We start from the raw sequence: 55248 nt of genomic DNA, 5'->3' as shown, positions 1-55248 counted from the left end.
ACGGGGCCATGGGCGTGTCCTTGATGTGCGACACCGCGGCATGGCTCAGATCCAGATGAGCCCCTCCCAGCACCCTGATCCCGGCCCCGAGCGCACCCTCGTCGCACGTACCCGACCCCGGCCCGCTCACGGACAGCCGGGACATCGTCACCCGCGCCGCGTTGTCGAGGGAGACGATCGAATTGAGCCCGTCGGAACCGGCGACCAGGCTCTCCGGCGCGAGGATGGTGGACCTCCCGGCCCCCGCGCCCGTGATGGTGAGGTCCTTGCGGACCGTCACCTGCTCGCGGTAGACGCCGGGGCGCAGCGCGATGCGATCCCCGGGGTGGGCGGCGTCGACCGCGGACTGGACGGTCGGATAGGCCGCCGAGGGCACCACCAGCTCGCCGGGGCGCGGCGCGGCGGACGAGGATGCGGGCGCGAGGAGGGAGACGAGCAGCGTGCCGAGGGCCACGGCGCACCGTGCACGAAGGGGGTTCATCAGCCCACGGGACCACGGCCCGCCCCCGATCCCCGCCGACCACCCCGCACCACTGGCCCGTCCGGACCATCGGAACCACACGCCGAGCCCTTTGCCGAGCCCGCAGGCGCCGAACGCGCGCGCCCGGCTCCCGCTGGTACCCCGCGCCGGCGGGGTCGGGTGTGTGGCGGGGCGCCCCCGCAGGGCGTCGAACGCCGGCGCTCGGCGGCCCGTCCCTGGCACCCCCGTGCCGTCGGGGTCGGGTGCGGCGGGGCGTCGAACCACCCTGCGGCCCGGCCCCGGTCGGGATGCCGCTGCGCGGAGCCGGTCCCCTACCCGCCCTTCCACCGTTCCCCGGGCTCCGCCCGGACCCGCGCCTCAAACGCCGGCGGGGCTGGATCTGCCCCCGGTCCGCAAACGCCGGCGAGGCTGAAAGATCCCGGACGGGCCGGAGGGTACCGGCGGGTCGGAGTTGCCCGTAAGGCAGCTCCAGCCGCACCCGACGGACGGCAGCAGCCGAAATCCAGCCCCGCCGGCGATTGAGGCGCGGGCGCGGAGCGCCGTAGGGGTGACGGGCGGGCCGGAGTCGCCCGGTCTGGGCGAGGGGCTACGCCCCGGAGCCACCCCGCGCCGCTTCGATGAAGGCGCGGATCAGGTCCGGGGACTTCACCCCCCGCGAGGACTCGACGCCGCTGGACACGTCCACGCCCCACGCCCCGGTGACCTCCACGGCCTCCCGTACGTTGCCCGGGTTCAGGCCGCCCGCCAGCAGCCACCGCCCCTCGGGGGCGGTGAAGTCCGCCGCGCCCCAGTTCCACGGCTCGCCCGAGCCGGGGTCGGGGGCGTCGAGCAGCAGCAGGTCCTCCCCGTACTCACCGCACCGCGCCACCCGCGAAGCCGTGGCCCGCAGCAGGGTGCGGTCGTCCGCGCGCAGCGCCGCGAAGTCCTCCGGACCCTCCTCTCCGTGCAGCTGCACACCCCGCACGCCGCTCGCCTCCGCGAACCGCCGCACCTCGTCCACCGACTGCCCCCGGAACACCCCCACGGTCAGCACCCCCTCGGGCACCCGCGCCGCCAGCTCCCGTGCAACACCCGCGTCGACGGTCCGCGGACTGCCGGCCGCGAACACGAACCCCACCGCATCGGCCCCGGCCGCCACGGCCACGTCGACGTCGTGGGCGGTCTTCAGGCCGCAGATCTTGACGAAGAGATCGCTCATGCCCCCAGTCAACCAAAGGCCCCGACCGGTGGTGATCCGTCTCGGTATCCGGGCACGACGAACACTGCGCCCCTGGCCTGGAACGGGGCTCACGCCCCGGAAGGACACATCGCGGACATCGCGCCGTTCCTCTTCCAGTTCCCTGAAGCAGGACGTGCATACGGCCCGGATCTCTACGTGGTCGACGAGTCCGGCTTCGAGGGCGAGGGGAGGCATCTGGACGCAGCGGCACTCTCCCTCGTGGCCGAGTTCACCTCTGTGTCCACCAAGGACGCCGACTGGAACGAGAAGCTGGACGTGTAACCGATCCACCTGGTCGTCGACATGCAGGACTCGGAGATCACCTGCTTCTGGGACCCCTCCCCGCACGGGTACCGCTCCCGCACGACGGTGTCCTTCGGCGAGTCCCTCCCCGTCCCGACCCCCTTGGAATTCAAGATCGACACCACCGGCTTCCGAGCCGCCCGATGACCCCGTGAACCGCGACGGGGCAGAGATCACGACCGGCGGCCCGGACGCCGCGCTCGACGCGCGGCTGACGGCCCACGGCTGACGGCCGGCCCCAACCACCGGAAACGCCCGAGGGCGGCACCCCCTCCGTCAGGAAGGGGTGCCGCCCTCGGTACGTGAAGAACAGCCGATCTACGGGGCCGGAGGCCGGCCCGGTGGATCAGAAGTCCATGTCGCCGCCCGGCATGCCGCCACCGGCAGCGGCGCCGGCCTTCTCGGGCTTGTCGGCGATGACGGCCTCGGTGGTGAGGAACAGGGCCGCGATGGACGCCGCGTTCTGCAGCGCGGAGCGGGTGACCTTCGCCGGGTCGATGATGCCCTCGGCGATCATGTCGACGTACTCGCCGGTCGCGGCGTTCAGACCGTGGCCGACGGCCAGGTTGCGCACCTTCTCGACGACGACGCCGCCCTCGAGACCACCGTTGACGGCGATCTGCTTCAGCGGGGCCTCCAGCGCGAGCTTCACGGCGTTGGCGCCGGTCGCCTCGTCACCGTTGAGCTCCAGCTTCTCGAAGACCGAGGAAGCCTGCAGCAGGGCCACGCCACCACCGGCGACGATGCCCTCCTCGACGGCCGCCTTCGCGTTGCGAACGGCGTCCTCGATGCGGTGCTTGCGCTCCTTGAGCTCGACCTCGGTCGCGGCACCGGCCTTGATGACGGCCACGCCGCCGGCCAGCTTCGCGAGGCGCTCCTGGAGCTTCTCGCGGTCGTAGTCCGAGTCGGAGTTCTCGATCTCGGCGCGGATCTGGTTCACGCGACCGGCGACCTGGTCGCTGTCACCGGCACCGTCGACGATGGTGGTCTCGTCCTTGGTGATGACGACCTTGCGGGCGCGGCCGAGCAGGTCGAGACCGGCGTTCTCCAGCTTGAGGCCGACCTCCTCGGAGATGACCGTGCCGCCCGTGAGGATGGCGATGTCGCCGAGCATGGCCTTGCGACGGTCACCGAAGCCCGGGGCCTTGACGGCGACGGACTTGAAGGTGCCGCGGATCTTGTTGACGACCAGGGTCGACAGGGCCTCGCCCTCGACGTCCTCGGCGATGATCAGCAGCGGCTTGCCGGACTGCATGACCTTCTCCAGGAGCGGCAGCAGGTCCTTGACCGAGCCGATCTTGGAGTTGACGATCAGGATGTACGGGTCGTCGAGAGCCGACTCCATACGCTCCATGTCGGTGGCGAAGTACGCCGAGATGTAGCCCTTGTCGAAGCGCATGCCCTCGGTGAGCTCCAGCTCCAGACCGAAGGTCTGGGACTCCTCGACGGTGATGACGCCTTCCTTGCCGACCTTGTCCATGGCCTCGGCGATGAGCTCGCCGATCTGGGTGTCGGCGGCGGAGATGGAGGCCGTGGAAGCGATCTGCTCCTTGGTCTCGACATCCTTCGCCTGGGCGAGCAGGGCGGCGGAGACGGCCTCGACGGCCTTCTCGATACCGCGCTTGAGGGCCATCGGGTTGGCACCGGCGGCCACGTTGCGCAGACCCTCGCGGACGAGCGCCTGGGCGAGGACGGTGGCGGTGGTCGTACCGTCGCCGGCGACGTCGTCCGTCTTCTTGGCGACTTCCTTGACCAGCTCGGCGCCGATCTTCTCGTACGGGTCCTCGAGCTCGATCTCCTTGGCGATGGAGACACCATCGTTGGTGATCGTGGGGGCGCCCCACTTCTTCTCAAGGACGACGTTGCGACCCTTGGGGCCAAGGGTGACCTTGACGGCGTCGGCGAGCTGGTTCATCCCACGCTCGAGGCCGCGACGGGCCTCCTCGTCGAACGCAATGATCTTGGCCATCTGAAGTGGTCCTCCCGGACAGCGGTGGATTGCTCCTGGACCGCGCCCGCGCCCGCGACGGACGGCCTGCGTGTCCGGCGGTTCCTTCCCGCCGGACCCTGCGGGCCTCACCGACCCGGTCCTCGTTCAGTAGCACTCTCAACCGGAGAGTGCTAACGCCAATGATTAGCACTCGACCCCTGTGAGTGCAAGCGGCTTCGAAGAAGCCCCATTGAGGGGTGGCGGTCGGGTGACGGGTGGGAGCAAGCGGCTTGGGGCAAGACCGGGCCGACGGCCCAAGGGGCGTCCGACAAACGCACGAGGGGCCCGCATCCCTCCTCGGATGCAGGCCCCTCGTCGTGCGTGCGCGTACGCGGGTGCGCGCGTACGTACGTGTCGCGTCGGTGGTCGATCGCTCCGGGACTCAGCCGAGTGCGAGCTTGACCATGTCCGCCTGCGGACCCTTCTGGCCCTGCGAGATCTCGAACTCGACCCGCTGACCCTCTTCAAGGGTGCGGTATCCGTCCATCTGGATGGCGCTGTAGTGGACGAACACATCCGCACCACCGTCGACCGCGATGAAGCCGTAGCCCTTCTCCGCGTTGAACCACTTGACGGTGCCCTGAGCCATGCCTAACTCCCCTATTACTGGCCCTTGCGCGGGAACGCACTTCGCGTTACCGGGTCAGAACTTGCGTCGGAACGCGTCGACCGAGGCTGAATGTATCTGCGCGGATGCTGTCTGCAACAGGTCAATCCGACGAGAAATCTGGACACCCAGATACATTGAAATGAAGTGAAAATTTGGCATATTCCAGGGCAACTCGGGCCCGACATGTCTCGCCAAAGCCCCATACCGCACCCGCACATTGACCAGATGTCGACCCTCACGCGACCCGTTCATATGCGCCGGGCAAGAACCGCGGAGGGGACTTCCCCAACTCTACCGTGCCCAATCAAGCAGAATTGCCCCCTCCGCTTTCAGCGGAGGGGGCAATTCTATTTATGGAGATCCTGTCGACGACCCGCCGGCGACGGGTCAGCAGCCGCCCGCGACGGCCGGGATGATCGAGACGCCCGCACCGTCCGGCGTCGCCGCCTCCAGCCCGCCCTCGAAGCGCACGTCGTCGTCGTTCACGTAGACGTTCACGAAGCGACGGAGCTTGCCCTGGTCGTCCAGGACGCGCGCGGCGATGCCCGGGTGGTTCTTCTCCAGCGACTCGATGACCTCGGCCAGGGTCGCGCCCTCGGCCGTCACCTCGGCGGCGCCGGCGGTGTAGGTGCGCAGGATGGTGGGGATGCGGACGTTGACGCTCATGGCGACACTGCCTTTCCGGTAGTGCGTAGGGAGTGGTCAGGCCAGGCCGGCGGCGCGGAACGCGTCCAGGCTCGGGCGGATGGTGGCGGTCTGGCCGCTGTCGGCGGCCACCGCCTCCAGGGTCTTGAGGCCGTCACCGGTGTTCAGGATCACGGTGGTCAGCGTCGGGTCGAGCAGGCCGTTCTCGATGAGCTTCTTCGTGACGCCGACGGTCACGCCGCCCGCGGTCTCGGCGAAGATGCCCTCGGACTGCGCGAGGATCTTGATGGCCTCGACGACCTGCTCGTCGTTGACGTCCTCGACCGCGCCGCCGGTGCGGCGGGCGATGTCCAGGACGTACGGGCCGTCGGCCGGGTTGCCGATCGCCAGGGACTTGGCGATGGTGTTCGGCTTCTGCGGGCGGACCACGTCGTGACCGGCCTTGAAGGCGGCGGACACCGGGGAGCAGCCCTCGGCCTGGGCACCGAAGATCTTGTACGGCTTGTCCTCGACGAGGCCGAGCTTGATCAGCTCCTGCAGACCCTTGTCGATCTTCGTCAGCTGGGAGCCGGACGCGATCGGGATGACGATCTGGTCGGGCAGCTGCCAGCCGAGCTGCTCGCAGATCTCGTACGCCAGGGTCTTGGAGCCCTCGCCGTAGTACGGGCGCAGGTTGACGTTGACGAAGCCCCAGCCCTCGCCCAGCGGGTCGCCGATGAGCTCGGAACAGAAGCGGTTGACGTCGTCGTAGTTGCCCTCGATGCCGACCAGGTCGCCACCGTAGACACCGGCCATGACGACCTTGCCCTGCTCCAGGTCGTGCGGGATGAACACGCAGGAGCGGAAGCCGGCGCGGGCGGCCGCGGCGCCGACGGCGCCGGCCAGGTTGCCGGTGGAGGAGCAGGAGAGCGTGGTGAAGCCGAACGCGCGGGCCGCCTCGACGGCGATGGCCACGACGCGGTCCTTGAAGGAGTGCGTCGGGTTGCCGGAGTCGTCCTTGACGTAGAGCTTGCCGGTGACGCCGAGCTCCTTGGCCAGGTTGGCCGCGTCGACGAGCTTGGTGAAGCCGGGGTTCAGGCTGGGCTTGGAGGCCACGTCCGCGGGGACGGGCAGCAGCGGGGCGTAGCGCCAGATGTTGTTCGGGCCGGCCTCGATCGCGGCGCGCAGGGCCTCGGGGTCACCGGTGGGCAGGTCGTAGGCGACTTCCAGCGGTCCGAAGCACTCGACGCACGCGAAGATGGGACCGAGCTCGAAGCGGGTGCCGCACTCGCGACAGGAGAGACCGTTGGCGGGTCCGAGGTCAACAGAGGTGGCGACAGTCTGTGCAGCCATGATGGCGAGGCCCTTTCTCCTCATCTTCCCCATGGCGCACTTCGCCATGAGACGGAATTGGCACCTTCCCTAGCCGGGGACCCCGCGGGATGCGTATCGCATCGCGAGAACCGACTGGAGGGTTGCCGGGGCTTCAACGGGCCGTGTCCCTCTGCCCCTCTGGATGAGCGGTATGGCACCGGCACACGCGCTCTATGGCGCGCCGGTGCGTTTGTTCGCGGGGACCCCCGGCATGCGGCGGTCCTTCGCGTTGTTCAAGACTGTAACCGAAGGTCCGGGCGGGTGAGACTGCTGTCCGAACCGCGAGATGGATCACATATCGCACCATAACGCCGAAACGCAGGGAGTGCTGAGGGTGCTGGAAGAGGTGGAGCGCTGGCTGGCAGACCGCTCCTGGTCAGCCGCCGACCGACCGCTCGACCAGCTGCTCGACCGGAAACGGGCGGCGGGCACCACGGTCAGCGTGGTGCTGCCCGCGCTCGACGAGGAGCCGACGGTCGGGACGATCGTGGAGACCATCCGGCGCGAGCTGATCGAGGGGCTGCCGGTCCCGCTGGTCGACGAACTGGTGGTAATCGACTCGGGCTCCAGCGACCGGACGGCCGAGGTCGCCGCGAAGGCCGGCGCCCGGGTGGTGCACCGCGACGACATACTGCCGCGGATCCCGGCGCTGCCCGGCAAGGGCGAGGTGCTGTGGCGCTCGCTGCTGGCGACCACCGGGGACATCGTCTGCTTCGTCGACGCCGACCTGCGGGACTTCTCGGCGTCCTTCGTCTCCGGGATCGTCGGACCGCTCCTCACCGAACCGGACGTGCAGTTCGTCAAGGCGATGTACGACCGCCCGCTCGGGGACGCCCCCGGCCAGGGCGGCCGGGTCACGGAGCTGGTGGCCCGCCCCCTCCTCAACCTGCACTGGCCGCAGCTGGCCGGTTTCGTGCAGCCGCTGGGCGGCGAGTACGCCGTACGCCGCTCCCTGCTGGAACGCCTCCCCTTCCCCGTCGGGTACGGCGTCGAGCTGGGCCTGCTGGTGGACGCGCTGCACACGGTCGGCCTGGACGCGCTCGCCCAGGTCGACGTGGGCGTACGCGTGCACCGCCACCAGGACGGGCAGGCACTGGGCCGGATGGCCGCGGCGATCTACCGCACGGCCCTGGTCCGGCTCTCGCGCGGGCACCTCGTGCGGCCGGAGCTGACGCAGTTCGAGCGGGGACCGGAGGGATTCGTACCGCGGGCCCATCCGGTGGACACCGAGGAACGGCCCCCGATGGTGGGCGTCAAGGAGTACGCGCTGCGCCGCGTGGCTTGAGGCGGCGTGAGGTTTCGCATGGTTTGAGGGGGACCCGGCCGGGCTAGGTGTGCCGCATGGCTTCTCAGGTACTCGTCGCGGCGAACCGTGGCCCGCTGTCCTACGCCCTCGCCGCCGACGGCACGCTCAGCGCCCGGCGCGGCGGGGGCGGTCTCGTCTCCGGCCTCTCGGCGGCCCTCGCGGAACAGCCGCAGGCCCTGTGGATCTGCGCGGCCCTGTCGGACGCGGACAGGGAGGCCGTCCGCCAGGGGGTCTCGGAACCCGGCGTCCGCATGCTGGCGATCGACCCCACCGTCTACGACGACGCCTACAACGGCATCGCGAACTCGGTGCTGTGGTTCACCCACCACCACCTGTACGACGTCCCGCGCGAGCCGGTCTTCGACGCCGATTTCCGCCGCCGCTGGGCTTCCTACGTCTCCTACAACCGCACCTTCGCGGCCGCGCTGGCCGAGGAGGCGGCCGAGGGGGCGTGCGTCCTGGTCCAGGACTACCACCTGGCCCTCGTCCCCGGGCAGTTGCGCGAACTGCGGCCGGACCTGCGCATCGCGCACTTCACGCACACGCCGTGGGCCTCGCCGGAGTACCTGGACATGCTGCCGCAGGACATCCGCTCCGAGCTGATGTGGGGGATGCTCGGCGCGGACCGGCTCGGCTTCCACACCTGGTCCTGGGCGTCGGCCTTCATCAGCGGCGCGGAGACGGACGACGAGATCGGCCTCGCGTGGGGCGCCCTGCCGGGCGGCGACCGCCGCCACGGCGTCCGGCACCAGCGGCCGGGCTCGGCACTGCGCTTCACGGACGTGGACGTCTACCCCCTGGGCGTGGACGGCGACGACCTGCGGGCGCTCGCGCACCGGCCGGTGGTGGACGACAAACTGGCGGGTCTGCGGGCCGAGGTCGGCGACCGGATGACGATCGTCCGGGTCGACCGCACGGAACTGTCGAAGAACATCCTGCGCGGTCTGCTGGCCTACCGGGAGCTGCTCACCGTCCACCCCGAATGGCGGGGCCGGGTGGTCCACCTGGCCTCGGCCTATCCCTCCCGCCAGGACCTGGAGGTGTACCGGTCGTACACGGCGTCGGTGGCGGAACTGGCCGCCTCCGTCAACGCGGAATTCGGCACGCCGGACTGGCAGCCGGTGCTGGTGTCGGTCGAGGACGACTTCGCGCGCTCGCTGGCGGCGTACCGGATGGCGGACGTGGCGCTGGTGAACCCGGTGCGGGACGGCATGAACCTGGTGGCGAAGGAGATCCCGGTGGTGTCGGAGGCGGGGTGCGCGCTGGTGCTGTCTACGGGGGCGGGGGCGTACGAGGAGCTCCGCCGGGACGCGCTGACGGTGAACCCGTACGACGTCTCGGAGACGGCCGCGGCGCTCCACAGTGCCCTGTCCATGTCGGCCGCGGAGCGTGCGGACCGCACGAAACGCCTGGCCGCCGCCGCGACGGCCCTGCCGCCTGCCGCCTGGTTCACGGCCCAGCTCCAGTCCCTCCAGCCCTGACCCCACGCCTCGAACGCCGGCGGGGCTGGTTTTCCCCGGCGGGACCGGGAATCTCCCTACGGGAAACCCACCCGCACCCGACGGACGTCAGCCGCCACATCCAGCCCCGCCGGCGTTTGAGGCGCGGGGGTTCGGGGGCGGCGCCCCCGACGGCGGCGCCGCACCCGAGGGGGCCGGGGCGGAGCCCCGGGGAACGGAGGAAGGGCGGGGCGGGGAGCAGCTCCGCGCAGCGGGGCCCGGCTACGCGCAGCGGGGCCCGGCTACGCGCGGACGGACCCGGCCAGGTCGGCCAGGAAGGTCGCCACGGCCGCGGGGCCGGGGAGGACGAGGTCGGCCCGGGCGGCCAGTTCGGGGACCTCCGCCGAGCCGCTGGCGACCAGCAGCCCCGGCAACCCCTCCGCCCGCCGCTTCTCGACCGCCGAGTACGCCGCCAGGTCCCCCAGGTCGTCCCCCGCGTACAGCACCGCCTCCGCGGACCGCTCCGCCAGGAACTCCGTCAGGGCGACGCCCTTGTCCATGCCCGGCGGCCGAAGCTCCAGCACCGCCCGCCCCGGCTCGACCATCAGCCCGTGCCGCGCCGCCAGCTCCGCCAGCGGCTCGCGCAGGGCCGCGAAGGCCGCCGCCGGATCGGCGGCCCGCCGCGTGTGGACCGCCAGCGCCCGGCCCTTCTCCTCGATCCACGTGCCGCGCCAGGCCCCGATGGAGTCCAGGAAGCCCGGCAGCTCGGCGCGTACCGCCGCCACCCCGGGGTGCTCGGCGGGGGCGTGGACTATCCCGGTGACGGCGTCCCACCGCTCGGCCCCGTAGTGGCCCAGCACGACCAGGTGCTCCAGGCCGGGAACGCCCGCGAAGCCCCCGTACCGTACGGCGACGCCCGCCGGCCGGCCGGTGATGACGGCGATCGAGTCGACCTCGGGGGCGAGTGCGGAGAGGGCCGGGACGGCCAGGGGGTGGGCGCGGGCCTGGTCCGGGTCCGGGACGATCTCGGCGAGGGTGCCGTCGAAGTCGAGGGCGACCACGGAACGGCGGGGTGCGCGGAGCAGGGCTTCGAGTCCCTCGCGTCCGGCTGCGGTGACGGGCATCGGCAGGTGGTGGTGCGGAGTGCTCCCCATACGGATGACCCTAATGGCCCAGCCCGGCCCCGGCTACGGGGCGGGGCCGAGGCACTGCGCCCCCGCTACCGCCGGGCCCGCTGCGCCTCGCGGATGCGCCGCAGCCGGTTCACCGTGCCCGGGGCGTGGGCGAGGGCCCGCGGGTCGTCCATGAGGGCGTTGAGCAGCTGGTAGTACCGGACGGGCGTCATGCCGAGCCCTTCCCGTATGGCCCGTTCCTTGACCCCGGGCCCGGGCCAGGTCCGGCCTTCGTACGCGAGCACCGCGGCCTCGGTGGCCGTCAACTGCCCCTCGTCCGTCATACCGCCAGATTAACGCCGCCCACCGACACCCTGCCCCGGCACCGGCTCCGGCCCGGGGGCGGCCGTATCCAGCCCCTCCGGCGTTCGAGGAGCGGGGACGGGGCGGAGCCCCGGGCTGGGAGCCGCACACGGGCCGACCCGCCCGACCCGCCCGGCCCGCGCAGCGTTACCGCGCGTCGGCCGCCCTCGCCGCCGTCGCGATCTCCTCCAGCACCTTCGCCGGCTGCCCGCCCGGCTGCACCGCGGTGCCGATCTTCTCCTTGATGTCCTCGCTGACGCCCGCCCAGGACTTCTTGCCGACGGGATACAGCTTCGCGTTCGGCAGTGCGGCCAGGAAGGTCTTCAGCTGCGGCGCGGCGCCTCCCGTTCCGTCCCCCAGGGCCCGGTAGCCGCTCGTGGTGGCCGGCAGCAGGTCGTACTTGTTGGTGAAGGTCGTCACGTTCTGCGGCTCGTACACGTAGTCCAGGAACTTGCCGGACTCCCTGCGGTGCCCGTTCTTGAACGCCATGATCCAGTCGGCGACGCCCATCGCCTGGGGGTCGGCCCCGTTCACCGTCGGCAGCGGCACCATCCCGAACTTGACGCCCTTGGCGGCGGCCTGCTTCAGCAGCGTGGGGTGGCCGTTGAGCATGCCGACCTCGCCGCGCGTGAAGGCGTCGAAGGCGGCCTGACGGTCGAGCTTGCCCGGTTCGACGGGTCCCGTGAGGCCCTGGCCGACCATCTTGTCCCGGAGGAACTCCAGGGTCTTGATGTTGTCCGGCGAGTCGATGGCGTACGCCTCCTCGTTGTCGGTGTAGCCGCCACCGCCCGCGAGGGTCCACATCATCGTCTCGGCCTGCGCCTCCTCGCGGCCCAGCGGCACCGCGAAGGGGGTGGGGACGCCCGCGGCCTTGAGCTTCTTGGCCGCCGCTTCCAGGTCGGCCCAGTTCTTCGGCTGCCAGGGTCCCGTCTTCGCGACGCCCGCGTCCGCCAGCAGCTTCTCGTTGTAGAAGAGCAGCCGGGTGCTGGAGACGAAGGGCATCCCGTACTGGACGCGCTTGACCTTGCCCGCGTCGGCGAGGGGTGCGAGGAAGTCCGCCTCGGTGCGTACGGAGAGCAGTTCGTCGGCCGTGTAGAGCTTCCCGGCGGCCGCGTAGTCGGCGTAGGCGCCGATCTGGGCGATGTCGGGTGCCTTGCCGGCCTTGACCATGGCGGCGACCTTGGCGTCGACCTCCGACCAGGAGTAGACGCTGACCTCGACGTGCACCCCCGGGTTCGCCTTCTCGAAGCCGGTGGCGAGGCTCTTCCAGTAGGTCGCCGAGGAGTTCTGCGGATTGTCCCCGTAGTCGGCCGCCACGACCCGCAGGGTCACCTCGTTGTCCCCGGTGAGTCCCTCGACGGCTCCGCAGCCCGTCAGCGTCACGGCGGTCAGGCACAGTGCGGCGCCGGACGCGGCCAGGTTCGGAAAACGGCCCTTCACGGTTCTCGATCCACCCCTTTTTCGTTCGTACGATCCACGTAAGGTCTACACCACTTTGGCGGCTCCCCCACACCCACCCCCCACCCTCGGTCCCGGATTTGTATGGCCACTCAACAATCCCTCCCACTGGACTAGACCTTTCCCCGCCGAGCACGCGAGACTGTCCCTGTGAAACCCGTGAAACACGTCATCGCCCTCGATGTGGGCGGCACCGGGATGAAGGCCGCCCTGGTCGCCGCCGACGGCACGCTGCTGCACGAGGCCCGCCGCGCCACCGGCCGCGAGCGGGGCCCCGAAGCCGTCGTCGAGACGATCCAGGACTTCGCCGCCGAGCTCCTCGCCACCGGCCGGGAGCGCTTCGGCGAGCCCGCCTCGGCCGCCGGGGTCGCCGTGCCCGGCATCGTCGACGCCGAGAACGGCATCGCCGTCTACGCGGCGAACCTCGGCTGGCGCGACGTACCGATGCGCGAACTGCTCGGCCGCCGCCTCGGCGGGATCCCCGTCGCCCTCGGCCACGACGTCCGCACGGGCGGACTCGCGGAAGGCCGCATCGGCGCCGGCCGCGGCGCCGACCGCTTCCTCTTCGTACCGCTCGGCACCGGCATCGCCGGGGCCATCGGCATCGCGGGCCGCATCGAGGCCGGCGCCCACGGCTACGCGGGCGAGATCGGCCACATCGTGGTCCGCCCCGGCGGACCCTCGTGCGGCTGCGGCCAGTACGGCTGCCTGGAGACCCTCGCCTCCGCCTCCGCCGTCAGCCGCGCCTGGGCGGCCGCCTCCGGCGACCCCGACGCCGACGCCGCGGACTGCGCCAAGGCCGTCGAGTCCGGCGACGCGCGCGCCCGCGAGGTGTGGCTCGGCGCCGTCGGCGCCCTCGCCGACGGACTCGTCACCGCGATCACCCTGCTCGACCCGCGCACGCTGATCATCGGTGGCGGGCTCGCGGAGGCCGGGGAAACCCTGTTCACACCACTACGGACGGCCGTCGAGGAGCGCGTGACGTTCCAACGGCTGCCCCACATCGTCCCGGCGGCCCTCGGGGACACCGCCGGATGCCTGGGCGCAGGGCTGCTCGCCTGGGACCTACTCGCCACGGAGGTACCGGCCTGATGTCCGGAAGCGCACGCAGCACAGTCCTTTCCGGCGCCAGGGTGGTGCTGCCCACCGGCATCGTGGCGGGCGGCCGCGTCATCGTCGAGGGCGCCCGGATCGCCGGGAGCGCGCACGAGGACACGCAGGTCGTCGACCTCTCCGGGCACTGGATCGTCCCCGGCTTCGTGGACATGCACAACCACGGCGGCGGCGGCGCCTCCTTCACCTCCGGCACCGCGGAGGAGGTCCTCCAGGGCGTACGGACCCACCGCGAGCACGGCACGACCACCCTGGTCGCCTCCACCGTCACCGGGGAGCTCGACGAACTGGCCCGGCGCGCGGGGCTGCTCGCCGAGCTCACCCAGCAGGGCGAGATCGCGGGCGTGCACTTCGAAGGCCCGTTCATCAACGCCTGCCGCAAGGGCGCGCACAAGGCCGACCTGCTGCGCGACCCCGACCCGGCCGAGGTCCGCAAGCTCGTCGACGCCGCGCACGGCACGGCCCGCATGTTCACCCTCGCCACCGAACTGCCGGGCGGCCTGGACTCCGTACGACTGCTGGCCGAGCACGGGGTCATCGCAGCGATCGGCCACACGGACTCCACGTACGACCAGACCCGCCAGGCCATCGACGCCGGCGCGACCGTCGCCACGCACCTGTACAACGCGATGCCCGGTATGGAACACCGCGCCCCGGGGCCCATCGCCGCGCTCCTGGAGGACGAGCGGGTCACCGTCGAGCTGATCAACGACGGCGTCCACCTGCACCCGGCCATGCTGGAACTGGCCTTCCACCACGCGGGCGCGCACCGGGTGGCGCTGATCACCGACGCGATGGACGCGGCGGGCTTCGGCGACGGCACGTACCACCTGGGCCCGCTGGAGGTCGAGGTCAAGGAGGGCGTGGCACGGCTCGTCGAGGGCGGCTCCATCGCCGGCTCGACGCTGACCCTGGACACCGCGTTCAAGCGCTCGGTGACGGTCGACAAGCTGCCGGTGGAGTCCGTGGTGCAGGCGATCTCCGCCAACCCGGCCAAGCTGATCGGCCTGTACGACGAGATCGGCTCGCTGGAGCCCGGCAAGTACGCGGACCTCGTCGTCCTGGACGCGGCCTTCGACCTCAAGGGCGTCATGCGGCGCGGCGAATGGGTCGTCAACCCCACCTCCTGAGCGGCGCCCTGACGGCCAAGCGGCTGTACGGAGGAAGACGGTCGGCCCCGAGAACTGGGCCGACCGCCTTCTGTTTGGCATGATCCCGGCAGCAACAGACCCGGGGGTGCCCGCATGATCCTGACCGTGACGCTCAACACCGCGCTCGATGTGACCTACCGCGTACCGCGATTGCTCCCGCACGCCTCGCACCGGGTCACCGCCGTCACCGAACGCCCCGGCGGCAAGGGGCTCAACGTCGCCCGGGTGCTGGCCGCGCTCGGCCACGAGGTGACGGCCACGGGCTTCGCGGGCGGCCCGGTGGGCGCCGTCGTACGGGAGTTGCTGGCGGCCGGGGCCCCCGGGGTGACCGACGCCCTCGTGCCGTGCGCGGACACCACCCGCCGCACCGTGGCCGTGGTCGACGAGGCCTCCGGCGACACGACCCAGTTCAACGAGCCCGGCCCGCACGTCACCGCGGCGGAGTGGTCGCGGTTCCTGACCCGGTACGAGGCCCTGCTGGCCGGCGCCAAGGCGGTCGCCCTGTGCGGCAGCCTCCCGCCGGGCGTCCCCGTCGGCGCGTACGCGGTGCTCGTGCGCCAGGCCCGCGCGGCCGGGGTGCCGGTCCTCCTGGACACCAGCGGCGAGGCCCTGCGGCGCGGGGTCGCCGCCCGCCCGGAGATCATCAAGCCGAACGCCGCCGAGCTGGCCGAACTCACCGGCTCCCGCGACCCGCTGCCCGCCACCCGCGACGCCCGCCGCCGGGGCGCGCACGCGGTGGTCACCTCGCTGGGCCCGGACGGCCTGCTGGCCACCACCGCCGGGGCCACCTGGCAGGCCGCCCCGCCCCGCGCGCTGGCCGGCAACCCCACCGGAGCGGGTGACTCCGTGGTCGCCGGGCTGCTGTCCGCACTGGTGGAGGGCCTGGACTGGCCGGAACGCCTGACCCGCGCGGTGGCCCTGTCGGCGGCCACGGTGCTCGCGCCGGTGGCGGGAGAGTTCGACCCCCGCACCTACGAGGAGGTACGGGGGTCGGTGCAGGTCACGCAGGCCGTCTAGCGGATCAGTTCTCGAGCCACAGCTGGTCGAGGACGACGTCGCACTGGTTGCCGGCCTCGCACGAGATCTTGATGACGTTCTGGCCCTTCTTGAGCTCGACGATCGAGTACGTGTTGGTCCAGCCCTTGGCCCAGTCGCCCGCGGCGGCCTTCGAGAAGTTCGCCATGTTGACCGGGCGTTCCTGCACGTCGCCGTTGAGGGTCAGCGTGGTGTTGGCGTCCTTGCCCGGCACCCCGTAGGTCATCTTCAGCTTGTACTTGCCCGCCTTGGGCAGGTCCAGCGTCCACGTCGCCGCGGCGCCGGGCGTGTTCAGGCCGTCCACGTACTGGCCGCCGGCGCTCTTCGCCCCCGGAACGGCGTTGTTCAGGCGCGCACCGCCCGTGAGGGACATGCCGGCGCCCGCGAAGTCCGCCTTCGGCAGCGGGGCGTCCGGCGTCTGCGACCCCGTCGGGGGCGCACTGGACGGGGTCTGCGGGGCGGCGGACTGCTGACCGCCGTTCGCCTCGTTCTTCCCCTTCTTGTCCTTGTCCTTCGGGGAGAAGATCACGGCCGCGCCGATGCCGATCGCGACGGTGGCGACCACGGCGACGGCCGCGATCAGCAGACCGCGGCGGCTGGAGCCGCCACCGCCGCCGTGACCACCGTGACCGCCGTGACCGCCGGAGTGCGACATCGTCTGCGTCTGGTGCTGCGGGGGCTGCTGCTGCGGCGGAACGCCGTAGCCGCCCGCCTGGAGCGCCTCCGGGGCCTGGTACTGCGCCTGGTAGCCGGGCTGCTGCTGCGCGGGCACGTGACCGCGCTGCGCGCCGGCGTTCCTGCGCTCTCCGACCGTCCGCACCTGGTGGTGCGAAGTACGGGGCACACCGGGCTGCGCGCCGGAAGGACCACCCGCGGGTCCCGGGTAGCCGTATCCGCCGGCCTGACCGGGCGGGGTGGCTCCGGCGGCCTGGCCGTCCGCGTAGAGATAGCCGAACGGATCATCGTCCTCGGGCTGGTTCGCCCCACCGTGCGGTCCGTTGTTCGCGGGCGTCGTCATCGCAGGTCACTCCTTTCGACCCCCGGGAGCCTACCCCGAACAGGTGCGCCCACGGGTGCCGGACCGCCTCAGCCCGCCCTGCGATGGGCCTTTGAGCGCGACCTCTTCTCGATGTACATGCGCTGGTCGGCCGAGCGCAGCACCTCCTCGGCGGACATGCCGCAGCTCGCCCAGCCGATGCCGAAACTCGCCCCGACACGCACCGCGCGGCCGTCCACCCGGATCGGCGGGATGATCGCGTTGCGCAGTCGGACCGCGAGGTCCGCGGCGTCCGCCGCACCCAGTCCGTCCGCGAGGACGACGAATTCGTCACCACCCAGCCGGGCGACGGTGTCACCGTCCCTGACGCCCGTCGTGAGCCTGCGGGCCACCTCGATCAGGACGGCGTCACCCGTGTGGTGCCCGAACCGGTCGTTGATCGACTTGAAGCCGTCGAGGTCGCAGAAGAGCACCGCGAGCCCCTTCGTCCCGTCGTCGATGTCGGTCGCGGGCGCCACCGTGTGCACGTGGTGGTCGTACGGGCCGTCCGGGGCGGCCAGCGCCCCGGGGAACTCGAAGGGATCGGCCCCGGGCAGGCCGTCGGCGGGGTCGGGGCGGAAATCGGGCCGGAAGTCGGGCTGAAAGCCGTGCTCGCCCGCACCACCCCCCGCGTCGGCCCGCACCTCGTGCCCTTCGTAGGCGGCGTCCAGGGCCTCGATGGCGCTGGCGCGTACGGACTGTGGCCTTCGGCACAGTCGCGCGGCGAGCCGGGCGCGCAGCTCCGCGCTGTTGGGCAGGCCGGTCAGCGAGTCGTGGCTGGCGCGGTGGGCGAGCTGGAGCTCGTGCCGCTTGCGCTCCTCGATGTCCTCGACGTGGGTGAGCAGGAAACGCGGCCCGTCGGCGGCGTCGGCGACCACGGAGTTGCGCAGCGAGACCCATACGTACGTGCCGTCGCGGCGGCCGAGGCGCAGTTCGGCGCGGCCGCCCTCGGCGGAGGTCCGCAGCAGGGTCCCGATGTCCTCGGGGTGGACCAGGTCGGAGAAGGAGTACCGGCGCAGCACCGAGGCGGGCCGGCCGAGCAGTCGGCACAACGCGTCGTTGGTGCGCAGCAGCCGGCCGTGCTGGTCGCCGCCCATCTCGGCGATGGCCATGCCGCTGGGCGCGTACTCGAAGGCCTGCCGGAACGACTCTTCACTGGCCCGCAGCGCCTGCTGTTCACGTTCCAGCCGCACCAGGGCCCGCTGCATGTTCGCTCGGAGACGTGCGTTGCTGATCGCGATCGCGGCCTGGAAGGCGTACATCTGGAGCGCCTCGCGGCCCCAGGCCCCGGGACGGCGGCCGTTTCGGGGTCTGTCCACCGAGATGACACCCAGGAGTTCCCCGCCGGACGCGTACATCGGTGCGTACAACCGGTCCTCGGGGTGCCACTCGTCCTCGAAGCGCGGATCGGGGCCGTCGGTGTGCCACTGGGGGACGTCGTCCTCCAGGAGGATCCAGCCCTCGGTGTGCGGGATGAAGCGGAGACCGTCCCAGTCCTCACCCATCGTCAGGCGGCGTTCCCAGGAGGCGCGTGAGCCCACGCGGCCGGTGATGAGGGCTTCGGCGGAGGGGTCGCCGGCGAAGGCGGCGACGACGAGATCACCGTCGGGGCGTACGAGGTTGACGCAGGCGAGTTCGTAGCCGAGGCCCACGACGATGCCGTCCACGACGGTCTGCAGAGTGTCCGCCAGGCTCCTGGCCGTATTGAGCTCGGCCACCACCCGGTGCAGCTGCCGCAGGGTCGCAAGACGGACGTACGGCTCCGACTCGGTCTCCATTGCTCGCTCTCCCCGAGACCTCGACAGCAACTCCAGGTTTGTCATCGGCGTTTCGTTGCGGTGTCCCGTCCACTGAATCACAGTGAGCTGTGCGGCAGGTACACAGGGTCAACAAATCTTGCCCTCTGTGACTCAAGTCACATGAGATGCTCAACAGTGCGGGTGGAGAGCCGGGGGACCGAGAGCACTGCCGACCGTTCCCGGCAGCAAAGATACGCCGCGACCTAGGCCGGGAGACGGGGCCACGCCTCGGACCTGGGCCCGATGTGGGGACGGGGACGCGAGATTAGCGTTCGACCGTGCCCAAGACGACCCCCGTACCCGCCCTTTCCCGCTGGAGCCCCCATCCTGAGGGGGTGAGCAACGACGAGTTCCGGGCCGCGATGTCCCGGTTGGCGGCGGGCGTATGCCTGATCACCGCACACGAGACCCCCCTGACGGCGGACGGCCCGCGCGGCGAGGACGTCGGCATGACGGCGACCGCCTTCATGTCCGTGTCCCTGGACCCGCCCCTGGTGCTGGTGAGCCTGCGCGAGGGCTCCCGGATGGACGACCTGCTGGCGGAGCAACCGCTGTGGGCGGTCTCGGTCCTCGCCGACGACCAGCTCCAAGTGGCCGGCCGGTTCGCGATGAAGGGCCGGATCAGCGACCGGCTGCTGTTCGCGGACGTCCCGTACGTCCGCGGCGAGGCGTCCGGCGCCCCGCTGCTGACGGGGGCGCTGGCCACTCTGGAATGCCGTACGGAGAACCGCGTGGAGGCGGGCGACCACACCCTGGTCATCGGCCGCGTCCTGACGGCCACCCTCCCCAAACCGGAATCGTCCCCCCTGACCTACTTCCGAGGCCGCTACCGCCACCTGGCGCAGTAGCCGATCCAGCCCCGCCGGCGCTTGAGGCGCGGGGCCCGGGGCGGAGCCCCGATCCTGAAGCCGCACCGGCAGACGCCGCGCGCGGGCCCGCGCCAGCGCCCCGGCAGCCGCCCCGCCAGGGGCTACCAGTCCCGCCCGGTCCGCCCCCGCTTGGTCTCCGCCCGCGCCTTCTTCTCCCGCAGCCGCCGCTCGTTGATCCCGCGAGGGATCTTCGTGGCCCGCCGCGGCTTCGGCGGCGGCGCCGTCGCCTCGGCCAGCAGCGACGCCATCCGCACCAGCGCCATCTCCCGGTTGCGGAACTGCGACCGGTGCTCGGAGGCCCGCACCGTCACCACCCCGTCGACCAGCCGCGAGGCCAACCGCTCCAGCGCGCGCTCCTTCCACACCTCGGGCAGCGACTTCGTCGCACCCAGGTCGAAGAGGAGCTCCACGCGCGAGTCGGAGGTGTTGACGTGCTGACCGCCCGGCCCGGAGGAACGCGAGAACCGCCAGGCGAGCTCCCCCTCGGGGAGCGCGACCGAACCGCGGATGACATAGGGACCAGGCATGCCCCTATGATCCGCGCCCGCCGCCGCCCCGTCACCCGCATTACCGCCGCGCACGCACCGTCACCACGAATTCACACGGGAACCTGCCCGCCCCCTCGTCGCGTTATAGGGGGCAGCGGTAATTTGGCCGCCTGTACGTACGTGATGTGCGTACATGTCGGATCAGGAAGAGGAAAGGGACACCCATGGCTGTCAGCCTGTCCAAGGGCGGCAACGTCTCGCTCACCAAGGAGGCCCCGGGCCTCGCTGCCGTCACGGTCGGCCTGGGCTGGGACGTCCGCACGACCACCGGCGTGGACTTCGACCTCGACGCCTCGGCGATCGCGGTGAACCAGACCGGCAAGGTGGTCTCCGACGGCCACTTCGTCTTCTTCAACAACCGCTCCACCCCGGACCAGACCATCGTCCACACCGGTGACAACCGCACCGGCGAGGGCGCGGGCGACGACGAGTCCATCAACGTCAACCTCGCCGGCCTCCCGGCCGACGTGGACAAGATCGTCTTCCCCGTCTCCATCTACGACGCCGAGAGCCGCAGCCAGAACTTCGGCCAGGTCCGCAACGCGTACATCCGCGTCGTGAACCAGGCCGGCGGCTCCGAGATCGCCCGCTACGACCTCTCCGAGGACGCGGCCACCGAGACCGCCATGGTCTTCGGCGAGCTCTACCGCAACGGCGCCGAGTGGAAGTTCCGCGCGGTCGGCCAGGGCTACGCCTCCGGCCTCACCGGCATCGCGCAGGACTTCGGCGTCAACGTCTGAGCCTGAGCGACCGCGCTCCGACGCGCCACACGCGAAGCCCCCTCCCAGCCGTCCGGGGAGGGGGCTTCGCTACGGTTCGGCAGGTGATCCTCCAACCGCTCGTCACCGTCGACGGCGCACTGCCCGGACCGGTCCTCACCGAGATCGCCGCCCTCTACGCGACGAACCACGCCTTCTTCGAGATCAGCGGCGATTTCCCCGATCCGCACCGCATCACCGTCGAACAGGTCGCGACCGCCCTCGCCGACGAACTCGCCCACGACGGCGCCGAGGTGCTCCTGGCCCGCTCCGCAGGCCGCCTCGTCGGGCTCGCGACCACCCTCGCCCACCACCCCGATCCGGCCTCCGGGGACCCGGACCCGTGGATCGGGCTGCTGCTCATCGACGCCACCGCGCACCGCGAGGGGTTCGGACGCACCGTGGCCGGCCTCGTCGAGGACCGCTTCCGCGCCGCCGGGCGCGCGGGCGTGCGGATCGCCGTACTCGACGACAACCCCAAGGGCGCCGCCTTCTGGCGGTCCCAGGGCTACACCGCCCTGCGCCAGGCCCGGGACCGCGAACTGGGCCGCGCCTGCACGGTGATGCGCAAGCCCCTCTAGCGACATCGGGCCGGACTCACCTGGGCCGGCCCTCGCCGTACAGCCAGACGTCCCAGACCTTCTTCAGGTCGTGGCCCGTCCGCTTCTCGGCGTACGCGGTGAACTCGGCCGTGCTCGCGTTCCCGTGCCGGTGGTCGACGGCCCAACCGCGCAGCAGATCGAAGAACTTCGCGTCACCGACCTCCTGCCGGATGCGGTGCAGGACCATCGCGCCCCGGTAGTACACCGGGTTCCCCGAGACGTGCTCGGGCCCGGGCGGGGCGGCGGGCGGGAAGGCGTCCCAGTCGCTGTCCGCGTCGTCGTCCACGGAGGTGTCGCCGGCCAGGAAGGCCTCGAAGCGCTTCTGTGCGCCGACCCCGCCGTGGTCCTCGGCCCACAGCCACTCGGCGTAGGTCGCGAAGCCCTCGTTGAGCCACATGTCCTTCCAGGACTTCGGCGACACCGAGTCCCCGAACCACTGGTGGGCCAGCTCGTGCACCACGAGATCCTCCTCCGCGGGCGCACCGGAGAAGACGGGCCTGGTCTGGGTCTCCAGCGCGTACGTCAACGTGCCCTTCGGCAGCACGATCGCGCCGGTCGTGCCGAACGGGTAGGGCCCGAACCGGCCGCTGCCCCAGTCCACGATCTCCGGCAGCCGCGCGAGCGCACCCGCGCTCGCGGCCGCCTCGCCCGGCGAGACCGCGTTGTAGACGGGGACGCCCGACGGCGTCTTCGCGGTCGTCACCTTGTACGGGCCCACGACCGCGGTCGCCAGATAGCTCGCCATCGGCTCCGGGTTGTGCCAGGCGAACTCGGTCCGCCCGTCGCCGGTTTCGGTACGGGAGCGCAACTCCCCGTTCGACACGGCCTCGTAGCCGTGCGGGACGGTGAGCGTGATGTCGTACGTGGCCTTGTCGCTCGGGTGGTGGTTGCCGGGGAACCAGGCCATCGACCCGACCGGCTCGCCGACGCCGACGGCACCGCCGGGCGTGGTGATCCACCCCTCCTTGGAGGAGTCCGCGTCCACGATGGCCTTCGGCTTGCCGCCGTAGTCGACCTCGACGCGGAAGACCTCGCCCTTCTTCAGGTCCGCGGCGGGCCGCACCGTCAGCTCGTTGCCGGCCCGGTTGTGGCGGGCCGGCTCGCCCTGCACGGTCACGCTCTCCACCGTCAGACCACTGAGGTCGAGGTTGAAGGAGCTGAGCCCCTGCTCCGCGCGGGCCGTGATGACGGCCGTGCCGTCCAGCCGGCCGTCGGCGGGGTCGTAGTCCAGGTCCAGCGCGTAGTGGTCGACCTGGTAGCCGCCGTTGCCGGCCTTGGGAAAATACGGGTCCCGCAGCCCGGACGCGCCCGGCCGCCCCTGCACCGTGCCACCCGTACACCCCGCGGTGAGGGCGATCAGGGCTGCGACGGCAGGGGCGGCGAGGCGGACGAGCGCGCGGTGTTCCACACGCCCGATCCTAAGTCTCCGACCGACTTGTCCTACTTCTCGGCCTGTTCTCGTCTACTTCTCGTCCGGCTTCTTCTCTTACTTCGAGAGGCTGTCGACGCCGGCCTTGGCGAACTTCTCGTCCAGGTCGCCGCTCGGGGCGCCTGCCACGCCGATGCCGGCGACCGGGGCGCCGTTCGCCTGGACCGGGACGCCGCCGCCGAGGAAGAGGGTGCCGGGGATGTCCTTCAGGTTCGGGGCCTGGGCGAGACGGCCCACGAGCACCGAGGTCGGGGCGTTCCAGGACACGGCCGTGAAGGCCTTGCGCTGGGCCGACTCGTAGGACTGCGGGCCGGCGCCGTCGCCGCGCAGGGTGACGATGGTGTTGCCGTTGCGGTCCACCACCGCGACCGTCACCTTCTGGTTCTCGGACTGCGCGGCCTTCAGCGTCGCCTGGGCGGCGCGGGTGGCGGCGTCGATGGTGAGGTGCGTGGTGGTGGTGAAGTTCTTGTCGTCGCCGTCGTCCTTCTTCTTCGCGGCGGCGGCGGCCGGGGCGGACTCCGGGGCGGGGGTGGCACTGGCGCTGACGGCACCGAAGGTCCCGGCGCCCAGGGCGATGGCGAGGGCGGTACCGGTGAGAACGCGGGTGCGGGTGTTCATCTCTACTCCTGAGTGCGGTGACGCGGTGACGCGGTGACGGCAAGGGGGCGGGTCGGCGAGCGGGCCCGCAGTGCTGTGCGGCCCGGCTCGTTCCCAGCCACAAGCCTGGGCCCGAACCCCCCGCCACCCCGTCCCCGTACCGGCTCCCGCCGCCCACCGCACCGGCTGACCCGAGGGTCAACCGATCGGCTGATGCGGACCCGCTCCGCGGCGGTATTGGCTGGTCAGTCGAGCCGGGGACAAGTCCGGCCCCGCCGGGGGCACGTACCAGCCCCGCCGACGTTTGAGGCGCGGGGTCCGGGGCGGAACCCCGGCAACGGCGCCGCACCCGCCGACCGACACCGGCCGCACCAGCCCGACCGACACCGGCCGAACCAGCCCCGCCGGGGCCCAGCGCACAGCCCCGCCAAGGCCACGACAATGGAACACAGCCGCCAACCCAGGAGCGCACCGTGACCCCCGCCCGCAACCCGGACACCCGAACCCTGGCCACGGTCGCGCACACCGCGTTCTTCCTGCTCCTCGGCGCCTCCCTGGTCCGCTTCCTCCTCCGCCACCCCGGCGACCCCCGCACCCCGTGGATCATCGCCCTCAGCGTCACCCTGGCCCTGCTCTACGTACTCGGCCCGGCCCTCGGCATCCGGGACGCCGCCCCCACCCCCCGCCGCCTCGTCTGGCTCGGCCTCGTCGTCGCCACCTGGGTGGTCCTGGTCGTCCTCGCGCCGAGCTTCGCCTGGTGCGCCGTGCCCCTCTTCTTCACCGCCCTCCGCACCCTCCCCCCGCGCGCCGCGATCGTCCTCGTCGCCCTCCTCACCACCTTCGTCGTCATCGCCCAGCTCCAGCTCGCGAAGGCCTTCGACCCCAACCTGCTCCTCGCCCCGCCCGCCGTCGCCGCCCTCGCCACCGCCGTCTTCGTCCACATGGAACGCCAGACGCAGGCCCAGCGCGCACTCATCGACGACCTGATCCGCACCCGCCGGGAGCTGGCCGCCACCGAACGCCGCGAAGGCACCCTCGCCGAGCGACAGCGCCTCTCCATGGAGATCCACGACACCCTCGCCCAGAACCTCTCCAGCCAACAGATGCTGCTCCAGGCCGCAGACCGCACCTGGGACACCGACCCCGCCACCGCCCGCGCGCACGTCCGTACCGCCACCGGGATCGCCGCACACGGCCTCGCCGAAGCCCGCCGGCTCGTCCACGACCTGGCCCCCTCCGAGCTCGCCGACGGCGCCGGCCTCGCCGACGCCCTGCGCGCCCTGGACGCCGGTCCGGAGATCGAGGTCCGCTTCCACCTCGAAGGCACCCCGACCGCCCTCCCGGACCGCGTGCAGTCCGCCCTGCTGCGCATCGCCCAGGGGGCCCTCGCCAACATCCGCGAACACTCCGGCGCCCGTACCGCCGCCCTCACCCTCACCTACCTGGGCGACCAGGTCGTCCTGGACGTGGCCGACGACGGCCACGGCTTCACCGAACCGGAGCCGACGGCCGCCGCGACCGCCACCACCACCCCGCAACGCGGCCACGGCCTCCCCGCCATGCGGGCCCGCGTCCGCCAGCTGGGCGGCACCCTCACCATCGAATCCACGCCGGGCGAGGGCACCGTCCTCTCCGCGTCCGTCCCCCTGGAGCCCGCCCCATGACGACGATCCTCCTCTGCGACGACCACGTCGTCGTCCGCGCCGGACTCCTCGCCCTCCTGGGCAGCGAACCGGACATCGAAGTCCTCGGCGAAGCCGGCAGCGGCGAGGAGGCCGTCGCCCTGGCCGCGAAGCTCCGGCCCGACGTGGTCCTCATGGACCTCCAGCTCGGCGACGGCATCGACGGCGTCGAAGCCACCCGCCGCATCACGTCCGCCCCCAACCCCCCACACGTCCTGGTCCTCACCACGTACGACACCGACGCGGACATCACCCGCGCCATCGGCGCCGGCGCGACCGGCTACCTCCTCAAGGCGGAACGCCCGGAAGAACTCTTCGCCGCCATCCACTCCGCCGCCCAGGGCCGCACCACCCTCTCCGCGCCGGTCGCCAGCCGCGTGATGGCCCACATGCGCGGCAGCCGCCCGACCCTCACCGACCGCGAGCTGGACATCCTGGGCCAGCTGGCCCGCGGCCTCGGCAACCGCGAGATCGCCCGGGCGCTCTTCATCAGCGAGGCCACGGTCAAGACGCACCTGGGCCGCATCTACGACAAACTCGGCGTCGACACCCGCGCGGGCGCGGTCTCGGTGGCCAAGGAACAACGCCTCCTCGGCTGACGCCGCGACCCGAAGGTGCGGTCGCCCCCTCCCCCCATGACACCATCGGATACGTGCTCGACATCGGCTACTCCCTCTCCCGGCGCTTCCCGGACCCCCCGCAGACCGACTACCGCTCGGCGGACGTCCACACCCTGCGGCACGACCTGTTCTGCGGGGACGTCTACCTCGCGGACACCGTCAAGGACCGGGAGGTGTCCACAGCCTGGGGATGGGTACCGGTACTCGACTTCGCGTGGGCCTTGTGCGACATCGTCGAGCAGCTCGACCAGGACCCGCGCGGCAGCCGCGCCTCCCGCAGGCAGTACGCCGAACTCGACTTCACCGAATCCACGGACCGGATGCTCTTCGAGCGGCGCTTCGGCTGGGTCGACATCGAGGCGGACTGGATGCCGCCGGAGGAAGACCCCCTCACCTTCAGCCACCGCCTGCTGCGTCGCGAGGCCCGCGACTTCCTCCACGACCTCGTGGCGGACCTGATCGACATGCACGAGGGCCTGGCCGACAACCCGGCAATCTGGACCCTCCAGGCCAAATTCCCCCGCGTCCCGGCATGACCCCGACCTCGCCGGCCTCCGCGGGAGATCTCGGCCCCACCGGCGTTCGAGGCGCGGCGCCACCATCCAGCCCCGCCCGCGTTCGAGGCACGGCACCACCATCCAGCCCCGCCCGCGTTCGAGGCACGGCACCACCATCCAGCCCCGCCCGCGTTCGAGGCGCGGCGCCACCATCCAGCCCCGCCCGCGTTCGAGGCGCGGCACCACCATCCAGCCTCGCCGGCGTTTGAGGCGCGGGGTCTGGGGCGGAGCCCCAGGGTCTTTCAGCCCCGCCGGCGTTTGAGGCGCGGGTCCGGGCAGAGCCCGGGGAACGGTGGAAGGGCGGGTAGGGGACCGCTCCGCGCAGCGGCACCGCCCTGGCCGGGGCCGGGCCGCAGGATGGGCCGTCGGGGCCGGGCGCGCAGCGGGGCACCTCCTCGGGCGTCGAACGGGGTGCGCCACCGGCAAGCGCAGCGGGTCTCGTTCGACGCCCTGCGGGGGCGCCCCACCGCACACCCGACCCCGACGGCGCGGCGGTACGGGCACGGGCCGGCCCCGCCGAGCACCACACCCGACCCCGCCGGCGCGGGAGTGCCAAGTACGGCCGCCCCGCCGAGCACCGGCGTTCAACGCCCCCGCGGCGGCACCCCGACGACGCGGCGGTACACGCAAGGGCCGGCCCACAGAGCCCGCGTTCGACGACGCCGCGGAGCTACGAAACCACCCGCAGCCCCACATGCGCCGCCAACGCCGGCGCCAAGTCCAGCAGCTGCGCCGGACTGACCACCGCCCCGGCCAACGCATCCACCCCCCGCCCGATCGACAGCTCAACCACCCCCCGCAGGTCGACATCCGTCATCCGCGCACCCCCGAAATCCACCCCCCGCACGACGCAGTCGCGGAACTCGACCCGCTCCAGCACCGCACCCCCGAAGTCCGGTTCCACGAGCACGCACCCCTCGAAGACCACGTCCTTGAGCCGCGCCGTCCGCAGGTTCAAGTAGTCGATCTTGCCGCCCCGCACCAGCACCCGCTCCAGCACCGATCCGTGCATCTGGACCCCGCCCAGCCGCGCGTCCACCAGCTCCACGTCCCGGAACGAGGCCCCCGCCAGGTCCGTACCCACGCCCCGGACCCCCTCCAGCACCGAGTCCAGGAACCGCGCCTTCGTCAGCCCCGTCTCGTCCAGCGCGCACCGCCGCAGCGCGCAGTCCATGAAGCGGGCCCCCACCCCCTCCTGACCCGCCAGGTCCAGATCCGCGAACTCCAGCCCGTCGTAGTCCCCGTCCGGCTCCAACTCACCGCCCTCCCAGAGCACCGGCTCCGGCAGCCGCACCTCCGGCCGCCGCGCCGCCTTCACCGTCCGCTGCTGCTGCCCGTTCCGCGCCATGCCCCCATCCTCACGCACCCCACCGACAACCCCTTGACCTCGACCATGCTCGAGGTACGAGGCTTACCGCATGCACGCCATCCGCCTCCACGCCTTCGGCCCCGCCGAGAACCTCTCCTACGAGCCCGCCGACACCCCCCACCCCGGCCCCGGCCAGGTCCGCATCGCCGTCGCCGCCGCCGGGGTACACCTCCTCGACACCTCGCTGCGCGAAGGCGTCCAGGGCCCCGCACCCGCCCTCCCCGAGCTCCCCACGATCCCCGGCCGGGAGGTCGCCGGCACCGTCGACGCCCTCGGCGAGGGCACCGATCCCGGCTGGCTCGGCAGGACCGTCGTCACCCATCTCGGCTTCGCCCCCGGCGGCTACGCCGAGTACGCCGTCGCCGACGCCGACCGGCTCCACGAGGTACCCCCCGAACTCGACCCCGCCGCCGCCGTCGCCATGATCGGGACCGGCCGCACCACCCTCGGGATCCTCCAGTTCGCCGAACTCGGCCCGGGCTCCACCGCCCTCGTCACCGCCGCCGCCGGAGGCATCGGCACCCTGCTCGTCCAGTACGCGAAGAACACGGGCGCAGCCGTCATCGCCCTCGCCGGCGGCCCCGCCAAGACCGCCCTGGCCGCCGCGAACGGCGCCGACCTCGCCCTCGACTACACGGCCCCCGACTGGTCCGACGCCGTCCGAGCCGCGTACCCCGCCGGAGCCACCGTCCTCTTCGACTCCGTCGGCGGCGCAACCGCCCGCACCGCCCTCGGCCTGCTCGCCCCCGGCGCCCGGCACCTCGTCTTCGGCTGGTCCGGCGGCCCGACCCCGCTCACCGACGCCGACCGCGCCGAGCTCACCGCCCGCGGCATCACCGCCCCCAGCGTCCTCGGCCCCGCCATGCTCCGACGCGTCGGCACCCCCGACCCCCTGCGCGTCCTGGAGACCCGCGCCCTCGCCGAGGCCGCCGCCGGCCGTCTGCGCCCGGCCCTGACCCGCTTCCCCCTCGCCCAGGCCGCGGCCGCCCACCGCGCCCTGGAGACCCGCGCCACCACCGGCAAGGTCGTACTGGAACCCTGAACCAACCCCTACGAACCCAGCTCCGCCAGAGCCCCGTCCGTCAGCCGGTACACCGTCCACTCGTCCATGGGCACCGCCCCGAGCGAGCGGTAGAAGTCGATGGCGGGCGCGTTCCAGTCGAGCACCGACCACTCCAGCCGCTCGTACCCGCGCTCCACGCAGATCCGCGCCAACTCCCTCAGCAGCGCCTTCCCGTGGCCGCCCCCACGCGCGCCCGGCCGGACGTACAGGTCCTCCAGGTAGATGCCGTGCACCCCGCGCCACGTCGAGAAGTTCAGGAACCACATCGCGAAGCCCACGACCTCCCCGTCCCGTTCCTCCGCGACGTGCGCGAACACCGCCGGCCGTTCCCCGAACAGCGCCTCCCGCAACTGCTCCTCGGTGGCCCGCGCCTCGTGCGGCACCTTCTCGTACTCGGCGAGCTCGCGGATCATCGAGTGGATGACGGGCACATCACCGATCACAGCGCTACGAATCATCCCCGCACCCTAGACCGGCCGCCCCAGGAGCACCTTCGCCACCATCAACTGCCGCTCCTCCAGCCGCTCCTCGCCGTCCTCCACGTCCCACAGGCAGTTCTGCAGCACCCTCCCCAGCGTCCACGCGCGCGCCCGCTCCCGGTCCGCCCCCACCGCCTCCGCCAGCGACTCGAACCGCCGGCGCACCTCCTCCACGCGGAACTCGTTGACGATCGCCGGCAGCAGCTCGAACCCGGGATCCCCCGACAACGGCTTCGGGTCGATCGCCAGCCAACCCCCCGGCCGCTCCCGCCCGCCCGCCAGCACGTTGTCGTAGTGCAGGTCCCAGTGCAGCAACCGGTCCCCCGGCTCCCCCGCGACCTCCGCCACCGCAGCCGCGCAGTCCCGCAGCAGCCGCCGCTCCCCGCCGTCCGCCAGCCGAGCGAGCGCCGACGGTACGGATTCCAGCATCCCGACGGCGATCCCTCCGAGCCCCCGCAGTCCGGCGGGCGCGGCCACCGCCGTCAGCCGCGCCAGCAGCTCCCCGACGACCGCCACGGCCGCCCGGGCGTCCTCCCGCGCGAGCACCGACAGGGGCCGCCGCTCGTCCAGCCGCTCCAGCAGCATCGTGCCGGTGTCCGCATCGTGCTCCAACAGCCGTACGCAGCCGTCGCCGCCCCACGCGCGCAGCGCGACCGGTTCCCCGGCGGTCTCCTCGTCCGGGATCAGCACCTTCAGCACGGCCGCACTCCCGTCGGCCCGCTCCACCGGCAGCACCAGGGCCGTCATCCCGCGCATCCCCGGGCCCGTGCACCGCAGTCGCCACCGGTCCAGGAACCGCTCCGCGAGCACCCTCTCGATCACGCCCCGACGCTACAAGAACCGCCCCCGAGCATGCCGAAACCGCCGCCGCCCTACGGCCCCCGCCACCCCTCCCACATCGACCATCCGGCCACCCCTCACCCCCCAAGGCACGACAATCCGTCCCTGGACACCCCCTCGAAACCGGGTGTACCAACTCCCCCATGACGATCAACGGCGGCATTTCCTTCTGGTACGCGACCGACCACAGCGCCTCCACCACCCCACCCCGGCCGCCCCTGACCACCAACGCAACCGCCGATGTCGTCATCGTCGGCGGCGGCTACACCGGCCTGTGGACCGCCTACTACCTCAAGTCCTCCGCACCCGACCTGCGCGTCACCGTCCTGGAGCAGAAGTTCTGCGGCTACGGCGCCTCCGGCCGCAACGGCGGCTGGCTCTACAACGGCATCGCGGGCCGCGACCGGTACGCCGCCCTCCACGGTCGCCCTGCCGCGCAGCGCCTCCAGCAGGCCATGAACGACACGGTCACCGAAGTCGTCGACATCACCGCCAAAGAGAACATCGACGCCGACATCCACCGCGGCGGCGTCCTCGAGGTCGCCCGCACCCCCGCCCAACTCGGCCGCCTCAAGGCCTTCCACACCGCCGAACTCTCCTTCGGCGAGACCGACCGCGAGCTCTACGACGCCACGGAAACCCGCGGCCGCATCAACATCGCCGACGCCGTCGGCTCCAGCTGGACCCCGCACGGCGCCCGCATCCACCCCCTCAAGCTGGTCAAGGGCCTGGCAACGGCCTGCGAACGCCTCGGCGTCGTCATCCACGAGTCGACCCCCGTCACGGAGATCTCCGCCCGCAAGGCCGTCACCCCCTACGGCACGGTCCGCGCCCCGTACGTCCTGCGCTGCACCGAGGGCTTCACCGCGGCCCTCAAGGGCCAGAAGCGGTCCTGGCTCCCGATGAACTCCTCGATGATCGTCACGGCCCCCCTCCCGGACTCCGTGTGGTCCCAGCTCAACTGGGCCGACAGCCCGCTCCTCGGCGACATGGCCCACGCGTACATGTACGCCCAGCGCACCGCCGACGACCGCATCGCGATCGGCGGCCGCGGCGTCCCGTACCGCTTCGGCTCGCGCACCGACAACGACGGCCGCACCCAGCCCGCCACCATCGAGTCCCTCACGACCCTCCTGACCACCTTCTTCCCGCAGCTCGCCGGGACGGAGATCACCCACGCCTGGTCGGGCGTCCTCGGAGTCCCCCGCGACTGGTGCGCCACCGTCACCCTGGACTCCACCACCGGCCTCGGCTGGGCGGGCGGCTACGTCGGCTCGGGCGTGGCCACCGCCAACCTGGCGGCCCGCACCCTGCGCGACCTGGTGCTCGGCGAAGCCACCGCCCTCACGACGCTCCCCTGGGTGAACCACCGCGTCCGCCGCTGGGAACCGGAGCCCTTCCGCTGGCTCGGCGTCCAGGCCCTGTACGCCGCCTACCGCGAGGCGGACCGCCACGAAACGGCCACCCACCGCCCGACGACAACCCCCCTGGCCCGCCTGGCCGACCGCATCTCGGGCCGGCACTGACAAGACGACGGAAGGCCCCGGGTGATCACCCGGGGCCTTCCGTTTCTGTACGAATTCCCTTGGTCGTCAAGCTTCTGACCTGGGATGGAGCCGCCTGTCGGAATCGAACCGACGACCTGATCATTACAAGTGAACTGCTCTGCCAACTGAGCTAAGGCGGCACAAACCCACCCACAGACACACTGTGAGCGGAGCCGCCATCACTCTACACAGCGGCCGATTCGCCAAGCCATCACGTTTGAGCTCAGCCCCGTAACCACTCACGCACACGTTCGTTGAACGGACTGGTGTGCCGTTCCGAAGATCGGATCGTGGGAGGGGCGATGGCGGACCAAGTGACGGGGGAGGAAGCCCGGCGCATCAAGCGCGAAGTCCTCGGTGTGGGCGACCGGACCAAGCACCAAGCCCGGAAGGCCGCACCGCTGAAGGGGCTGGTCAGAGAGCCGGGCACGCAGCAACGCGTCTATCGCTTCCGCTTCTATCCGACCCCCGACCAGGCGGCCCAGCTCACGCAGACCTTCGGCGCCTGCCGCTGGGTCTACAACGAGGGCCTCGCCCTCCGCGTGAAAGCCTGGGAGGAACACAAGGTCTCGCTCGGCTTCGCCGAAACCTGCCGGGCCCTGACCGGCTGGAAACGTGTGCCGGAGACGGCCTGGCTGAAGGAGACCTCGTCGACCGTCCTCCAGCAGGCCCTGCGGCACCTCGACTCCGCGGTCACGCGGTTCTTCAAAGGTTCGGCGAAGTACCCGCAGCGGAAGTCCAAGCACCGGTCGAAGGACTCGGCGACCTACGTCCGCACCGGCTTCCGCTGGGTCGAGGAGCCGGTGCGTCCCGGCACCGCGACGGTTACGCTCGCCAAGCAGACGACCCCGCTGGATGTGCGCTGGTCGCGTGTGCTTCCTCCGGGGCAGTTGCCGGTGAAACTGACCGTGACCCGGGACAGGGCCGGCCGGTTCTTCCTCTCCGTACTGGTGGAAGAGGTGATCGTCCCGCTCCCCGAGGTGTTCCGGCAAGGCAGCCAGGAGCCGAAAGCGGTGGGCCTGGACCTCGGGCTCGCGACACTGGTGACCTTGGACGACGGGGAGAAGCTCCCCCATCCCCGGCTCCTGGCGAAATACGAGAAGCAGCTCTCGTCCTTTCAGCGAGATCTGCACCGGAAGAAGAAGGGTTCGAAGAACCGGGGGAAGGTGCGGGAGCGGATCGCCCGCCTGTACGCCTCGATCGGTGATGTCCGTCGTGATCTGCTGGACCAGTTCACGACCCGCCTCGTGCGCGAGAACCAAGTGCTCGTGGTGGAGGACCTGCCGGTCGTCAATCTCCTGCGACGGACGACGGGCAAGGGGCGTCGCCGCAAGGCCGCGCTGAACCGGTCGATCATCGACGCGGCCTGGGGTGAGCTGTTGCGCCAACTCCGCTACAAATGCGCGTGGTACGGGCGGACGCTGGTGATCGTGGACCGGTTCTTCCCGTCGACCCGGCGCTGCTCCGCGTGCCACGCGAAGGGGCCGAAGCTCGATGTGTCGGTCCGTGAGTGGACCTGCGCGGAGTGCGGGGCGGCTCACGACCGCGACACGAACGCGGCCGTGAACCTCCGGGACGAGGGGATGAGGCTGTACTGGACGGTGGCGCTGGCACTGCCGCCGGGGCGCGTGCCGCCACCTGTGATCAAGGCTTCGGAGCTGCTGGATCTCGTGCCGGCGGCCTAGCGATGTGCAGTACGGACCGACGGGCCGTCGGCCGCAATGCCTGTGGAGCTTGCGTAGGACCGACCAGGTGCGACCCCCCAGGGTCGTGCCGGGCCGGCGGCGGGCGTCGAAGCAGGAAGCACTGCTCGTGAGTGCAGTGAGGCCTGGTAGTGCCGTGGAGAAAAGCGGTGGCTTTGCCAGGCACAGGTCAAAAGTACGTTGCTCTGCCTGTCTCCGGACAAAGGCACGCGCTCTGTCCCCTCGCCGTCAACGCACCAACGGGTAACCGATCCCGTCCATCGTCCCCGCCACGGCGCCCGCCTCCGCCTCCGGGGCCAAGGCCTTGACCACCGCCTCCGTGAGCGGCCGCAGCGCGAACACGTGCCGGACCGCGTCGAGGTCGAGCTCCCGCTCGTAGTAGGCGGCCGCCCAGTCCGCGTAAGCCTCCGGGGTGCCCGCCGCCAGGACGTGGAAGAGGTGGCCGGTGCCGTCGGCCCCCTCCTCGGGGAGTTCCACCGGGCCCGCCCGCCAGGCCGTGTCCGCCGTCTCCCGCCAGAAGACGACCGTGGCGACCTGCACGCCGTCGTCGCAGAAGGCGGGCTCGTCGAGGAGCGGTCGGAAGACCTCCGGCAGGGTGTCGACGAGGCCGGGCCACAGCTCCGTGTCCTCGTTCGTGTAGGGGCTCATCCAGGACTCGTGGTCGAAGCCGCGACCGAAGACCCCGTCGGCCGTGAAGAGGATGGCGTACTCGTCGCCCGAGCCGTTGTTCATGAGTGCGGCCTCGGTGCCCGGGGCCCACGCCGGGTCGTAGTCGAAGTAGCGGCCGTACCGGCCGCCCATCAGGACCTCCAGGGCCGCCAGCGCCCGGCAGCGGTCGCGCAGGGTCTGGACGTCGGGGAGGACGCGGATGAGTTCGTGGACGTCGCGGGGGCGCGGGGTGGTGGGCATGCGGGTCATCCAAGCATCCGCGTCCGTCCGACGGATCGCACAGAGTTCGAAGTCACGGCCCGGCGGGTGCTGACAGCGGGTGGCTCGGCGGGTAGCGTCGGGCGGAGTCCGCACACTGGACTAGACCCATCTTCCTTCCACTCGGATCGTCCGGCACGTTCCTGCCGGTAGAAGGGATTCATCACCATGGCTTCTGTCACTTTCGACAAGGCGACCCGGCTCTACCCCGGCGGCGAAAAGCCCGCCGTGGACCAGCTGGAGCTGGAGATCGCGGACGGCGAGTTCCTCGTCCTCGTCGGTCCGTCCGGCTGCGGCAAGTCCACCTCGCTGCGCATGCTCGCCGGCCTGGAGGACGTCAACGGCGGTGCCATCCGCATCGGCGACCGCGACGTCACGCACCTGCCGCCCAAGGACCGGGACATCGCGATGGTGTTCCAGAACTACGCGCTCTACCCGCACATGTCCGTCGCCGACAACATGGGCTTCGCGCTCAAGATCGCCGGCGAGGACAAGGCCACCATCCGCCGCAAGGTGGAGGACGCGGCGAAGATGCTCGACCTGACCCAGTACCTCGACCGCAAGCCCAAGGCGCTCTCCGGCGGTCAGCGCCAGCGCGTCGCCATGGGTCGGGCCATCGTGCGCAAGCCGCAGGTGTTCCTCATGGACGAGCCGCTGTCGAACCTGGACGCCAAGCTCCGCGTGTCCACCCGCACCCAGATCGCCGCGCTCCAGCGCGACCTCGGCATCACGACCGTGTACGTGACGCACGACCAGGTCGAGGCCATGACCATGGGCGACCGGGTGGCCGTGCTCAAGGACGGTCTGCTGCAGCAGGTCGACACCCCGCGCAACATGTACGACCGCCCCGCGAACCTCTTCGTCGCCGGCTTCATCGGCTCCCCCGCCATGAACCTGGTCGAGGTCCCGATCGCCGACGGCGGCGTGAAGTTCGGCGACAGCGTCGTCCCGGTGTCGCGCGAGGCGCTGTCCGCCGCGGCCGACGCGGGCGACCGCACCGTCACGGTCGGCGTGCGCCCGGAGCACTTCGACATCGGCACCGAGGGCGGTCTCAGCATCGTCGTGAACGTGGTCGAGGAACTCGGCGCCGACGGCTACGTCTACGGCTCCGCCTCTGCCGCCGCGGGCTCGCAGGACATCGTGGTGCGCGTGAACGGCCGCCAGGTGCCGGAGAAGGGCTCGACGCTGCACGTGGTGCCGCGGCCCGGCGAGATCCACGTGTTCTCGACCTCGTCCGGCGAGCGGCTCTCCGACTGACCTGTCGGCAAAGCGAGTAGGGAGGGGCGTCCCGTCAAGGGGCGCCCCTTTTCGTGGCATTCGACCCCGGCACGTCAACCCGTGAATCGAAAAACCACGTCGAACCATCCCCCGACCGGGTGACTAAATGTCGCCAAATCCTCACCGAGCGCTACTCTCGCCCTCGTGACCCACACTGCCCGCCGAATCGGCCGTTCCCTCGCCCTGGTCCTGCCCGTCGTCCTGGTCCTGTCCGGGACGCTCGCGGTCACGATGGTCCCCTGGGCGGACAACTCCTCCTCCCAGATCCTGACGGCCTCCGCCGAGGGCGTCTCCGCCCCCGCGAAGCCGCGCGCCCCGCACGAGGTGCTGCGCGACGACCTCGTCGGCCAGTTGCAGCGGGGCAAGGCGCCCGGTGACGTGCTCACCGACCTCCAGCAGGAGGTGAACCGGCGGCCGTCGCTCGCCGAGCACTGCGTCGGCATCGCGCGGGCGCTGGGGCGGGCCGCCGTCGAGGCGTACGGACCGACCAAGGCGCAGTCCTTCGCCCGGCCCGTCTGCGACACCGCGTACGCGACCGGCGTCGCCTCCATGGGCTGAGGGGGACCGCCTCCCTACGCTGGCCCCCATGAACGAAACCCCCCGATCCGCCTCCCCCGCAGCCGCGTTGCCCGCCGCCCCCACCCAGGCAGTCGTCCTGGCGGGCGGCCAGGGCTCGCGGCTGCGGCCGTACACGGACGACCGGCCGAAGCCGATGGTCGAGATCCCGGGGACGGGGGTGCCGATCATCGGCCATCAACTGGCCTGGCTGGCCTCGGAGGGGGTCACGGACGCCGTGGTGTCCTGCGGGCACCTCGCCGAGGTGCTCCAGGAGTGGCTGGCCGGGGCCCGGTTGCCGCTGCGCGTGACGACGGTGGTGGAGGAGGAGCCGCTGGGCCGGGGCGGCGGCCTCAAGTACGCGGCCCGGCAGCTGCCGCACCCGGACCGGGCCTGGTACGCGACGAACGGGGACATCTGGACCCGGTTCTCGCTGCGTGAGATGGCCGCGTTCCACGAGGAGCGCGGCGCGACGGCGACCCTGGCACTGGCCCGGCCGCGGATCCCGTGGGGGGTGGTGGAGACGAACGAGTTCGGTCAGGTGCTGGACTTCATCGAGGCGCCGCCGTCGCCGTACCCGGTCAACGCGGGCGTGTACGTCTTCGGGCCCGAATTCGCCTCGCTGCTGCCCGACTTGGGGGACCACGAGCGGACGACGTTCCCGCGCCTGGCGCGTGAGCGGCGGCTGGCGGGCTTCCCGCTGCCGCAGGGGGCCTACTGGCGGGCGATCGACACCGCGAAGGACCTGACCGAGGCGGCAAGGGAGTTGGCGGCCCAGACCGCGTCCTGAGGCCCGGTACGACGCGCTCTACCCGGTCCGCCGTGACGGCGAGCGCTACGGCCCGTGGTACGGCCCGCCCCGGCACGAGGCACGCGGCACGGGCTTCGCGGCACGGGCTTCGCGGCACGCGGAAGGGCCCGGCGCCTCCCGTGCGCCGGGCCCCTCGTTCGTACGCGACCGCCCGGCTCAGCCGATGAGGCCGCCGATCAGGTTGGCCGGCTGCTTGCTGGGCGCGCCCGCGCCGTTCGCGCTGCTGCCCGTGCCGGCCGGGGCCTTCGGCGAGGTCGACTGGCGGGGGGTGCTGCGCGGGGTCGACTTGCCGGTGGTGCCCTTGGTCGCGCTGGGCGACTGCGAGCCCGTTCCGGCGGTCTCCCGGGCGGGGCCGCCCGTGGCGCTCGCCCCGGGCTTCGCGGAGGGCCCGGTGGCCGTGGCGGACGGCTGGGGCTTGCCGGGCTTCGGCTGCTGCTGCGACGGCTGCTGCCGGGCCGGGGCCTGCGGCAACGGCTGGCCGGGAAGGTAGTTGGTCGGGGCCTGACCCGGTCCGGGCACGGTGACCACGGTGCTGGAGCGGACCGCGCCGCCGAGGAGGGAGCCGACGAGCAGGGTGAGCCCGCACACGACGGTGGCCATGACGGCTCCGCGTCGCAGGACGCGCCGCCGCAGCTGCCAGATCTCGGAACGGGGTCCGAGGGTGCGCCAGGCCTCCCCGGCGAGGCGCCCGTCGAGGGAGTAGACGGGCGCGCCCGCGATGATCAGCGGGCTCCAGGCGGCGAGGTAGATGATGTCGGGCGCATCGTAGGCGGGGACGGTCTTCCAGCTCACCGTCATCAGGAGCGCGGCGGAGAGCAGCGCGCCGATGCAGGCGGCGAACCGCTGCCACAGGCCGAAGACGGTCAGGACGCCGACGATGACCTGGAGGAAGGCCACGGTGAGCCCGGCGCCGACGGGGTGGGCGAGGGCGAAGTCGCGCAGCGGCTCGGCAAGGGCCCAGGGGTGCAGGGTGCGCAGCCAGGTGACCATGGAGCCGCGCTCGCCGCCGTCGAAGTAGACGGGGTCGCACAGCTTGCCCATGCCGGCGTAGATGGAGATGAAGCCGAGGAAGCAGCGCAGTGGGAGCAGGACGACGCCGAGGTTCATGCGGCGGCCGGGGTAGTACGAGGCCTGGCCGCGGGAGTCGTTGGCGCTGCGTCGGCCTTCCGTGCCCTGGTCGGGGCCTCCTCCGGCGTGCGCGGGCTCGTAGGGCAGGTCCCGTACGGCGGCCATCGTGCGGGTTTCGTCCGGGTCGCCGTAGCTGCGCTGGCCGATGACGGTCGGCGTGGCGAGGGTGTCGTCGGCGAGGTCGTGGGCGAGGTCGATGCGCGGGATGACCTGGGTGGCTCCGCCGTCGTACTCGCCGCCGTACTCGTCGCGGCCGCGCCCGGCCTCGCGTACGGCCTGGAGGAGTCCGCCCATGGCGGCGGAGTCGCCGGGGGCCGACCTGCCGCTCCAGACGACGGGGGCCCGGCGGCGGGTGGCCCCGGCGGCAGCGACCACGGCGCCGCCGAGGACGGGTGCGCGGGAGGGGGCGTTCGCGGGCTTGGAACGCGCGCTCGTGCTCGGTGCGAGCCGCACGCGGAAGCTGGCGTGGTTGACGATGACCTGTGCGGGGTCGCACGGCACCTTGACCATGCTCAGCGCGGGCTGGTCGTCGAACCCTGACGTTCTGGTGTCCACACTCATCTAACCGAGTGATCAGTGTTTAGGACACTGCCTTGACAGCAGGGATGTGTCCGAGGCCCGTCAAGATCAAGCCACCCCGCCCGAAACGGGCGGGGTGGCACGCTCACGTGTCACATTGCGTGAGCCAAGTGGATCAACGCGCGGCTCAGGTGCGCGGCGTCGTGGCGCGGCGGCGGGCCGCCTCGTAGAGGACGACGCCCGCGGCGACACCGGCGTTCAGCGACTCGGCGCCACCCGGCATCGGGATGCGGACGAGGAAGTCGCAGTTCTCGCCGACGAGGCGGCCGAGGCCCTTGCCCTCGGAGCCGACGACGATGACGACCGGGCCGGCGAGCGCCTCCAGGTCCTGGACCTCGTGGGTGCCCTCGGCGGCGAGACCGACGATGGTGATGCCGGCCTTCTTGTACTCCTGGAGGGCGCGGGTCAGGTTGGTGACGCGGGAGACCGGCGTGCGGGCGGCGGTGCCGGCGGAGGTCTTCCAGGCACCGGCGGTCATGCCGGCGGCGCGGCGCTCGGGGATGACCACGCCGTGGCCGCCGAAGGCGGAGACGGAGCGGACGATCGCGCCGAGGTTGCGCGGGTCGGTGACGCCGTCGAGGGCGACGATGAGCGGGTCCTCGCCGTTGTCGTAGGCGGCGTCGGTGAGGTCCTCGGGGTGCGCGTACTCGTACGGCGGGACCTGCAGGACCAGGCCCTGGTGGTTGAGCCCGTTGGTCATGCGGTCGAGCTCGGGGCGCGGGGCTTCCATCAGGTTGATGTTGCCGCGCTCGCCGGCGAGCCGCAGGGCGTCGCGGACGCGCTCGTCGTTGTCGATGAACTGCTGGACGTACAGGGTGGTGGCGGGTACGCCGTCGCGCAGGGCCTCGAAGACCGGGTTGCGGCCGACGACCATCTCGCTGGTGCCCTTCGGGCCGCCGCGGCGCGGGGCCGGGCGACGCTTGGCGGCCTGGCGGGCCATGGCGTTGGCGATGCGGTTGGCCTTGTGCTTCTTGCGGTCCTCGGCCTTGGGGGTGGGGCCCTTGCCCTCCAGGCCCTTGCGCCGCTGGCCACCGCTGCCGACCGTGGCGCCCTTCTTGTTGGACGTGCGGCGGTTCCTGCGCTGGCTGTTCCCGGCCATGACTTCTACCTGTTTCGTCTGGTGCTGCGATATGTACGTATGAAGAGTGTGCCGCCCGGAGTGCCGGGCGGCACAGCAGGCTGAGCTGCCCGGCTCAGCGGGGTCCGAGTGTCCAGCGCGGTCCGGTCGGGCTGTCCTCGATGACGAGGCCCGACTGCTGGAGCTGGTCGCGGATGGCGTCGGCGGTGGCCCAGTCCTTGCGGGCGCGGGCGGACTCGCGCTGTTCCAGGACGAGGCGCACGAGGGTGTCCACGGCGCCGTGGAGGTCCTCGCCGCGGTCGGTCTCCTCGGCCCAGTGCGGGTCGAGCGGGTCCAGGCCGAGGACGCCCAGCATGGCCCGCACCTCGGAGAGGCGTGCGATGGCCTCGTCCTTGTCGTCGGCGGCCAGCGCGCTGTTGCCCTGGCGGACGGTGGTGTGGACGATGGCGAGCGCCTGCGGGACTCCGAGGTCGTCGTCCATGGCCTCGGCGAAGGCGGGCGGGACCTCGGCGGCGGGCTCGACGGGCGAGCCGGCCTTCTCGATGACGCGCTGGTAGAAGCCCTCGATGCGCGCGAACGCGGACTCGGCCTCGCGCAGGGCTTCCTCGCTGTACTCGATCATCGACCGGTAGTGCGGGGTGCCGAGGTAGTAGCGCAGCACGATGGGGCGCCACTGCTTGACCATCTCGGAGACGAGGACCGAGTTCCCGAGGGACTTGGACATCTTCTCGCCGGACATGGTCACCCAGGCGTTGTGGACCCAGTAGTTGGCGAACTCGTCGCCGAAGGCCTTGGCCTGGGCGATCTCGTTCTCGTGGTGCGGGAAGATCAGGTCGAGTCCGCCGCCGTGGATGTCGAAGGCCTCGCCGAGGTACTTGTGCGCCATCGCGGAGCATTCGAGGTGCCAGCCGGGACGGCCGCGGCCCCAGGGGGTCTCCCAGGAGGGCTCGCCCGGCTTGACGGACTTCCACATGGCGAAGTCGCGCGGGTCGCGCTTGCCGGTCTCGCCCGTCGACTCCGGCTGGCGGATGTTGTCGAGCTCCTGGCGGGAGAGCGAGAGGTAGCCGGGGAACGACTTCACGTCGAAGTAGACGTTGCCCTCGGACTCGTAGGCGTGGCCGCGCTCGATGAGGCCGCGCATCATCTCGACCATCTCGGTGACGTGGCCGGTGGCGCGGGGCTCGTAGGTGGGCGGCAGGCAGCCGAGGGCGGTGTAGCCGTCGTTGAACGCCCGCTCGTTGTCGTAGCCGATGGACCACCAGGGGCGCCGCTGCTCCGCGGACTTCGCGATGATCTTGTCGTCGATGTCCGTGACGTTGCGGATGAAGGTGACCTCGTAGCCCCGGTACTCGAACCAGCGGCGCATCATGTCGAAGTTGAGGCCCGACCGGATGTGCCCGATGTGCGGGGCCGCCTGGACGGTGGCGCCACAGAGGTAGATCGAGACGCAGCCCTCGGTGAGCGGGACGAAGTCGCGGATCTGCCGGGCGCTGGTGTCGTACAGGCGAATAGTCACGGCATCCAGGGTAGTGCGCGCATAGCAGTGCCCCGCGACCCTTTGGGGCCCCGGGGCACCTTTGTTGCCGAAGATGTGCCGTCTCCGGTGGTTTTCAGGCCCGGTTCGTCCGGTACACGAGCGCGGTGGCGATGGCGGCGAGCCCTTCGGCGCGTCCGGTCAGGCCCAGTCCGTCGGTGGTGGTGCCGGAGACGGAGACGGGGGCGCCCGCCGCCGCGGCGAGCGCCTTCTGTGCCTCTTCGCGCCGCTTGCCGATCTTCGGACGTACTCCGATGACCTGGATCGCGATGTTGCCGATCTCGTAGCCCTCGGCGCGGACGATACGGGCGGCCTCCGCCAGGAGGGTGACGCCCGCGGCCCCGGACCACTCGGGGCGGGAGGTGCCGAAGTGCGCGCCGAGGTCGCCGACGCCGGCGGCGGAGAAGAGCGCGTCGCAGGCGGCGTGCGCGGCGACGTCCCCGTCGGAGTGACCGGCGAGGCCGTCCTCGCCCTCCCACAGCAGACCGGCGCACCACAGCTCGCGGCCGGTCTCGAAGGCGTGCACGTCGGTGCCGATGCCGACGAGCGGGATCAGCGGCAGGTCAGTAGACATCGGTGGCCCTCCTGCGGGCGAGTACGGCCTCGGCGAGGACCAGGTCGAGGGGGCGGGTGACCTTGAAGGCTTCTTCGTGGCCGGGCACGACCAGGACGGTGGTGCCGAGCCGCTCGACCATGCCCGCGTCGTCGGTGGCGCCTTCGCCGGCGACGGCGATCTCGTCGTGCGCGCGCTGCAGCGTGGCGACGTCGAAGCCCTGCGGGGTCTGTACGGCGCGCAGCCGGGCCCGCTCGGGCGTGGCGACGACCGGCTCGGGCTCGCCGGGCTTGCCGGGCTCGACCTCCTTGACGGTGTCGGCGAGCGGCAGGGCGGGGACCACGGCTGCGGCGCCCCGGTGCACGGCCTCGACGACGGAGTCCACGGTGTCGACGGGGACGAGCGGACGGGCCGCGTCGTGGATGAGGACGGAGGTGATGTCCGCGGGCAGCGCGCGCAGGCCGGCCCGTACGGATTCCTGGCGGGTCTCCCCGCCGGGGACGACCAGGACCTCGGTCCGCTCGGGCAGGGCGTGCTCGCCGAGCAGGAGGCGCACTTCCTCGGCCCCGTCGGACGGGGCGACGACCACCACGAGGGAGATCGCGCGCGAGCGGGCCATCGCGCGGACGGCGTGGACGAGCATCGGGGTGCCGCCGAGGGCCCGCAGGGCCTTGGGGGCGCCGGGGCCGAGGCGTACGCCCCGACCGGCGGCCGGGATCACCGCGGCGGTGCGGTGGGGGCGCGTTTCGTCAGACATCAGTAGCTCCGAGCCAGGTTTGTGACTTCGGCCGACATGGGTATGGCCTGAAGCGTGCCGGGTGCGACGCCCCTCGCCCCTTCCGTGACGACCGGTCGAGCAGGCTGCCCGGACCCGGCACGCCATCGAGGTGGTGGGTTCCGAAACGGTGGATCACCGTGGATCACGGTAGATCGAAAAGGGCATGGGTACAGACATGCCGCAGCGCCCGGCAACAGGTCTCTCGCGGAGGAGAGACCGTGTCATCGGGCACCGCGGCACAACTGTGTACACCCAGTTTCGAAGAAACGTGATGTACGGGCCTCGCGTCAGGACGCGAGCACCTCGTCGAGGAGGGCCTCGGCCTTGTCCTCGTTCGTGTTCTCAGCGAGCGCGAGCTCGCTCACCAGGATCTGACGCGCCTTCGCGAGCATGCGCTTCTCGCCCGCGGAAAGCCCGCGCTCACGCTCACGACGCCACAGGTCACGCACCACTTCGGCGACCTTGATGACATCGCCAGAAGCGAGCTTCTCCAGATTTGCCTTGTAGCGCCGGGACCAGTTCGTCGGCTCTTCTGCGTACGGTGCGCGGAGCACCTCGAAGACCCGGTCCAGCCCGTCCTGGCCGACTACGTCGCGAACACCGACGAACTCTGCATTGTCCGCAGGCACGCGAACCGTCAGGTCGCCCTGGGCGACCTTGAGCACCAAGTAGGTCTTGTCCACGCCTTTGATCTGACGAGTCTCAATGGCCTCGATCAGCGCGGCCCCGTGATGGGGATAGACCACGGTGTCGCCAACCTTGAACGTCATGTGACAGGTACCCCTTCCGTGGCTATCCAGGGTAACACGAGAACTGACTGTTATGAATGGCGTTTTCGCAGGTCAGGGCACATCTCGGGGCTTGACAACAGCGACAGGAACGTGCTGCGAAGGGCTTCTGGAAGGGGGTATTCGCAGGTCGGGGGCGCTGTACGGACCAGCCGAAAGGGCCACGCTACACCTCTCCGACGCCGCCGCCAGTGTGACGTACGTCCCGTTTTGCCGGTTTGCGAGCCGGGAAACCGAACTACTCCGTTCGACTGGCGGACGCCCGCACGGATCGGTTCCGGACCAATCCTGAATTGATCACGAAGTGCCGTTCGAAGGAATCTCGGAATTTGATCACCGGGGGCCGCGCCGGGTTTTGCGCAGGCCGTACCGGACTCCACGTGATCGACACATGAAGCCCGGATGAAGCGGGGGATCAAGTGGTGGATCAAGCGGGGGATCAAGCCGGGCCTCGGACGGGCATCGGGCGGAACATCGGGCGGGCATCGGACGGACATCGGACGACGCTCGGACCGACGCATGATCGGCGCGCCGAATGAAAGATCGCGGCACGCGTGTGAGGGCGGGTGTCGCCCTGCGGAGGGTCGGGTGCGGGGGCAGGGTGGCGGCTCGGTAACCTGAGGCCGCTGACACACCCTTAGAGCGGCTTTACCTCGGCCGTTCCGAGGCCCCACCCTTCCGTTCCGTACGTCCAAGGAGATGCCGCCGCCGTGAGCCGCAGCCTTCGACGCGGCGCCCTCGCCGCCACCGCCGTCGTGTTCTCGATCGCCTCGCTGGCCGCCTGCGGCGCCGGCCAGGACGCGCAGACCCTCCAGATCAAGCCGGACAACGCCGCCACCACCAAGGGCGTCATCAAGATCCAGAACGCTCTGATCATCCAGGGCGACAAGGAGAAGAAGGGCCCGGCCGCCATCTCGGCGACGGTCTTCAACTCCGGCAAGACGGAGCAGACCCTCGACGCCATCACCCTCCCGGGTGGCAAGGGCAAGGTCACCCTGAAGGGTGCCGAGGGCTCCGGCAAGGTCACCGTGCCGGCCGGCGGGTCCGTCGTCATCGGCGGCAAGGGCAACCCCTCCGCCGTGATCGAGGAGGGCTCCGAGGCCGCCAAGCTCGGCGAGAACCAGAGGGTCGTCTTCCAGCTCAGCCGCACGGGTGACGTCGCGCTCGGCGCCTTCGTGGTGCCCGCCACCGGCATGTACGCCGCCTGGGGCCCCACCGCCGTCCCGGGCACCCTCCCGGTCCCCGGCGCCACCCCGTCGGGCACCCCGTCCGGCACGCCGTCGGGCACCCCCTCGGGCACGCCGTCCGGCACCCCCTCCGGTACCCCGTCGGGCACGCCGTCCGGCACCCCGTCCGGCACGGCCTCGCACGCCGCCGGCCACTGAGGCACGCAGCCGCGTAGCCACACGTACGCAAACGGGAAGGGCCCCGACCGCACGATGCGGCCGGGGCCCTTCCCGTTCGTCAGGGCCCGTCGTCGGCTTACGGCTCGAACTTGTAGCCCAGGCCGCGGACCGTGACCAGGTAGCGCGGCGCGCCCGGGTCCGGTTCGATCTTGGCGCGGAGGCGCTTGACGTGGACGTCGAGGGTCTTGGTGTCGCCGACGTAGTCCGCGCCCCAGACCCGGTCGATCAGCTGCATGCGGGTCAGCACGCGGCCCGCGTTGCGCAGGAGCATCTCCAGCAGGTCGAACTCCTTCAGCGGGAGGTCCACCTTGGCGCCGGCGACGGTGACCACGTGGCGGTCGACGTCCATGCGGACCGGGCCGGCCTCCAGGGCGGCCGGGGTGACCTCCTCCGGCTCGCCCCGGCGGCGCAGGACCGCGCGGATGCGGGCGACCAGCTCGCGCGAGGAGAAGGGCTTCGTGACGTAGTCGTCGGCTCCTATCTCCAGCCCGACGACCTTGTCGATCTCGCTGTCCTTGGCGGTCACCATGATCACGGGCACGTTGGAGCGGCCGCGCAGCTGCCGGCAGACCTCCGTACCCGGCAGGCCGGGGAGCATCAGGTCGAGGAGGACGAGGTCGGCGCCGTTGCGCTCGAACTCGTCGAGCCCGTCGGGCCCGGTCGCCGCGATGGCGACCTCGAAGCCCTCCTTGCGGAGCATGTAGGACAGGGCGTCGCTGAAGGATTCCTCATCCTCGACGACGAGCACTCGGGTCACGGAAGGTCCTCCGGGGCAGGTGTGGCTGGAGCGGTTTGCGGGGCAGTCGGGGTCAGGCGGGGGTCGGGTGGGTCTGGCGGTCCGGCGCCGGGGACTGCGCGGCCGCTTCGGGGAGCCTGAGGGTGAAGGTGGATCCCTGGCCCTCCGAGCTCCATACCGACACCTCCCCGCCGTGCGAGGCGGCGACGTGCTTCACGATCGCAAGGCCGAGGCCGGTGCCTCCCGTGGCGCGGGAGCGGGCCGGGTCCACGCGGTAGAAGCGCTCGAAGATGCGCTCGCGGTCCTTCTCCGGGATGCCGATGCCCTGGTCGGTCACGGCGATCTCGATCAAGTCTCCCCCGGGGGCCGTCACCCTGCGTCCGGCTATGCCGACGCGGGTACGGGCGGGGCTGTAGTTGACGGCGTTCTCGACCAGATTTCCGAGGGCTGCCGCGAGCTGGCCGCGGTTGCCCCATACGCGCAGGTCGGCGGTGCCGCCCGCGGCCATGGTGATCTGCTTCGAGGACGCCGTGTGGCGGCAGCGGTCTATGGCCTCGGCCACGAGGGTGTCCACGCGGACGGGCTCGGCGTCCTCCAGCGGGTCGTCGTTCTGGACCCGGGAGAGGTCGATGAGCTCCTGGACGAGGTTGATCAGCCGGGTCGCCTCGATCTGCATGCGGCCCGCGAAGCGGCTGACCGCCTCGGGGTCGTCGGCTGCGTCCATGACGGCCTCGGAGAGCAGGGAGATCGCGCCCACCGGGGTCTTCAGTTCGTGGGAGACGTTGGCGACGAAGTCACGGCGGACGGCCTCGATGCGACGGGCCTCGGTGAGGTCCTCGACCAGCAGCAGTACGAGGCGCGAGCCCAGCGGGGCCACGCGTGCCGAGACGGCGAGGGCCTCGCCGCGACCGGTGCCGCGCCGGGGCAGGTCGAGCTCGACCTGGCGTATCTCCCCGTCACGGCGGGTGTCACGGGCCATGTGCAGCATGGGCTCCACGGCGAGCTTGCCGCCGCGGACCAACCCGAGCGCGTACGCGGCCGAGCTCGCCTTGACCACCGCGTCGCCCTCGTCGAGCACCACGGCCGAGGAGCGCAGCACGGAGAGGACGGTGTCCACACCGGGCGGCAGTACCGCGTTGATGTCGGGGCGCATGGAGCTCCGGGTGGGGCGGGCCTGGTCGCGCTCGCTCCAGCGGAACGCCAGCATCGCGATCACGCCGGTGCACAGACCGGCGATCGCTGCAGCTGCGGCGACCGCCGCGTTCACGTCCATGCATCCAGGTTAAGCAGGCCAGACGACACTTCCACAGCCGTTCGGGTGGCACCTCGAACAGTCGTCGCCCAGAGTTCACCCTGGCGACGGGGTTGATTCATTTGTGATGCCGGAGTCGGACGCGTTTGCGGTTCAACGTGAAAACGTGGGGCCCGGACAGGGATTCCCGGGCACCGGAACACCGGCAGTAGAGCTGTTTCAGTAGGTCGAGAGAGGGACACGAGACATGCGCGACGCGTACCACGAGGAACTGGACTCGATCGGAGAAGGCCTGGTCGAGATGGCGCGGCTCGTCGGTTCCGCGATCGGGCGGGCCACGACGTCCATGCTCGACGCGGACCTGAAGCTCGCCGAGAGCGTCATCGCGTCCGACCAGAAGGTCGACGACCTCCAGCACGACCTGGAGGCGCGCGCCATCGCCCTGCTGGCCCGCCAGCAGCCGGTCGCCACCGACCTGCGCATCGTCGTGACCTCGCTGCGCATGAGCGCCGACCTGGAGCGCAGCGGCGACCTGGCCCAGCACGTCGCGAAGCTCGCGCGGCTGCGCTTCCCGGACTCGGCGGTGCCGCGGGACCTGCACGCCACGATCCTGGAGATGGGTCAGCTGGCGCAGCGCCTGATGGCGAAGGCGGCCGAGGTCATCATCACGAAGGACGTCGACCTGGCGCTCCAGCTGGAGCAGGACGACGACGAGATGGACCAGCTGCACCGCACGCTCTTCCAGCACCTGATGGACGACCGCTGGAAGCACGGCATCGAGACGGCGGTGGACGTGACCCTGCTGGGCCGCTACTACGAGCGGTTCGCGGACCACGCGGTGTCGGTGGCCAAGCGCGTGGTCTACCTGGTGACGGGCGAGCACGCGGACGAACTCCAGCAGCCGACGATCGTCGACGGCGTCTGACGGAGTCCTTCGGGCTCCGACGGGCTCCGGCGGGGGGCCGGCGGGGGTCCGGAGAGGGTCCCGACCGGCGCTCGGCCGGCGTCCGACCGGCGCCCGGTCCGCGCCGGGGGTACTCGCGCCCCTGCGCCAATGCGCCGTTGACGCGCCGGTGTGGCTGGGCATGAATGAGGCGAAGGCACACGACATCCCGTTCGTCGCCAGCGAGGAGGATCCATGCCCGATTCCCCCGTCCCCATCACCCCGGAGCAGGAGCAGCCGCCGAAGCCGGAGCCGCAGCGGCTCCCTCTCCTGGCGGCCTGCGGCTGCGGCTCCGGCTGCGGCTGCGGCTGCCAGTCCGGCGCCCCCTGCCAGTGCGGCGGCTGACCGCCGCCCGTGCGTACGCGCGCGAGGGCCCCGTCCGTTTCCACGGACGGGGCCCTCGCGCTTTCGGAGGTCGAAGGAGCGACCGCGGCTACGGGGCGACGTCGATGCGTGCGGCACCACCCGGCAGGACGGGGGCGGCCTGGATGGTCCGCTTCGGGGCGGCCGGGGCGACGGGGGCGACGCCCGGGGTGGCCGGCGCGGCCGGGGCGGCGGCGGGGGCGGCGGGGGCGGCGACGGGGGCCGCGAGCGACGCCAGGAGCGGCTCGGCCTGCGTGAGGGTGGTCGTACCGCCGTTGTTGACGACGACCGCCGGGTTGCTCAGGACCCGCGAGACGTTGAGGTCCGAGATGTTGAGGTTGTCGATGAGGTCGAGCAGCGGGTCGGCCTGCGCCGCGGGGGCGCCACCGGCGAGCAGGACGACGCCGGCGAGGGCGCCGACCGCGGAGAATCGATTGATCTTCATGCCGGGGAAACGCCGGGATTCGGCCGCCGGTCACCGCTTCCGCGCCGCCGTCGCCCGTTCGGCTCCACCGATCCCCCTCGTCCGGCCCTGTACCGCACCCACGTGCGTCAAGCCCCCGACCCGCGGGTGAAACCGCAGGTCGGGGGCTCGTTCACGGCTGTGGGTTACTTCTTGCCCTGGTTCTTGACGGCCTCGATGGCGGCCGCGGCGGCCTGCGGGTCGAGGTAGGTGCCGCCCGGGTTGAGGGGCTTGAAGTCGGCGTCGAGCTCGTAGGAGAGCGGGATGCCGGTCGGGATGTTCAGGCCCGCGATGTCGGCGTCGGAGATGCCGTCGAGGTGCTTGACCAGGGCGCGCAGCGAGTTGCCGTGCGCGGCGACCAGGACGGTGTGGCCGTCGAGCAGGTCCGGGACGATCGAGTCGTACCAGTACGGGAGCATGCGGACGACGACGTCCTTGAGGCACTCCGTGCGCGGGCGCAGCTCCGGCGGGATCGACGCGTAGCGCGGGTCCCCGGACTGCGAGAACTCCGTACCGTCCTCGAGGGCCGGCGGCGGGGTGTCGTAGGAGCGGCGCCACAGCATGAACTGCTCCTCGCCGAACTCGGCGAGGGTCTGGGCCTTGTCCTTGCCCTGGAGGGCGCCGTAGTGGCGCTCGTTCAGGCGCCAGGAGCGGTGGACCGGGATCCAGTGGCGGTCGGCGGCCTCCAGCGCGAGCTGGGAGGTGCGGATCGCGCGCTTCTGGAGCGAGGTGTGGACCACGTCGGGGAGCAGACCGGCGTCCTTGAGCAGCTCACCGCCCCGGACCGCCTCCTTCTCGCCCTTCTCGTTGAGATTGACGTCCACCCAGCCGGTGAACAGGTTCTTCGCGTTCCACTCGCTCTCGCCGTGGCGGAGGAGGATCAGCTTGTACGGTGCGTCGGCCATGCGTACGAGCCTAATGGACGTTCGAGGGCGCCCGCTCGCCCCGTGCGGCGGCCCCCGATTGACGGTCCGCGTCAATTGAGTGGCGCCCGCAGACCCCCGCTCGTAATGTGCGTCGAGGCCAAGCGGCACTTACTTTCCCGGGGGGATTCCTTATGTCCGTTGCCAGCGTCAGACGGGCCGCCCGGGAGAGCGTGTCGGGTCTGCCGAGGGAGTTCTGGTGGCTGTGGGCGAGCACCCTGGTCAACCGGCTCGGGGCCTTCGTCGCCACCTTCATGGCCTTGTACCTGACCCTGGACAGGGGCTACTCGGCCTCCTTCGCGGGACTTGTGGTCGCCCTCCACGGTCTCGGCGGGGTGATTTCGTCCCTCGTCGCCGGTGTGATGACCGACCGGCTCGGCCGGCGGCCGACGATGCTGGCCGCCAACGTGTCGACCGCCCTGTCCGTGGCGGTGCTGGGCTTCATGGAGCACCCGGCGGCCATCGCCGCGGTGGCCCTGCTGGTCGGCATGGCCTCGAACGCGTCCAGGCCGGCGGTGCAGGCGATGATGGCCGACATCGTGCGGCCCGAGGACCGGGTGCGCGCGTTCGCGCTGAACTACTGGGCGATCAACCTCGGCTTCGCCGTCTCCTCGACCGTCGCCGGTTTCATCGCGGAGTACAGCTACCTCGCCGGCTTCCTGGGCGAGGCGGCGCTGACGCTGGTCTGCGCGCTCCTGGTCTACCTGAAGCTGCCCGAGTCGCGTCCCGAGAAGGACGACGCGGCCGCGGCGGCCGCGGAACCCGAGGTCGGGCTGGGCACGGTGCTGCGCGACGCGCGGTTCATGGGGGTCGTGGGGCTGTCGTTCCTGATCTCGCTGATCTTCATGCAGGGCTCGTTCGGCCTGCCGCTGGCGATGGGCACCGCGGGCTTCTCCACCGGCGACTACGGCCTGGTCATCGCCGTGAACGGCGTGATGATCGTGCTGCTCCAGCTCCCGGTGACGCGGTTCATCGAGCACCGGGACCCGCAGAAGCTGCTGGTGGTCTCCGCCCTGCTGGCGGGATACGGGTTCGGGCTGACGGCCTTCGGCGGGTCCGTCGGGGCGCTCGCGCTGACGGTGTGCGTGTGGACGCTGGCCGAGATCGTCAACTCGCCGACCCAGATGGGCCTGGTCGTGCAGCTGTCGCCGGTGCACGCACGAGGCCGCTACCAGGGCATGTACACGCTGTCCTGGGCGGTTGCCTCGCTGGTCGCGCCGCTGCTGGCCGGGCGGGTCATCGACCGGTTCGGGGCGCAGTGGCTGTGGGGCACGACCGCGGTCCTGGGCACGGTCGCGGGGCTCGGGTACTGGCTGCTGATGCGCAACCTGCCGGGCGTTCCCGGGACGGACCGGGGCGGGGAGGTCACCGTGGCCGCCGCCCCGGCGACAGCCGCCCCCGTGGCAGCCGACGCGTCCCGCCCCGCCGGGGCCGACCTCCCGGCGGTGGCCGGGCCGGTGACCACGGCCGATGCCGGGTCCAGGCCCGGGGTCGGTGCCGAGCCCGGGGCCGGACCCGCGGCCTCCGCCTCGCCGGGGTCCGCGTCGCTGCCGGCCACCGCCGAGGCGTAGGCCGGGTGCCCGGCGGGCCGTGGCGGGACGCGTCAGGGCGTCGGCTGCGTCAGGTGCTTGAAGGCGTCGAGGTTGAAGGTCGGTTCGCCGCGGGAGACGCGCCACTCGTACTCGCGGCGGATCGCACTCGCGAAACCCAGCTCCAGCAGGGTGTTGAAGGCTCCGTCGGCCGCCTCCAGGACGGTGCCCAGCAGGCGGTCGAGGTCCTCCGGGTTCACCACCGACAGCGGCAGCCGGCCCGTGAGGTAGACGTCCCCGAGCCGGTCCACCGCGTAGCTCAGCCCGTACAGCTTGAGGTTGCGCTCCAGCAGCCAGCGGTGGACGCCCGCCTCGTTCTCGTCGGGGTGGCGGATCACGAAGGCGTTGACCGACAGGGAGTGCCGGCCGACCCGCAGCGAGCAGGTCGTGCTCAGCTTGCGGGTGCCGGGGAGCTGGACGACGTACGAGCCCGGCTCGGGGCTCTCCCAGCTCAGCTCCGCGCCGGTCAGGGCGCTCTCGACGATCGCGGTGATCTCGGCGGTGTCAGCCATGGTGGGAGCGTACGCGACGGCGGTGATCGTGCATCGCCGCCGTGTACACGTCGGCCGTGGCGCTCGCGGCCGTGTCCCAGCCGAAGAACTGCGCGTGCCGGGCGGCCTGTCCGCCCAGCCGGTCGGTGAGCGCCGGCTCGTCGACGAAGCGCCGCAGCTGCCGCGCCCAGTCCACCGGGTCGTGGCCGGGTACGAGGACGCCGGTGACCCCGTCGTCGACGGCGACGGGCAGCCCGCCGACCGCGGCGGCGAGCACCGGGGTGCCGGTGGCCTGGGCCTCTATCGCGACGAGCCCGAAGGACTCGTTGTAGGAGGGCATGACCAGCACGGACGCGGCCCGGAACCAGTCCGCGAGGCCGTCCTGGGCGACGGGCGGGTGGAAGTGCACGAGGTCGGCGATGCCCAGCTTGGCGGCGAGCTTCTGCAGCCCCTCCGGTTTCGCCAGGCCGCTCCCGCTCGGTCCGCCGACGACGGGGACGAAGAGGCGGCGGCGCAGCGAGGGGTCCTGGTCGACCAGGACGGCCACGGCCCTCAGCAGTATGTCGGGGGCCTTCAGGGGCTGGATCCGGCCGGCGAAGAGCGGGATGACCGCGTCCTGCGGCAAGCCGAGGCGGGCCCGGGCGGCGGCGCGGCCGTCGCCGACGGTGAAGCGGTCGAGGTTCACGCCGGGGTGGACGACGGCCACCTTGGCGGGGTCGGCCTCGTAGTGCCGTACGAGCTCGTCGGCCTCTTCGGCGGTGTTCGCGATGAGGCGGTCGGCGGCGGCCACGATCTGGGTCTCGCCTATGACGCGGGCGGCGGGCTCGGGAGTGTCGCCCTCGGCGAGCGCGGCGTTCTTGACCTTCGCCATGGTGTGCATGGCGTGCACGAGCGGCACGCCCCAGCGCTCGGCGGCGAGCCAGCCGACGTGGCCGGAGAGCCAGTAGTGGGAGTGGACGAGGTCGTAGTAGCCGGGGCGGTGCCCGGCCCAGGCCTGCATCACGCCGTGGGTGAAGGCGCACAGCTGGGCCGGGAGCTCCTCCTTGGCGAGGCCCTCGTAGGGGCCCGCGTCCACGTGCCGTACGAGGACCCCGGGGGCCAGCTCGACCACGGGCGGCAGCCCGCCGGTGGTGGCCCGGGTGAAGATCTCGACCTCGATGTTGATGGTGGCGAGGCGGCGGGCCAGCTCGACGATGTAGACGTTCATCCCGCCCGCGTCGCCGGTCCCGGGCTGGTGCAGCGGTGAGGTGTGCACGCTGAGCATGGCGACGCGGCGCGGCTTGCGGTGGCCTCCGACGGCGGCCGGCAGGCGCAGCCGCGGCGGCTCGTGGCGGCCCGCGCGGGCCGCGAGGCGGCCGCCGATACTTCCGCCGATGCGGGACACGTACTGGCTCAAGGGAGCAGTTCCTCTCGCTCGGACGACGACGCTCGGACTGATCGGCTGGCGGGCATGCTGACGGGAGCGCACGAGGCGCCCTCCAAGGAGTGCAACCCGGATGGCGGTCCCGCGCATTCCGGGATGGCCGGGGAATCCGCGATTTTCTTGCGGAGGGCATGCCGCTCCTGTGCCGAGGACCGGTTTTCCCGCCGCGAGGGCGCTCCGCTTAACCTCGGCTCATGGCCTCCCGCAACACCCCGTCCCCCTCGCCCAGCCATGGCTCCGGCCGGAAGCCCGGCCGCCCCGTGGGCACGGTGACGCGCGGGACGACCAATCCGAACCGCCTGCGCCGAATGGACCGCTGGATGGCGGCCGCGCACGGGGCGGCACTGCGGCGGGCGGACGCGCCGGTCGCCGTCGACCTGGGGTACGGGGCCGCGCCGTGGACGGCGGTCGAGCTGTTGGCGCGGCTGCGGGAGGCGGCGCCGCGGGTGCGGGTGGTCGGCATCGAGATCGAGCCGGCGCGGGTCGCGGGCGCGAAGCCGTACGAGCGGGAGGGGCTGACCTTCCGGCACGGCGGCTTCGAGGTGCCGCTGGACGGCGGGGAACGCCCGGCGCTGATCCGCGCGGCGAACGTGCTGCGCCAGTACGACGAGGAGCAGGTCGCGGAGGTCTGGGCGCGGCTGTGCGCGCGGCTGGCTCCCGACGGGCTGCTGGTGGAGGGCACCTGCGACGAGATCGGGCGGCGGCACGTGTGGGTGGCGCTGGGCCCGGAGGGTCCGCGCACGGTGACGTTCGCGACCCGGCTGGGCTCCCTGGAGCGGCCCTCGGACCTGGCGGAGCGGCTGCCGAAGGCGCTGATCCACCGGAACGTGCCGGGCGAGCCGGTGCACTCCTTCCTGCGCGACTTCGACCGGGCGTGGGCGGCGGCGGCCCCGTACGCCTCCTACGGCGCGCGGCAGCGCTGGATCAGGACGGCGCGGGACCTGGCCGTCGACTGGCCGCTGGCGGACGGTCCGGGGCGGTGGCGGCAGGGGGAACTGACGGTGCGCTGGGAGGCCTTGCGCCCGGTGGGGTGAATACGGCGGGCCGGGGAACCGGTGATCCGGGTGGCCCGTTGAGTCGTCAGGGGTGGGGAGGCTCAAATGAATTCGGCCCGATCCGGCCGGACATCCACAAGGGTGTTGGAATTCAGCGACTCGTGACACCATCCCGAAGGCGATGACAAGTTACTGATGGATAGTCAGTTATGGAGTCTGGGGGGACCATGGGGGTCGTGAGGCAACGGCGTGGCGCGAGCACTCTCGCACTGCTGTGCGCGATGGCGATACTGACCGCGCCCGGTCTTGCGACGGGAATGGCGCACGCGGCACCGGCCGCGCCGGCCGCGCCCGCACCGGAGCCGGGGGCCAAGTCCCTGGAGCAGGTCCACAAGGAGATCGAGGACCTCTACCACCAGGCGGGCGCCGCCACCGACGCCTACAACCAGGCCGAGGCCGAGACCAAGGCCCAGTCCGCGAAGATCGTCGAGCTCGCCAACCTGATCGTGGCCGGGCAGTCGAAGATCGACACCCTCAAGAGCCGCGCGGGCGCCGCCGCCCGCGCCCAGTACCGCTCGGGCGGCCTGCCGCCGGGTGCGCAGCTGGCCTTGAGCGGGAGCCCGACGCAGTTCCTCGACGGGGCGGGCCGGTTGCGGCAGGGCGAGAAGGCCACCTCCAGCATGCTCTCCGAACTGGACAGCACGCAGAACGACTTGAAGCGGTACGCCGCGGACGCGAGCGCGCGCTGGGCCGTCCTGGAGGAGAACCGGGTCAAGCAGGAAACCGCCAAGAAGGAGATCGAGGGGAAGATCAAGGCGGCGGAGGAGCTGGAGAGCAAGCTGAAGGCCGAGGAGAAGGCCCGGCTGATCCAGCTCGAACAGGAGGCGCAGTACAAGGCGCAGACGGCGTGGCTGTCGACGGGCGCGCTGAAGGACATCAACGGCACGGCGACGGAGGCGGGCAAGCGGGCCGTGCAGTTCGCCACCGCGCAGATCGGCAAGCCGTACCTCTGGGGCGCCGAGGGCCCGGGCTCGTACGACTGCTCGGGGCTCACCTCCCAGGCCTGGCGGGCGGCGGGCAAGGGCATCCCGCGGACCTCGCAGGAGCAGTTGCGGCTGCTGCCGAAGGTTCCGCTGAAGGACATGCGGCCCGGTGACCTGATCATCTACTTCGACGACGCGAGCCACGTCGCGATGTACATCGGCGACGGCGCGATGGTCCACGCCCCGCGGCCGGGCCGCAACATCACGATCGCGGGCGCGGGCTCGATGCCGATCAAGGCCGTGGTCCGACCCGACGCGTAGCCCTCGCCTTGCCGGGTGCCCTTGCCGGGCGCCCTGCCGGGTGCGGTGCCCTGCGGGCAGGCAGCTCCAGCCCGCCGTCCGCCCCTGCCCGCCGGGGGCCGCCCGTCACCCCCACGGCGCTCCGCGCCCGCGCCTCAAACGCCGGCGGGGCTGGATTTTCCCCTGCCGGCCGCAGGGCCATCCAGCCTCGCCGGCGTTTGAGGCGCGGGGTCTGGGGCGGAGCCCCAGGACGGGTCCGGGCGGAGCCCGGGGAACGGTGGAAGGGCGGGTAGGGG

The 55248-nt window shown here is 71.9% G+C and carries 55 protein-coding genes, 1 tRNA gene and 1 riboswitch (1 of these 57 only partly in view); of the genes, 25 read left to right on the top strand and 31 right to left on the bottom strand.

Features of this window, described 5'->3' with window-relative positions:
• On the bottom strand, positions 1-481 hold the beginning of the coding sequence (locus ACFYZL_RS00280) for a right-handed parallel beta-helix repeat-containing protein (RefSeq protein ID WP_384754367.1). 611 nt of this gene lie to the left of the window's left edge; 481 of the gene's 1092 nt are visible here — the first part of the coding sequence; it begins with the start codon at positions 479-481; its stop codon lies beyond the left edge, outside the window.
• Between the two features lie 586 nt (positions 482-1067).
• Positions 1068-1679 (bottom strand): phosphoribosylanthranilate isomerase, encoded by a 612-nt coding sequence (locus tag ACFYZL_RS00275; RefSeq protein ID WP_384754364.1) that lies wholly within the window; start codon positions 1677-1679, stop codon positions 1068-1070.
• 177 nt (positions 1680-1856) lie between these two features.
• Between ACFYZL_RS00275 and ACFYZL_RS00270 the strand changes: the two genes are divergently transcribed.
• Complete coding sequence (locus tag ACFYZL_RS00270) at positions 1857-1982, top strand: hypothetical protein (RefSeq protein ID WP_388674830.1); 126 nt, start codon at positions 1857-1859, stop codon at positions 1980-1982.
• Between the two features lie 21 nt (positions 1983-2003).
• Positions 2004-2150 carry a hypothetical protein gene (locus ACFYZL_RS00265; protein WP_388674827.1) on the top strand — a complete coding sequence of 49 codons (147 nt, stop codon included), beginning with the start codon at positions 2004-2006 and terminating at the stop codon, positions 2148-2150.
• 199 nt (positions 2151-2349) lie between these two features.
• On the opposite strand, the gene groL is transcribed toward ACFYZL_RS00265, so the two are convergent.
• The 4 genes from groL to thrC form a co-directional block, all read right to left on the bottom strand.
• The gene (groL, locus tag ACFYZL_RS00260) at positions 2350-3972 is read right to left on the bottom strand and encodes a chaperonin GroEL (RefSeq protein ID WP_384758104.1); all 1623 of its coding nucleotides are present in this window, start codon (positions 3970-3972) and stop codon (positions 2350-2352) included.
• 403 nt (positions 3973-4375) lie between these two features.
• Positions 4376-4582, bottom strand: coding sequence for a cold-shock protein (locus ACFYZL_RS00255; RefSeq protein ID WP_030009783.1), 207 nt, complete (start codon positions 4580-4582; stop codon positions 4376-4378).
• Between the two features lie 408 nt (positions 4583-4990).
• Complete coding sequence (locus ACFYZL_RS00250; RefSeq protein ID WP_384595749.1) at positions 4991-5269, bottom strand: MoaD/ThiS family protein; 279 nt, start codon at positions 5267-5269, stop codon at positions 4991-4993.
• 36 nt (positions 5270-5305) lie between these two features.
• Positions 5306-6580 (bottom strand): threonine synthase, encoded by a 1275-nt coding sequence (thrC, locus tag ACFYZL_RS00245; RefSeq protein ID WP_384758101.1) that lies wholly within the window; start codon positions 6578-6580, stop codon positions 5306-5308.
• Positions 6581-6597: 17 nt separating this feature from the next.
• Positions 6598-6750, bottom strand: a riboswitch (SAM riboswitch).
• A gap of 185 nt (positions 6751-6935) precedes the next feature.
• Between thrC and ACFYZL_RS00240 the strand changes: the two genes are divergently transcribed.
• The gene (locus tag ACFYZL_RS00240) at positions 6936-7886 is read left to right on the top strand and encodes a glucosyl-3-phosphoglycerate synthase (protein ID WP_388674822.1); all 951 of its coding nucleotides are present in this window, start codon (positions 6936-6938) and stop codon (positions 7884-7886) included.
• A 56-nt stretch (positions 7887-7942) separates the two neighbouring features.
• On the top strand, positions 7943-9388 hold the full coding sequence (locus ACFYZL_RS00235; protein WP_384758095.1) for a trehalose-6-phosphate synthase: 1446 nt from the start codon (positions 7943-7945) through the stop codon (positions 9386-9388).
• 260 nt (positions 9389-9648) lie between these two features.
• Here ACFYZL_RS00235 and otsB read toward each other — a convergent pair whose 3' ends face one another.
• From otsB to ACFYZL_RS00220, 3 genes are all read right to left on the bottom strand, one after another.
• Entirely contained in the window at positions 9649-10500 is an 852-nt protein-coding gene (otsB, locus tag ACFYZL_RS00230; protein WP_388674818.1) for a trehalose-phosphatase, read from the bottom strand.
• Positions 10501-10565: 65 nt separating this feature from the next.
• Positions 10566-10802, bottom strand: coding sequence for a DUF3263 domain-containing protein (locus ACFYZL_RS00225; protein ID WP_384754499.1), 237 nt, complete (start codon positions 10800-10802; stop codon positions 10566-10568).
• Positions 10803-10968: 166 nt separating this feature from the next.
• Positions 10969-12261: an extracellular solute-binding protein gene (locus tag ACFYZL_RS00220; protein WP_384754502.1), complete on the bottom strand. Its 1293-nt coding sequence runs from the start codon at positions 12259-12261 to the stop codon at positions 10969-10971.
• Between the two features lie 177 nt (positions 12262-12438).
• On the opposite strand from ACFYZL_RS00220, the gene ACFYZL_RS00215 reads away from it, so the two are divergent.
• The 3 genes from ACFYZL_RS00215 (at position 12439) to ACFYZL_RS00205 (ending at position 15560) form a co-directional block, all read left to right on the top strand.
• Positions 12439-13371 carry an ROK family protein gene (locus tag ACFYZL_RS00215; RefSeq protein WP_388675824.1) on the top strand — a complete coding sequence of 311 codons (933 nt, stop codon included), beginning with the start codon at positions 12439-12441 and terminating at the stop codon, positions 13369-13371.
• Entirely contained in the window at positions 13371-14522 is a 1152-nt protein-coding gene (nagA, locus tag ACFYZL_RS00210) for an N-acetylglucosamine-6-phosphate deacetylase (RefSeq protein ID WP_388674814.1), read from the top strand. The genes ACFYZL_RS00215 and nagA overlap by 1 nt, the downstream gene beginning before the upstream one ends.
• A 114-nt stretch (positions 14523-14636) precedes the next feature.
• Positions 14637-15560, top strand: coding sequence for a 1-phosphofructokinase family hexose kinase (locus tag ACFYZL_RS00205; protein ID WP_388674811.1), 924 nt, complete (start codon positions 14637-14639; stop codon positions 15558-15560).
• 4 nt (positions 15561-15564) lie between these two features.
• Here ACFYZL_RS00205 and ACFYZL_RS00200 read toward each other — a convergent pair whose 3' ends face one another.
• Positions 15565-16596, bottom strand: coding sequence for a CBM35 domain-containing protein (locus ACFYZL_RS00200; protein ID WP_384754511.1), 1032 nt, complete (start codon positions 16594-16596; stop codon positions 15565-15567).
• Between the two features lie 68 nt (positions 16597-16664).
• Entirely contained in the window at positions 16665-18392 is a 1728-nt protein-coding gene (gene cdgB, locus ACFYZL_RS00195) for a diguanylate cyclase CdgB (RefSeq protein ID WP_384754514.1), read from the bottom strand.
• Positions 18393-18691: 299 nt separating this feature from the next.
• On the opposite strand from cdgB, the gene ACFYZL_RS00190 reads away from it, so the two are divergent.
• Complete coding sequence (locus ACFYZL_RS00190) at positions 18692-19261, top strand: flavin reductase family protein (RefSeq protein WP_384754516.1); 570 nt, start codon at positions 18692-18694, stop codon at positions 19259-19261.
• Positions 19262-19383: 122 nt separating this feature from the next.
• On the opposite strand, the gene arfB is transcribed toward ACFYZL_RS00190, so the two are convergent.
• Positions 19384-19809 (bottom strand): alternative ribosome rescue aminoacyl-tRNA hydrolase ArfB, encoded by a 426-nt coding sequence (gene arfB, locus ACFYZL_RS00185; RefSeq protein ID WP_384754519.1) that lies wholly within the window; start codon positions 19807-19809, stop codon positions 19384-19386.
• Positions 19810-19994: 185 nt separating this feature from the next.
• On the opposite strand from arfB, the gene ACFYZL_RS00180 reads away from it, so the two are divergent.
• Positions 19995-20570: a TerD family protein gene (locus ACFYZL_RS00180; protein ID WP_384586393.1), complete on the top strand. Its 576-nt coding sequence runs from the start codon at positions 19995-19997 to the stop codon at positions 20568-20570.
• 83 nt (positions 20571-20653) lie between these two features.
• Positions 20654-21169 carry a GNAT family N-acetyltransferase gene (locus tag ACFYZL_RS00175; protein WP_384754524.1) on the top strand — a complete coding sequence of 172 codons (516 nt, stop codon included), beginning with the start codon at positions 20654-20656 and terminating at the stop codon, positions 21167-21169.
• A gap of 16 nt (positions 21170-21185) precedes the next feature.
• Here the strand turns inward: ACFYZL_RS00175 and ACFYZL_RS00170 are convergent, their stop codons facing one another.
• Positions 21186-22598, bottom strand: a complete 1413-nt coding sequence (locus tag ACFYZL_RS00170) for a M1 family metallopeptidase (protein ID WP_388674805.1) — start codon at positions 22596-22598, stop codon at positions 21186-21188.
• A 78-nt stretch (positions 22599-22676) separates the two neighbouring features.
• Positions 22677-23237 carry a heme-binding protein gene (locus ACFYZL_RS00165; protein ID WP_388674802.1) on the bottom strand — a complete coding sequence of 187 codons (561 nt, stop codon included), beginning with the start codon at positions 23235-23237 and terminating at the stop codon, positions 22677-22679.
• A 452-nt stretch (positions 23238-23689) separates the two neighbouring features.
• Here ACFYZL_RS00165 and ACFYZL_RS00160 point away from each other — a divergent pair, with 452 nt between their 5' ends.
• Genes ACFYZL_RS00160 through ACFYZL_RS00150 form a run of 3 tightly spaced genes read left to right on the top strand, consistent with a single transcriptional unit; the run spans position 23690 to position 26054 of the window.
• Positions 23690-24880 carry a sensor histidine kinase gene (locus ACFYZL_RS00160; protein WP_388674799.1) on the top strand — a complete coding sequence of 397 codons (1191 nt, stop codon included), beginning with the start codon at positions 23690-23692 and terminating at the stop codon, positions 24878-24880.
• Complete coding sequence (locus ACFYZL_RS00155; protein ID WP_384586383.1) at positions 24877-25497, top strand: response regulator; 621 nt, start codon at positions 24877-24879, stop codon at positions 25495-25497. The genes ACFYZL_RS00160 and ACFYZL_RS00155 overlap by 4 nt, the downstream gene beginning before the upstream one ends.
• 53 nt (positions 25498-25550) lie before the next feature.
• Positions 25551-26054 carry a hypothetical protein gene (locus ACFYZL_RS00150; protein WP_384737204.1) on the top strand — a complete coding sequence of 168 codons (504 nt, stop codon included), beginning with the start codon at positions 25551-25553 and terminating at the stop codon, positions 26052-26054.
• 691 nt (positions 26055-26745) lie between these two features.
• Here the strand turns inward: ACFYZL_RS00150 and ACFYZL_RS00145 are convergent.
• A complete protein-coding gene (locus ACFYZL_RS00145) occupies positions 26746-27423 on the bottom strand; it encodes a pentapeptide repeat-containing protein (RefSeq protein WP_384752983.1) in 678 nt (225 codons plus the stop codon).
• 70 nt (positions 27424-27493) lie between these two features.
• On the opposite strand from ACFYZL_RS00145, the gene ACFYZL_RS00140 reads away from it, so the two are divergent.
• A complete protein-coding gene (locus ACFYZL_RS00140; RefSeq protein WP_388674794.1) occupies positions 27494-28486 on the top strand; it encodes a zinc-binding dehydrogenase in 993 nt (330 codons plus the stop codon).
• 8 nt (positions 28487-28494) lie between these two features.
• Here the strand turns inward: ACFYZL_RS00140 and ACFYZL_RS00135 are convergent, their stop codons facing one another.
• Together ACFYZL_RS00135 and ACFYZL_RS00130 are read right to left on the bottom strand one after the other, a co-directional pair.
• Complete coding sequence (locus tag ACFYZL_RS00135) at positions 28495-28965, bottom strand: GNAT family N-acetyltransferase (protein ID WP_384752977.1); 471 nt, start codon at positions 28963-28965, stop codon at positions 28495-28497.
• Between the two features lie 9 nt (positions 28966-28974).
• Positions 28975-29808: an aminoglycoside phosphotransferase family protein gene (locus ACFYZL_RS00130; protein ID WP_384752974.1), complete on the bottom strand. Its 834-nt coding sequence runs from the start codon at positions 29806-29808 to the stop codon at positions 28975-28977.
• Positions 29809-29969: 161 nt separating this feature from the next.
• Here ACFYZL_RS00130 and ACFYZL_RS00125 point away from each other — a divergent pair, with 161 nt between their 5' ends.
• Positions 29970-31352, top strand: a complete 1383-nt coding sequence (locus ACFYZL_RS00125; protein WP_388674790.1) for an NAD(P)/FAD-dependent oxidoreductase — start codon at positions 29970-29972, stop codon at positions 31350-31352.
• A gap of 85 nt (positions 31353-31437) precedes the next feature.
• Here ACFYZL_RS00125 and ACFYZL_RS00120 read toward each other — a convergent pair.
• A tRNA-Thr gene (locus ACFYZL_RS00120) sits at positions 31438-31513 on the bottom strand.
• Positions 31514-31675: 162 nt separating this feature from the next.
• Here ACFYZL_RS00120 and ACFYZL_RS00115 point away from each other — a divergent pair.
• Positions 31676-33058, top strand: coding sequence for an RNA-guided endonuclease InsQ/TnpB family protein (locus ACFYZL_RS00115; protein ID WP_388674787.1), 1383 nt, complete (start codon positions 31676-31678; stop codon positions 33056-33058).
• A gap of 246 nt (positions 33059-33304) precedes the next feature.
• Here ACFYZL_RS00115 and ACFYZL_RS00110 read toward each other — a convergent pair whose 3' ends face one another.
• Positions 33305-33985: a hypothetical protein gene (locus ACFYZL_RS00110; protein ID WP_388674784.1), complete on the bottom strand. Its 681-nt coding sequence runs from the start codon at positions 33983-33985 to the stop codon at positions 33305-33307.
• A gap of 186 nt (positions 33986-34171) precedes the next feature.
• Between ACFYZL_RS00110 and ACFYZL_RS00105 the strand changes: the two genes are divergently transcribed.
• The 3 genes from ACFYZL_RS00105 to ACFYZL_RS00095 all read left to right on the top strand — a co-directional run bounded on the left by ACFYZL_RS00105 (position 34172) and on the right by ACFYZL_RS00095 (position 36626).
• Complete coding sequence (locus tag ACFYZL_RS00105; protein WP_388674781.1) at positions 34172-35260, top strand: ABC transporter ATP-binding protein; 1089 nt, start codon at positions 34172-34174, stop codon at positions 35258-35260.
• A gap of 165 nt (positions 35261-35425) precedes the next feature.
• On the top strand, positions 35426-35839 hold the full coding sequence (locus tag ACFYZL_RS00100; RefSeq protein WP_384752960.1) for a hypothetical protein: 414 nt from the start codon (positions 35426-35428) through the stop codon (positions 35837-35839).
• A gap of 28 nt (positions 35840-35867) precedes the next feature.
• A complete protein-coding gene (locus ACFYZL_RS00095) occupies positions 35868-36626 on the top strand; it encodes an NDP-sugar synthase (protein WP_384752957.1) in 759 nt (252 codons plus the stop codon).
• Positions 36627-36803: 177 nt separating this feature from the next.
• Here ACFYZL_RS00095 and ACFYZL_RS00090 read toward each other — a convergent pair whose 3' ends face one another.
• From ACFYZL_RS00090 to ACFYZL_RS00065, 6 genes are all read right to left on the bottom strand, one after another.
• A complete protein-coding gene (locus tag ACFYZL_RS00090; protein ID WP_388674776.1) occupies positions 36804-38336 on the bottom strand; it encodes a DoxX family membrane protein in 1533 nt (510 codons plus the stop codon).
• A 145-nt stretch (positions 38337-38481) separates the two neighbouring features.
• Positions 38482-39453, bottom strand: coding sequence for a 23S rRNA (guanosine(2251)-2'-O)-methyltransferase RlmB (gene rlmB, locus ACFYZL_RS00085; RefSeq protein ID WP_384752951.1), 972 nt, complete (start codon positions 39451-39453; stop codon positions 38482-38484).
• Positions 39454-39547: 94 nt separating this feature from the next.
• The gene (cysS, locus tag ACFYZL_RS00080) at positions 39548-40948 is read right to left on the bottom strand and encodes a cysteine--tRNA ligase (protein WP_384752948.1); all 1401 of its coding nucleotides are present in this window, start codon (positions 40946-40948) and stop codon (positions 39548-39550) included.
• Positions 40949-41042: 94 nt separating this feature from the next.
• On the bottom strand, positions 41043-41540 hold the full coding sequence (gene ispF, locus ACFYZL_RS00075; protein ID WP_384752945.1) for a 2-C-methyl-D-erythritol 2,4-cyclodiphosphate synthase: 498 nt from the start codon (positions 41538-41540) through the stop codon (positions 41043-41045).
• Positions 41530-42276 (bottom strand): 2-C-methyl-D-erythritol 4-phosphate cytidylyltransferase, encoded by a 747-nt coding sequence (gene ispD, locus ACFYZL_RS00070; RefSeq protein ID WP_384752942.1) that lies wholly within the window; start codon positions 42274-42276, stop codon positions 41530-41532. The genes ispF and ispD overlap by 11 nt, the downstream gene beginning before the upstream one ends.
• 308 nt (positions 42277-42584) lie before the next feature.
• On the bottom strand, positions 42585-43067 hold the full coding sequence (locus tag ACFYZL_RS00065) for a CarD family transcriptional regulator (RefSeq protein ID WP_003953493.1): 483 nt from the start codon (positions 43065-43067) through the stop codon (positions 42585-42587).
• A 728-nt stretch (positions 43068-43795) separates the two neighbouring features.
• On the opposite strand from ACFYZL_RS00065, the gene ACFYZL_RS00060 reads away from it, so the two are divergent.
• Positions 43796-44470 carry a DUF461 domain-containing protein gene (locus ACFYZL_RS00060; protein WP_384752941.1) on the top strand — a complete coding sequence of 225 codons (675 nt, stop codon included), beginning with the start codon at positions 43796-43798 and terminating at the stop codon, positions 44468-44470.
• A gap of 97 nt (positions 44471-44567) precedes the next feature.
• Here ACFYZL_RS00060 and ACFYZL_RS00055 read toward each other — a convergent pair whose 3' ends face one another.
• Both ACFYZL_RS00055 and ACFYZL_RS00050 read right to left on the bottom strand, forming a co-directional pair.
• On the bottom strand, positions 44568-45248 hold the full coding sequence (locus ACFYZL_RS00055; RefSeq protein WP_007265514.1) for a response regulator transcription factor: 681 nt from the start codon (positions 45246-45248) through the stop codon (positions 44568-44570).
• Between the two features lie 52 nt (positions 45249-45300).
• Positions 45301-46500, bottom strand: coding sequence for a sensor histidine kinase (locus ACFYZL_RS00050; protein WP_384586349.1), 1200 nt, complete (start codon positions 46498-46500; stop codon positions 45301-45303).
• Between the two features lie 226 nt (positions 46501-46726).
• On the opposite strand from ACFYZL_RS00050, the gene phoU reads away from it, so the two are divergent.
• Together phoU and ACFYZL_RS00040 are read left to right on the top strand one after the other, a co-directional pair.
• Positions 46727-47404 carry a phosphate signaling complex protein PhoU gene (gene phoU, locus ACFYZL_RS00045; RefSeq protein WP_384586347.1) on the top strand — a complete coding sequence of 226 codons (678 nt, stop codon included), beginning with the start codon at positions 46727-46729 and terminating at the stop codon, positions 47402-47404.
• Positions 47405-47617: 213 nt separating this feature from the next.
• Entirely contained in the window at positions 47618-47767 is a 150-nt protein-coding gene (locus ACFYZL_RS00040; RefSeq protein WP_384752936.1) for a hypothetical protein, read from the top strand.
• 88 nt (positions 47768-47855) lie between these two features.
• On the opposite strand, the gene ACFYZL_RS00035 is transcribed toward ACFYZL_RS00040, so the two are convergent.
• Both ACFYZL_RS00035 and ACFYZL_RS00030 read right to left on the bottom strand, forming a co-directional pair.
• Entirely contained in the window at positions 47856-48230 is a 375-nt protein-coding gene (locus ACFYZL_RS00035; protein WP_384757967.1) for a hypothetical protein, read from the bottom strand.
• 164 nt (positions 48231-48394) lie between these two features.
• A complete protein-coding gene (locus tag ACFYZL_RS00030) occupies positions 48395-49153 on the bottom strand; it encodes a phosphoglyceromutase (protein ID WP_384757964.1) in 759 nt (252 codons plus the stop codon).
• A 152-nt stretch (positions 49154-49305) separates the two neighbouring features.
• On the opposite strand from ACFYZL_RS00030, the gene ACFYZL_RS00025 reads away from it, so the two are divergent.
• Complete coding sequence (locus tag ACFYZL_RS00025; RefSeq protein WP_388674767.1) at positions 49306-50742, top strand: MDR family MFS transporter; 1437 nt, start codon at positions 49306-49308, stop codon at positions 50740-50742.
• 32 nt (positions 50743-50774) lie between these two features.
• Here ACFYZL_RS00025 and ACFYZL_RS00020 read toward each other — a convergent pair whose 3' ends face one another.
• Complete coding sequence (locus ACFYZL_RS00020) at positions 50775-51272, bottom strand: YbjN domain-containing protein (protein ID WP_384757958.1); 498 nt, start codon at positions 51270-51272, stop codon at positions 50775-50777.
• The gene (gene mshA, locus ACFYZL_RS00015) at positions 51265-52647 is read right to left on the bottom strand and encodes a D-inositol-3-phosphate glycosyltransferase (RefSeq protein WP_388674764.1); all 1383 of its coding nucleotides are present in this window, start codon (positions 52645-52647) and stop codon (positions 51265-51267) included. Before mshA ends, ACFYZL_RS00020 begins: the two co-directional genes overlap by 8 nt.
• A 221-nt stretch (positions 52648-52868) precedes the next feature.
• On the opposite strand from mshA, the gene ACFYZL_RS00010 reads away from it, so the two are divergent.
• Positions 52869-53708, top strand: coding sequence for a class I SAM-dependent methyltransferase (locus ACFYZL_RS00010; protein WP_384757951.1), 840 nt, complete (start codon positions 52869-52871; stop codon positions 53706-53708).
• A 188-nt stretch (positions 53709-53896) separates the two neighbouring features.
• Positions 53897-54973: an NlpC/P60 family protein gene (locus ACFYZL_RS00005; RefSeq protein WP_384757949.1), complete on the top strand. Its 1077-nt coding sequence runs from the start codon at positions 53897-53899 to the stop codon at positions 54971-54973.
• Positions 54974-55248: the final 275 nt, after the last annotated feature.

The organism is Streptomyces sp. NPDC001717 (genome assembly GCF_042892775.1).
Taxonomy (GTDB): domain Bacteria; phylum Actinomycetota; class Actinomycetes; order Streptomycetales; family Streptomycetaceae; genus Streptomyces.
The sequence above is the reverse complement of the archived record's forward strand: the minus strand, read 5'-3'. Positions and strand labels throughout refer to the sequence as shown.

Coding starts and splice junctions, on each gene's coding strand:
- ACFYZL_RS00275 (WP_384754364.1), bottom strand. CDS start 1,679: ATGAGCGATCTCTTCGTCAAGATCTGCGGCCTGAAGACCGCCCACGAC.
- ACFYZL_RS00265 (WP_388674827.1), top strand. CDS start 2,004: ATGCAGGACTCGGAGATCACCTGCTTCTGGGACCCCTCCCCGCACGGG.
- groL (WP_384758104.1), bottom strand. CDS start 3,972: ATGGCCAAGATCATTGCGTTCGACGAGGAGGCCCGTCGCGGCCTCGAG.
- ACFYZL_RS00255 (WP_030009783.1), bottom strand. CDS start 4,582: ATGGCTCAGGGCACCGTCAAGTGGTTCAACGCGGAGAAGGGCTACGGC.
- ACFYZL_RS00250 (WP_384595749.1), bottom strand. CDS start 5,269: ATGAGCGTCAACGTCCGCATCCCCACCATCCTGCGCACCTACACCGCC.
- thrC (WP_384758101.1), bottom strand. CDS start 6,580: ATGGCTGCACAGACTGTCGCCACCTCTGTTGACCTCGGACCCGCCAAC.
- ACFYZL_RS00235 (WP_384758095.1), top strand. CDS start 7,943: ATGGCTTCTCAGGTACTCGTCGCGGCGAACCGTGGCCCGCTGTCCTAC.
- otsB (WP_388674818.1), bottom strand. CDS start 10,500: ATGGGGAGCACTCCGCACCACCACCTGCCGATGCCCGTCACCGCAGCC.
- ACFYZL_RS00225 (WP_384754499.1), bottom strand. CDS start 10,802: ATGACGGACGAGGGGCAGTTGACGGCCACCGAGGCCGCGGTGCTCGCG.
- nagA (WP_388674814.1), top strand. CDS start 13,371: ATGTCCGGAAGCGCACGCAGCACAGTCCTTTCCGGCGCCAGGGTGGTG.
- ACFYZL_RS00205 (WP_388674811.1), top strand. CDS start 14,637: ATGATCCTGACCGTGACGCTCAACACCGCGCTCGATGTGACCTACCGC.
- ACFYZL_RS00200 (WP_384754511.1), bottom strand. CDS start 16,596: ATGACGACGCCCGCGAACAACGGACCGCACGGTGGGGCGAACCAGCCC.
- cdgB (WP_384754514.1), bottom strand. CDS start 18,392: ATGGAGACCGAGTCGGAGCCGTACGTCCGTCTTGCGACCCTGCGGCAG.
- arfB (WP_384754519.1), bottom strand. CDS start 19,809: ATGCCTGGTCCCTATGTCATCCGCGGTTCGGTCGCGCTCCCCGAGGGG.
- ACFYZL_RS00180 (WP_384586393.1), top strand. CDS start 19,995: ATGGCTGTCAGCCTGTCCAAGGGCGGCAACGTCTCGCTCACCAAGGAG.
- ACFYZL_RS00165 (WP_388674802.1), bottom strand. CDS start 23,237: ATGAACACCCGCACCCGCGTTCTCACCGGTACCGCCCTCGCCATCGCC.
- ACFYZL_RS00155 (WP_384586383.1), top strand. CDS start 24,877: ATGACGACGATCCTCCTCTGCGACGACCACGTCGTCGTCCGCGCCGGA.
- ACFYZL_RS00145 (WP_384752983.1), bottom strand. CDS start 27,423: ATGGCGCGGAACGGGCAGCAGCAGCGGACGGTGAAGGCGGCGCGGCGG.
- ACFYZL_RS00140 (WP_388674794.1), top strand. CDS start 27,494: ATGCACGCCATCCGCCTCCACGCCTTCGGCCCCGCCGAGAACCTCTCC.
- ACFYZL_RS00135 (WP_384752977.1), bottom strand. CDS start 28,965: ATGATTCGTAGCGCTGTGATCGGTGATGTGCCCGTCATCCACTCGATG.
- ACFYZL_RS00125 (WP_388674790.1), top strand. CDS start 29,970: ATGACGATCAACGGCGGCATTTCCTTCTGGTACGCGACCGACCACAGC.
- ACFYZL_RS00115 (WP_388674787.1), top strand. CDS start 31,676: ATGGCGGACCAAGTGACGGGGGAGGAAGCCCGGCGCATCAAGCGCGAA.
- ACFYZL_RS00110 (WP_388674784.1), bottom strand. CDS start 33,985: ATGCCCACCACCCCGCGCCCCCGCGACGTCCACGAACTCATCCGCGTC.
- ACFYZL_RS00105 (WP_388674781.1), top strand. CDS start 34,172: ATGGCTTCTGTCACTTTCGACAAGGCGACCCGGCTCTACCCCGGCGGC.
- ACFYZL_RS00095 (WP_384752957.1), top strand. CDS start 35,868: ATGAACGAAACCCCCCGATCCGCCTCCCCCGCAGCCGCGTTGCCCGCC.
- ACFYZL_RS00090 (WP_388674776.1), bottom strand. CDS start 38,336: ATGAGTGTGGACACCAGAACGTCAGGGTTCGACGACCAGCCCGCGCTG.
- rlmB (WP_384752951.1), bottom strand. CDS start 39,453: ATGGCCGGGAACAGCCAGCGCAGGAACCGCCGCACGTCCAACAAGAAG.
- ispF (WP_384752945.1), bottom strand. CDS start 41,540: ATGTCTACTGACCTGCCGCTGATCCCGCTCGTCGGCATCGGCACCGAC.
- ispD (WP_384752942.1), bottom strand. CDS start 42,276: ATGTCTGACGAAACGCGCCCCCACCGCACCGCCGCGGTGATCCCGGCC.
- ACFYZL_RS00065 (WP_003953493.1), bottom strand. CDS start 43,067: ATGACGTTCAAGGTTGGCGACACCGTGGTCTATCCCCATCACGGGGCC.
- ACFYZL_RS00050 (WP_384586349.1), bottom strand. CDS start 46,500: ATGGACGTGAACGCGGCGGTCGCCGCAGCTGCAGCGATCGCCGGTCTG.
- phoU (WP_384586347.1), top strand. CDS start 46,727: ATGCGCGACGCGTACCACGAGGAACTGGACTCGATCGGAGAAGGCCTG.
- ACFYZL_RS00040 (WP_384752936.1), top strand. CDS start 47,618: ATGCCCGATTCCCCCGTCCCCATCACCCCGGAGCAGGAGCAGCCGCCG.
- ACFYZL_RS00035 (WP_384757967.1), bottom strand. CDS start 48,230: ATGAAGATCAATCGATTCTCCGCGGTCGGCGCCCTCGCCGGCGTCGTC.
- ACFYZL_RS00030 (WP_384757964.1), bottom strand. CDS start 49,153: ATGGCCGACGCACCGTACAAGCTGATCCTCCTCCGCCACGGCGAGAGC.
- ACFYZL_RS00025 (WP_388674767.1), top strand. CDS start 49,306: ATGTCCGTTGCCAGCGTCAGACGGGCCGCCCGGGAGAGCGTGTCGGGT.
- ACFYZL_RS00020 (WP_384757958.1), bottom strand. CDS start 51,272: ATGGCTGACACCGCCGAGATCACCGCGATCGTCGAGAGCGCCCTGACC.
- ACFYZL_RS00010 (WP_384757951.1), top strand. CDS start 52,869: ATGGCCTCCCGCAACACCCCGTCCCCCTCGCCCAGCCATGGCTCCGGC.
- ACFYZL_RS00005 (WP_384757949.1), top strand. CDS start 53,897: ATGGGGGTCGTGAGGCAACGGCGTGGCGCGAGCACTCTCGCACTGCTG.